We start from the raw sequence: 57671 nt of genomic DNA, 5'->3' as shown, positions 1-57671 counted from the left end.
ACTCAATTTGGTTTAAATTATCAACTAACGTATAAAAATTCGGCTATACAATTGGTCACAGATTACAATTTGAAAGGAGAAAATAAGAACAAATATAAGTTCGGAAATCAATGGAATCAATTGATACAACTGCAACATCTTTTAGTAAGAAATGACAATAAGTTTCTTGGAAAAATCGGTTTCCAAAACGAACTTTATAATAAAAATGAACAATTTGAAGAATCTATTCCTAATTCGTCTGGAAATGCTCAATTTGTAAAATTAGGATTGGAAGCGGCTGTTCAAAAAATAAATTTTGGAATAGAATATTTTCAACCTTTACATTCCAATCTAAATTCTGGAGAAATTGAAGTGAAAAACAGAATAGGTTTCTTTTTAAATTATAATTTATTTCAATCTAAAAATCAATAAAATCCAATAAAAAAAATGTGGAAAATGTGATTTAATAAAAAAGCTTTCGAGATATTCGAAAGCTTTTTTTATGATTTGAAGTGTAAATTTTATTTAAACAAAAGGTGTTTTAACAACTTCTGCTAATACATTTTTATCACGAATTTGGATTCTAATTGTTGTACCAACTTTCGCGAAATCTGTATGAACATACGCCAAACCAATCCCTTGTTTCAACATCGGAGATTGCGTTCCAGAAGTTACGATACCAATTGTATTTTCGTTATCATCAACTACTTTATAATCGTGACGAGGAATTCCTCTTTCAATCATTTTAAATCCAACCAACTTCTTCTCCACTCCAGCTTCTTTTATTGCGCTTAGAATATCCGAAGAGATAAAATTTGTATCCAATTTCGTCACCCAACCTAATCCTGCTTCAAACGGATTTGTATCATCGTTGATATCATTTCCATACAAACAATATCCTTTCTCTAAACGTAACGTATCGCGTGATGCCAATCCACAAGGTTCGATATCAAAAGACTGACCTGCTTCCATCACTTTATCCCACATTTCGTTAGCTGCTTCATTTGCGAAATAAATTTCGAAACCACCAGAACCTGTATAACCAGTTGCTGAAATTATTACATTGTCAATTCCTGCAAATTTTCCTACAACAAAATGATAAAAAGGAATTTCTGCTAAATTGATATCTGTTAACGCTTGCATAGCTTCGATTGCTTTTGGTCCTTGAATCGCTAACAAAGACATTTCATCTGATTTGTTTGTTAACTCAGCTCCAAACGTATTGTGTTTGTTCATCCATTCCCAATCTTTATCGATATTAGAGGCATTTACAACTGCTAACCATTCGTCATCAGACATTTTATAGATAATCAAATCATCTACAATACCTCCTTTTTCGTTTGGCATTGCATTATATTGCGCTTGACCAATCGCAACTTTCGTTACATCATTCGTCAATAAATGTTGTAATAATTCTGTTGATTTCTCTCCTTTGATAAAGAATTGTCCCATGTGAGAAACATCAAAAACACCAACTTTTTCGCGAACCGCAAAGTGTTCTTGGTTAACACCTGCGTATTGCACTGGCATTTCATATCCAGCAAAAGGAACCATTTTCGCACCTAAATCTTTGTGCTTTTGGTTTAATGCAGTTACTTTCATTGTTTGTTTGCTTTGAATAAGTTTATAATTCTCCCAAAAATAAAGAAATAATTGTTAGGAAAATTTCTTAAATACTAAGTTTATCTAATTTTATGAATAATTTTCAAATCTCCTTTAGTTGCTTTATAAGGCTCAAAACGCATTATTGATTTTCCTTCACCAAATTTGTTCATAAACTTTTCGTTTATCTGACCTGATAATTTTTTAGGTTGACAACCTTCGCAAGGAATAATCAAAATAGTATCGTTTACTTTTCCTTTTACTTTTACAATTTCGTACGAATAATCTGTATCCAAACGAGAATTAATGGTATTTTCAATTGGTCGGTCAAAGCTATTTACAAAAAAAACTTGACGATTTTTATTGCTACCAATAATAATTGCGATACCAACTAAAATCAATAAAACGACAATTGATAAGGTTAAAATTTTTTTAAAGTCCATCTTTTTGGTTAATTCGTAGTTTAAAAGTAATAATTCATTCTGAATGAAAAAAATATTCATTTTATTTCCTATCTTTTTAGTCCTATTTACATTGATAATGAATAGTTGTACAAAGGCAAAAATTACGACAGAAAAAGAGCATGTATCCATCAAAAATATCCAAAATGGAGATTTAATCTTTGTTGGAGCATTAACCGAAGAACTTTCGGGTGCAATAAGTAGAGCAACAAAAATTTCGGATCAAACAAATTTTGATCATGTTGGATTAATTGAAAAAACGACTGATTCTATTTTTGTTTTGCATGCTGCGCCAATGGGCGGATCGCAACGCGAAGAAATTCATCATTTTTACAACGCGCAAACAGAAAAAAATAATCAAATTGTTATTTATCGTTTAAAAAAAGAATACCAATCGACGATTCCGAACGCAATTGCAAGAGCGAAAACCATGTTAGGAAAACCTTATAATTGGTTATATATTTTGAATGATGACGAATTATATTGTTCAGATTTTGTAGAAAGGGCTTTTCGTGATGATAAAGTTTTTGAATTGATTCCTATGAATTTCAAAAATAAAGAAACTGGAATTATTGATGATTTTTGGATAGATTTTTATCGTAAAAAAGGAAAAGAAGTTCCACAAGATGAACCTGGAACAAATCCAAATCAATTAGCAACTTCTGAGAAATTAATTCGAATTGGGGCGTTGAGATTATGAATAAAAAAAGAATATTAGCAATTACATTTCTAATTATATGTAGCGCATTTCTATTTTTTAATTCCAACCTTTACATAAATAATCAGAATTGGAAATATAGAAATGGATACCATGTTGGAGATACATTAAATAGAGATGTGAATATTTCTAGCGATGAAACTCTTTATTGCCTTGGATATATTTTAATAATCAAAAATAACAAAACAAGTGAAAAAGGGTATTATATAAAAAAACTCTTCGACAAACTCAGAGTGACAGAAATAGATGAAAAAACTCACTTATCATTCTTAGTCTATCAAAAAATAGAGACTTGAAGTTGTAAAGAAAATATCCCTACTTTTACCAGATGAAACAAAACATTATTTATTCTGTTCTATTTTTTTGTGTCTTGTTTGGGCTAAAATATTTTTTCGATAAAAGCGACATGCAATCCATGTTGATTAGTTCGGGAATTGGTACGGCAATCTTTTTTATTTACCGTGCTATAATTAGACAAAAATTATACAAACAAAAAGACCAAGAAAACTAATTTCCTTGGTCTTTTTTTATTGCGTTCATCGCTTCTTCTATATGCAGATCTGCTGTATTAGAAACAATATGTTTAATTAATTTTCCTTGTTTATTAAAGACAAATGTTTCGCGTGGCGTAATCAGTCCTAATTTCTTTTTGATTCCCAATAACTTTGTCAATTTTGCACCTTTATCAGAAAGTAGCGGAAAGTTAAGTTGATGTTTGGTATAAAACTTTTCGTGAGATGATGTTGATTGTCCATTAATCCCAACGACAACAGTATCCAATGCTTTAAAATCTGCATTCACATCTCGGAATTGACACACTTCCTTGGTACACATTGGCGTAAAATCCATTGGGTAAAAAAACAAGACAAAATATTTTTTGTATAAAAATTCGTCCGAATTAAACCAATTTCCTTTGTTATCTTCCAACGAAAAAGTTGGGATGTGATCACCTATTTTCATTCGCCTGTATATTCTACAAAATTACGTGGAGTTTCGTATAAAGTCACTTTCAATTCTAAATCTGAAGCTAATTTTGCACGAATTTTATTCCATATTAAAATCACAATATTCTCGGCTGTTGGATTTACATTTTTGAATTCTTCGATGTCTACATTCAGATTTTTATGGTCTAAATAATCTTCCACTTCAACCGCAATGATTTTTCGTAATTCATCTAAATTCATAACAAATCCTGTTTCTTGATCAACTTCACCTTTCACCGCAACAATAATTTCGTAATTATGTCCGTGATAATGGGGATAAGAACATTTTCCGAAAACTTCAAAATTTTGTTCCTCGCTCCAATTTTTATTAAATAATCGGTGGGCAGCGTTAAAATGTGCTTTTCTGTTGACAGTAACTTTCATCTGGTATAATTTTTATTCTTCGATATACGAAACGTAATGTTCAAAAATAATTTTGAACCAAGCGGTATAATTTTGAGGATTTTTTTCCATATCCTTTTTCAAATCATCCAATTCAACCCAACGATAAGCCATCACTTCTTCTGGATTCAATTTTGGGTCTTCATCAAATGTGCCGATAAACACATGGTCCAATTCATGTTCGATCAAATCGTTTTCTAAATGAGCTTTGTAAATAAAATTAAATTTATACTCTAATTCACAATCAAACCCCATTTCTTCTTGCAATCTTCTATGTGCTGCTTCTTCGTATGTTTCGTTATCACGCGGATGACTACAACACGTATTGGTCCACAACGTAGGCGAATGATATTTACTTGCAGCTCGTTGCTGAATCATCAATTCACCTTTCGAATTGAATACAAAAACAGAAAATGCCCGATGTAACAAACCTGCGACATGTGCTTGTTGTTTTTCCATCAATCCTAATTTTTGATCATCTTGATCAACTAAAACTACGAATTCTTTCATGTAACAAAAATAACCTTTTAAATAGGATTAAAAAAGAAGTTCGATTTCTTTGTGTTTAAATTCTCTTAATTCTTGATTGATCTCAATCAGTAAATTTCCTGCCTCATTTACATCCAAAATGGTTCCTTCAACTAATTCACCATCTACTCTAAATGTTGAAATTTCATCTTTTCGAAATAAATTATCTAAATAGGTTTGATGTATTTTTTCGAAATTCTTGTGTTCTAAGTCTCTATATTCTTGTTCAAAAAAACGCATTAAATCTGACAAAATTTCCTCAATGTCATATGTTTTGTCAGTTACTTTACAGATTGATGTAGCTTTTGGTAAGTGATTAAAATCAGTTTGATTAACATTTATTCCTATACCAATTATAGAATTCATCACTCCATTTGATCGGTGATTTTCGATTAAAATTCCACAAACTTTTTTATCCTTCAAAATGATATCATTTGGCCATTTTACGTTAGTTTTCGGGTGAAATTGTTTTAAAAATAGACAAATAGCATTTGAAACCCATTGATTAAAATAAATTAACTCTTGAAAACTATAATCCGTTTTCAGTAAAAAACTAAAGGTCAAATTTTCTCCTGCCACAACTTTCCATTCATTCCCAGCGTAACCTTTTCCTTTTGTTTGATTTTTAGCATGTATGACAGTCCAACTATTGGCATCTTTTTTGGACAATTCGACCAAGAACTCGTTCGTATTAGGCAAAGAATCAAAACTAATTAAATACATTTTTTTTACTATTTTTAAAGAGTGGTTAAAGTTATTTTAAAAAGTTTAAACTTTAATAAGGATTCACTAAATTTGCGAATCACAAAATAAAAGATGATAGATACTCAATATACAAAAGACTTGCTAGATAGCATTGTTGATGGAATTACAAATGTGAAAGGAGAAGAAATTACGATTTTGGATCTTCGAGAAATTGAAAATGCAATTTGCCAATACTTTGTTATTTGTACAGGAAATTCTAACACTCAAGTTAGTGCAATAACAGGTTCTATAGAAAGAACTGTAAAATCTGAAATGTCAGAAAGACCTTTTCATGTAGAAGGAAGACAAAATAACCAATGGGTTTTAATGGATTACACAAATGTTATTGTCCATGTTTTTCAAAAAGAATACAGAGAATATTACGATATCGAAAGTCTTTGGGGTGATGCTGTAGAGACACGTATCGAAATGGAATATTAATCATAACTGAAACCAAAAAAATTGAAAAAAAATAATTTTAAACCTTCGGGATTTAATCCTACATGGATATATGGTATTATAGGATTATTGCTGATTGCCTTTTTATTATTTTCTGATAATATTGGAGGTGTAGGCGGAACTACTAAAAATATTGACCGTACTACATTCCTTACTTATGTAGAAAAAGGCTATGTTAAAGAGGCAGATTTAGAAAAAGAAACAGGTCGTGTAAGTGTTTACTTAACAGAAGAGGCCTTGAATAATGAAGAATTTAAAAAGTTCAAAAATACAAAGGAAAATTTAAATCCTTTTGCAACAGGAGCTCCAAACTTCACTTTTAATGTAGCAGATGCTGGAAATTTTGAAAAAGATTTTTACGAAAATGTTGAAAAAAGTCCAAATAAAACTGCAAAACTTAATACACTTGTATCAAACGGTTTTGGAGGATTATTTATGAATCTTTTCATTTCATTAATTTTCTTCGGATTAATCTACTTCTTACTATTCAGAAGAATGGGTGGAGGTGGATCTACTGGCGGAGGTGGCGGAATCTTCTCTGTGGGTAAATCTAAAGCAAAATTGTTTGAAGGTGATGATCACATCAAAACAACTTTTAATGATGTAGCTGGTTTAGAAGGTGCCAAAGAAGAAATAGAAGAAATTGTAGAATTCTTAAAACACCCAGATAAATTCACAAAATTAGGTGGACGTATACCAAAAGGAGCCTTATTAGTAGGACCTCCAGGTACAGGGAAAACCTTATTAGCAAAAGCTGTTGCAGGAGAAGCAAAAGTTCCTTTCTTCTCATTGTCAGGATCAGATTTCGTAGAAATGTTTGTGGGAGTTGGTGCATCTCGTGTACGTGACTTATTCAAAAATGCAAAAGAAAAATCTCCGTCAATCATCTTTATTGATGAGATTGATGCAATTGGTCGTGCACGTGGAAAATCAAACTTTACAGGATCTAATGACGAACGCGAAAATACATTAAACCAATTATTAACAGAAATGGATGGTTTCGGAACAGAATCTAACGTAATTGTAATTGCTGCAACAAACCGTGCCGATGTATTGGACAAAGCCTTAATGCGCCCAGGTCGTTTTGACAGAATTATTCACGTCGATTTACCTGAATTAAACGAACGTAAAGAAATCTTCGCGGTACATTTACGTCCTTTAAAATTAGGTGAAGATGTTGAAATAGAATTTTTAGCGAAACAAACACCAGGTTTTTCTGGAGCAGATATTTTCAATGTTTGTAACGAAGCAGCTTTAGTTGCTGCTCGTAAAAATAAAGAAGTAGTTGAAAAACAAGACTTCTTAGACGCTGTAGACCGTATTATCGGCGGTTTAGAGAAGAAAAGTAAAGTAATCAAACCATCTGAGAAAAAACGTATCGCTTATCACGAAGCTGGTCACGCAACAATCGGTTGGTTAACAGAACATGCTGCACCTTTAGTTAAGGTAACTATCGTTCCTCGTGGACGTTCATTAGGAGCCGCTTGGTATTTGCCAGAAGAAAGACAAATTACAACAACAGAACAATTGTTAGACGAAATGTGTATGACAATGGGTGGTCGTGCTGCGGAAGAAGTTGTTTTTGGTAATATTTCTACAGGAGCGTTAAGCGACTTAGAAAAAGTGACAAAACAAGCCAATGCAATGATTAGTATTTATGGTCTTAATAAAGAAATCGGAAATGTTTCGTACTACGATTCTTCTGGGCAAAACGAATACGGATTCAGTAAACCATATTCTGAACAAACAGCTCAAGTTATTGACAAGGAAATTAAGAAAATGATTGAAGAGCAATATGTAAGAGCAAAAGAAATCTTAGATATTAATCGTGATAAAGTTGACTTATTGGCTCAAAAATTAATTGAGAAAGAAGTTATTTTCAGAGAAGATTTAGAAGAAATCTTCGGCCCAAGAAAATATGTCAGCGAATTAGATCAAATGGAAGAGAAAGATGAAAAAACTTTCGAAACTGAACCGCAACAAGTAGTTCAACCAGAATCTGGAAATGATATTTAATCAAACCATATAATTTTCAAAAAAAATCGCCTTAAATAGGCGATTTTTTTTTACTTCTTATTATATTGTTAAAAATTATTACCTTTAGGGTAAATTTGTATTAAACCCGTACAAAAATTATACATTCCCATGTGGAAAGCAATTAAAAACCTACTTAAAAAAGCGACAGAGAAATCTGAAAATATTGACGATGATAATCATATTGATTTATTTCATCCCAATTTTTCTGAAAACAAAATTTCTATGGACGAAGTTTTTGCTACAAACTTCAACGCTGGTGGTGGTCATTTTTTATTCTGTGATAACAATCAAGAAGCTTTTCAAAACTTAAAAGAAATCATCAATTACGAAAATGTAACCGAATTAATTTGTCTTGATCCGAAACTTCAAGAGATGTTAACAAATAATCAGATTCCATATGTAGAAAACCCATGTGACTCGCGTTACACACTTAGTTTTCTGAATTGCGAATTCTTAATTGCGTTTGATGGTAGTATTATGTTATCTGCACATCAAACTTGTGGTAGAAATATAGATGATTTTCCATCAAATTTTATTATCTATGCACGCCCATCTCAATTAGTAGAAAATGTTGGGGCGGCATTACAAAAATTACGAACATTAAAAAAAGACAACCTTCCATCTAAAATAACTTCTATTCGCGGGAAAAACATGCACAAATTTCCTAATATACAGAATGCGAAGAATATTTATTTGTTGTTGGTTGAAGAATAGCGATGAAAAATTTAGCAATTAGAGCTTTCTCGGGACTTATATATGCACTTATTATATTTTTCGGAACAACAATACATCCAAAAGGGTTAATCGTCTTAATGATGGTTTTCGGACTTTTTTGTTTGTACGAATTCTTTAAAATCACAAACCTTACCAATAAACTTTACAAATTAGGAGCTTTGTTAGCTGCATTAATTGTTTTTGGTTATTATGGAAAAGAGTTTTTAGAAGCCTTCGAAACATCTAACCATTATTATTTTCACTTAAGAAGTTTATATTTCATTATACCTGTTTTATTTGTTTTTAGCATTTATGTTATTTTCAAATCTACAAATGAGTTATTGAATGATTTTGGAAAAGTTACTTTGGGTTTAACATACGTTATCGCTCCTTTTGCTGTCGCACTAACCTTACCAAGTTTTGATTATGCTTTAGGCGAAAAGGTAATGCATAACGAAGTTTTCTTTGTTTTCTTATTACTTTGGTGTAGTGATACATTTGCTTATTTGACAGGAAACTTAATCGGAAAACATAAATTAGCACCAAAAATATCGGGAGCTAAGACATGGGAAGGATTTTTTGGAGGAATCGTTTTTACGTTAATAGCTGGATTTTTGATTCAGAACTATTTTGGAGATAACTTACATGGAAATTGGATGATTATAGGTTTAATCGTTGCTGCATTAGGTCCAGTAGGAGATTTAACAGAGTCTAAATTGAAACGTTTTTTCAATGTAAAAGACAGTAGCAATTTAATTCCTGGTCATGGTGGTTTTTTAGATCGATTAGATAGTTTTATATTTGTCGTCCCATTTGTTTATTTGTATTATTTATTCGTATATATTTTATGAAACTTCACAGAGAAGGAACAGCAATTTTGATCGGTTGCTTAATTTTATTTGCAATCGCTACAGGAGTATTAAATTACTTTTTCCCTGTTTATGGCTTTTATTTTGCCTTGCCTTTATGGATACTTTACGGCTTTATCGTTTGGTTTTTCAGAAATCCAATTCGAGAATCAGACTCATCTGAAAACTGCGTTATTGCACCTGTAGACGGAAAAGTTGTTGTATTAGAAGAAGTATATGAAAGTGAATTTTTGAATCAGAAATGCATTCAATTATCTATTTTCATGACACCACTTAATGTACACGTTACACGTTATCCAGTAAATGGAAAAGTCATTTATTCAAAATATCATCCAGGAAAATTTTTAGTTGCTTTTCATCCAAAATCATCAGAATTAAACGAAAGAACAACGGTTGTAGTAGAAAATGCTGACCATACAAAAATTCTTTTTAGACAGATTGCTGGTGCTGTTGCGAGAAGAATTGTTTGTTATAGTAAAGAAAATGACACAGCTGTTGCTGGTAAAGAATACGGTTTTATCAAATTCGGTTCACGTGTTGATATCTTTTTACCACTTGATACAGAAATCAATGTAAAAGTTGGTGATAAAACAAAAGGCGGAATTCAGAAAATTGCACAATTGAAATAAATCAGTTAGTTGAACTCAATGTTTTTAACTAATTTTGTCAAAACAATATATTAATCATATACCCATACAATAAATTTTGTACGTCATGAAAAAATTAATTCTTTTAGTAGCTGTTGCTGCATTTGCTACTTCTTGTAACTCTAAAGCTGGTGGTAACCACGCTGTACTTCCTGTAGTTCACGAACCTGCTACTGCTGAAGAAATGCATCATAAAGCTGAAGCTCCTCATGAAAAACATGAAGAAGTAGTTGAAGAAAAACAAGAGGAAGTGAAAGATTCTACAAAAACTGTAGAAACTCCGAAAGTTGAGAAAAAAGATACTTTAAAAGCTGAACAATAAGATTCAGCTTTTTTTATTCATTTATTTTAATAATTTTCTTATCATCTCCAATCACATAATTGCAATTCTTGGGACGAATGTAAAATGATCGAGTATTCGAATTATTTTTTGATATAATGGATAATATTTGTTGATAAGAAAACTCCTCTGCTTCTAATACTATATGATTCTCAGTTAACGAATGTAGTTCAGAAGTAGGATTTAACCAATAAAAATCTTCCTCATTTATATCAACTTTGAGTTTATTATTTGATGGATTGATTGAAAACTTCAAGATTTCTAACAAATATTTAATCGAAATTCCTAAACGTAAAAGTTGATAATTCAACCTATTATTTTTATAGTATTTCGCCAAAAAAATCATCATTGCTTCAAAAAAATGTTTGTAATATTTTTTATCTCGCTTTGTACTTTCTCCTTTATAATGTAAAACGGTTATATCTCCTTTATAATAGTTTTTATAGCCCGCTAATTCAGCACTGAAAGATAAATCGATGTCTTCACCATACATAAAATAACGTGGATCAAACCCTCCTATTTGTTGGTAAATCTTTTTCGTAGTAAACATAAAAGCACCAACCAAAATTTCGCAAGGTGCCGTTTCAAACTCCTCCACTTCTAATTTATAATAATTATTCTTTTGTGAATGATTAAATCGATTAAATAGTTTAGAAAAAGAGTTTTTTGCTGTGGGGATATTTCGTTTAGATTCTGGATGAAAATTACCATTTGTATCCATCAAACGAACGCCTATAAATCCAATTTTTTCTTTCGATTGATGAAGTTCTATTAAAGGTTTAAACAAATTCTCTGGTAGAACAGTATCCGGATTAAGAATCAAAATATATTCACCCAAAGCCTTTTCAACAGCTATATTATTCGCTTTTGCAAAACCATGATTCTCTTTTTGAAGCAGAAACTTAACCTCTGGAAAAAGGTTTTGTAGAACTGTAAAATCTATTTCTGATGAATTATTATCAATTACAATGATTTCGCCATCTATGTTTTGTAAAGCTTGTTGACACGAATCAAGGCAAAGCTCTAGATGTTTTGGTGCATTATAACTAACAATAATTATCGATACTTTCATTTAAAATTTATTTTCAGAATACGGTATTCGATGCTGAATAGATCGAACCAATGTAGCTTCATCTGCATATTCCAATTCATCACCAACACCAAGTCCTCTCGCAATAGCTGAAAAAATAATTTCAGTATTCTTTAATTGTCGGTACAAATAAAAAACAGTTGTGTCACCTTCCATTGTCGAACTTAAGGCAAAAATTATTTCTTTTACATTCTCATTCTGAACACGATCAACCAAGGTTTGAATATTTAATTGTCCTGGACCGATGCCTTCCATTGGAGAAATCTTTCCTCCTAAAACGTGATATTGTCCTTTAAATTGTCCTGTGTTTTCAATTGCCATGACATCACGCACATCTTCTACTACACAAATCGTTGTTTCGTCTCGTAAAGGATTATTGCATATATCACAAACCTCATCATCAGAAATCGTATGACAATGCTGACAATACTTCACATCATTCACCAGATGAGAAAGTGCTTCAGATAAAGCAGTTGTCTGAGATTTGGGACGATTTAACATATGTAAAACAAGTCGTAATGCAGTTCTCTTCCCTATTCCTGGCAAATTTGACATCTCTTCTACAGCTCGCTCTAAAACCTTGCTTGGGTAATTCATTCGTTCAAAAAAATTATAGACGACAAATTTACAATATTATCTTCTTAAATTTAATCGGTCATCATTAACTCAAAAATATTAAATTTGGGCTTATTTACTAAATAAATTATGAACTCAACAATTTTACTACTTTGTGTTATCGTATACTTTGTAGGACTTTTAGTTATCTCTTACTATACCAGCCGAAATTCTGACAATCAATCTTTCTTTAACGGAAACAAGAAAAGTAAATGGTGGTTGGTAGCCTTCGGTATGATTGGAACAAGTCTTAGTGGTGTTACTTTTATTTCGGTTCCGGGTACTGTTGGTAAGCTAACTGGATCGGAATATATTTACGGAGGATTCGAATATTATATGATGGTCATAGGGTTTTTCCTTGGTTACTTTATCGTAGCCGGAGTTTTACTTCCGTTGTATTACCGAATGAATTTAACCTCAATTTACACCTATCTCGGGAAACGTTTCAATGTCGAAGCACACAAAATGGGATCTGTTTTCTTCATTATTTCAAGAGGGATTGGTGCTACTGCTCGCCTGTATTTAGTTGTAAATGTCTTACAAATCTTTTTGTTAGATAATCTTGGCATTCCGTTTTGGGCAACAACATTCGTCTTATTATTGATGATATTATTATACACCTTCGAAGGTGGTGTAAAAACAATTGTGGTTACAGATACCTTACAAACATCTTTCATGATTATTAGTTTGATTGCTTGTATTTGGTTCATCTTATCGCACCTTAATTTATCTGTTGGCGAAGCTTACGATATGATGCAAGACAAGAACTACACACATTTGATTAATCTTGACCCAAACTCGAAAACTTATTTCCTAAAAACAATATTGGGTGGTATGTTTATCACGATTGCAATGACTGGTTTGGACCAAGAAATGATGCAGAAAAATATTTCGGTTGACAATCTACACAACTCCAAAAAGAACATGTTAACCTTTGCAGGAACATTGTTAATTGTCAATTTAGCATTCCTTTTCTTAGGTGGATTACTGTATTTATATGCGATGAGCGAAGGTGGTTTTTACACCGCCGATGGTTTCTTTATGCAACAAGGTGGGCAAAATATTATGGGTGATGATATGTTCCCTGCACTTTCTCTTTTAGGAGAACATTTCCCTATGATTATTTCGATTATCTTTATTATCGGTTTAATCTCTGCCCTATTCCCTTCTGCCGATGGTGCATTAACAGCGGTAACAAGTTCTTATTGTGTCGATTTATTAAACATCAACGAGGACAAAGTAAAATCGGAAAAGGAAAAGAAAAAGATTCGTATTCGTGTTCACTTAGTTTTTACGGTTGTCTTTTTTATTTTAATCATGGTTTTTAAAGCGATCAACAACAAATCTATTGTATATCTTGTGATGGAAGTTGCTGGTTACACGTATGGACCACTATTAGGTTTGTTCGCTTTCGGAATTTTAACCAAACGTAATATTTACAAAAAATACGCAATCATTACAGTAGCACTTTCAGCACCTGTCTTAACTTATATCATCAACGAATTAGTCATTAACTTTAGCGACTATAGAATTGGTGTTGAATTAATCATACTAAATGGTTTATTAACTTTTATTGGATTGTGGCTTGTAAGCTCTACCAAAGAAAAAGAAGTTTCTTACTAAACTATTAATCTAAAAATCTAATACTATACTACTTATGAAAAAAATTGCAGTTATCGGAGCAGGAAATCTAGGAATCTCAATTATAGAAGGTCTTATAAAAAACAAAGCTTTTGATGGTAAACAAATTATTGCAACTCGAAACAATTTAACTAAAATTGAACATCTTAAAAAACTGGGAGTTACAATTACAAATGACAATCATTTTGCAGTAAAAGAAGCTAATTACATCTTACTATGTGTAAAACCTTACAAAGTAGATGAGATTTTAACTCAACTAAAAAATGATTTTAGTACAAATACAATATTAGTATCTGTGGCAACAGGTATTTCATTGGAAACGTACCAAAAACTTTTGCCTAATGGAATATCTATTTTTCGTGCTATGCCAAATACAGCAGCTTCTGTAGAAGAATCGATAACTTGTATTTGTGGGAATAAAACCGATAGTACCTTAGTCAACGAAATAAAAGCAATTTTTAATCCTATCGGTGAAACCGTGGTTATTAATGAAGAATTGATGAACGCAGCAACTGTTATCGGTGCGTGTGGAATTGCTTATGTTTTACGTTTTATAAGAGCTATGATACAAGGTGGAATAGAGATTGGTTTCGATACACAAACTGCATCCAAAATTGTAACTCAAACAGTTAAAGGAGCCGCTGAACTTTTAATAGAAAACGGTTTACATCCAGAACAAGAAATTGATAAAGTTACAACACCAAAAGGTTGTACGATTGCAGGATTAAACGAAATGGAACATCAAGGATTTAGTTCTGCTTTGATTAAAGGAATTAAAACCTCATTTGAAAAAATTTAAAATGGAAAAAAAATTAAAATTAATCTGGGATTTTTATGGTCCCGATGCTATACCAACGGCAAAACATCACGCCATTCATCTAAAGCAATACGCAGAGAAAGAAAAATTACAAAGTACGTTTGCAGAATTTGTTGAGGTTGAACCTGAATATGCAGTTGCTTATTTGGTAGTCATAGAATCAGAAATGATACAAGTGCGCGATGCCCTAATACCACATCGTGGCGAATGGCACGTAGAAGAATAAGTACAGAAAAAATGGAGAAGCTTAGGTTTCTCCATTTTTTTGTATGATGAATATAATTTATAACCTATAAAATTAGAAGTACAAACAGAGGCTTCTTGTTTTTCAACTCTTACGCAGTTTTTCATTAACGCATCAGCAACTTAAGTTTCATTGGTCATTATTCCCCCTATTTGTAGCGATTTATGTCCTATCATTTTTTTGCCGATTAAAAAAGAATTATTTTTGTTCAAATTTTTATAAACAAACAATGACACTTCAAGAACTTCAAACACAAGTACAACAAACAAGGAGAGATATTTTGAGAATGGTACATGCCGTAAACAGTGGACACCCAGGTGGTTCATTGGGTTGTGCAGAATATTTTGCTGCATTATACGGTAAAATAATGAGCTATTCGACAGATTTTTCTATGGATGGAAAAGGAGAAGATTTATTTTTCTTATCAAACGGACACATTTCACCAGTTTTCTACAGCACATTGGCTCGTACAGGGTTTTTCCCAGTAAGCGAATTGGCTACATTCAGAAAATTAGATTCACGTTTACAAGGTCACCCAACAACACACGAAGGTTTGCCAGGTATTCGTATTGCATCAGGGTCTTTGGGACAAGGATTATCTGTTGCATTGGGAGCTGCACAAGCAAAAAAATTAAACAACGACGACAAATTAGTTTATACCTTACACGGTGATGGTGAATTGCAAGAAGGTCAAGTTTGGGAAGCATTTATGTACGCTGCTGGTAAAAAAGTGGATAATGTAATTGCTACAATTGATTATAACGGTCGCCAGATAGATGGAGATACTGATGTTGTAATGCCTTTGGGTGATTTGAAAGCGAAATTAGAAGCTTTTGGATGGATTGTTTTGGAAGAAAAAGAGGGGAATAATTTAGAAAAAGTTATTGCTATTTTAGAAAAAGCAAAGACATTAACAGGTAACGGAAAACCAGTTTCTATCTTATTATATACAGAGATGGGGAACGGTGTTGATTACATGATGGGAAGTCATTCTTGGCATGGGAAAGCACCTAACGACGAGCAATTAGCTTCTGCATTAGAGCAAAATCCAGAAACTGAATTAAAAGATTACTAAAAACAATCTAACATCATCAAAATACCATGAAAAAAATAGTTTATTCTATACTTGCACTTTGTTCTTTAACTGCTTTTGGACAAGAGAAAACATTTTCTTTTGACAAAAAAATAACGTACAAAGTTAATTTACCTGAAGAGTACAAAGAGCTGGTCAGCATACAAAATGATAATTTTCAATTTGTGATGTATCTATCAAAAGAGGCTGTTTTAGGAACGGCAGAGAACACACAAAATTTCTTAAATTATTACAGTACAGGGAATACTTTTTTTAGGGAATCATTCTTAATAACTGATCATAAATATTTTGATGTTACTGCAAATACGCTTGAAAATAATCTTTCGATAAAACTTCCTTCATATTACGAGGGGATTGGTGAAGAGGAAATAAAGCCTTATCAAGATCATTATTTTTCTAACATTACCAATGTTGTTAATCTAAATAAAACATCAACAATCAACGGATATACCTGTAATAATTACGAAGTAATCTCGAAAAAAGATGATTTCGAAACGACTACTTCTATCTGTGTTGATGAAAAAAACTCGATTGATAATATTAGTTTTCTGCTGTCTAAACAAAATATAAAAGGTTTGCTCGTTAATTTAACAACGAACGATGAAGCTACATTTGGTTTTACCGTTGATAAAATAGGAAAAGCGAATGCAAAATTAACTTTTGATCAAGCAAAAGAAATTGAGAAGTTCGCCGAAAAATTAGAAAAAAGTAAAACGTATTACGAAGATTTGTACGCTAATACAGTTGTAGATTCTACCTATACAGCATACAACACAGACAATCGTTACGAAGATCCGATAATTAACTTTTATACCTATCAAACATCTGAAAATGATAATGTTAATCAACTTTTTTCGACTATTGCAGGTTTAAACTACAATTTAGTTTATACAGATGCTGATTATGATGGCAATCCTGATTTGGAACGATCAACTGCACTTACAACAGCAGAAGGTTCTACGAATCAATTAATTAAGCAATTCAAAAAGAATAAATTAGCAAATAAAGGAGAAGTAAAAGAGTTAAACAACCTTTTCAAAACGTATTTTGAAGATGCAAAAAACTTTAAATTAACTGAGGTATCAACAGCTTATGATGAAGCTGCCGATGCGGTAGATTCTGCTTACGAAGCTGTAGATATTGCAGATTATTATGATCCTTACACTTCGACTTACAAAACGACTGATATTAGTGTAATTGATTTAGCAATCGACAATCCTAATGTACAGAGTTACTTGAAAATTGCACCAGCACATTGTAAAGATTTAAAAACTAAAATTCCGGCTTTCACAGACAAAGAATTAGGGAACTTGGTTTACAATTACGCTGGTCAAATATGTGATTTGTACATCTATCAAAGCGGAAGTGTTGGATTAACTGAAACAATTGATGCAATGAGAAAAAGTGTTTTAGAGATTACAAATAAATTCGATAAACTGAAAAAAGAAGACAAAGAGAAGTTAACAACTTTCTTTAATTCTTTGGATTAATTATTTATCAAACTCATCGATCATGAAAAAATCAATCAGCTTTATTCTAATGTTTTTCACCAGTTTTACTTTTGCTCAAATGCAAACGTATACATTTGAAAACGTCATACAATATCGCATCAAAAGTGATTTTTATTCAGATTTTTTAGATATTTTATCAACCAAAGATTACAAAGCGCATTTGATGATAACACGAACACCAATGGGAAATTTCGCTTCGTTAAAAGTAAACGAAAACATGTATTCTGTTTACAGCGAAGAAAAAAATCCAAAGGTTTTTAAAATAGATTTCGAAGGAACAAAAGATTTATTAGGAAATAAATTTCTTCTTACCAATCATCCAAGTTTAACTAATCAAGAGTTCGGAAACAACTATGTAGCAAACAAAACGGGTAAAAAAGAAACTATTCAAAATCAATTGTGCGAAGTTTATACTATTTTTAGAAAAGATAACGACAATGATAATGGAACTGAAATGTGTATTGATACAACATCTACTATCAACTCTGTTCCGTTTATCAATTCTGAATTAAATTTGAAAGGTTTGGTATACCGAGTTGGACAGAATATTGTGTTAGAAAATGTAGAAACTTTAGAAAATTGGTTAAAAAATAATTCTGACGAAAACGAAACGATTTCACCAACTGATTTTATGTATCAATTTGATGAGAAAAAAGAAGTAGAAGAATACAAAAACGAATACAAAAAACAAAAAAAATGATAGACTTAACATACACAGAAAAAAAAGATACACGTAGTGGATTTGGAGATGGATTAACAGAGTTAGGGAGAACTAACCCAAACGTTGTTGCATTATGTGCCGACTTGATTGGTTCATTAAAAATGGATCAATTTATCAAAGAAAATCCAGAGCGTTTTTTCCAAATTGGTATTGCAGAAGCAAACATGATGGGAATTGCAGCAGGATTAACAATTGGTGGTAAAATTCCTTTCACTGGAACATTTGCTGAGTTTTCTACAGCACGTGTATACGACCAAATTCGTCAATCTATCGCTTACTCAAACAAAAATGTAAAAATTGCAGCATCACATGCTGGTTTAACATTAGGGGAAGATGGTGCAACTCACCAAACTTTAGAAGATATTGGTTTGATGAAAATGTTACCAGGAATGGTTGTGATTAATCCTTGTGATTACAATCAAACAAAAGCGGCTACACTTGCTGTTGCTGAATATGAAGGTCCTGTATACTTGCGTTTCGGACGTCCTGCGGTTCCAGTTTTCACACCAGCTGATCAAAAATTTGAAATTGGTAAAGGAATTTTAATGAACGAAGGTTCTGATGTAACAATCGTTGCTACTGGACATTTGGTTTGGGAATCTTTGGTTGCAGCTGCTGAATTAGAAAAAGAGGGAATCTCTTGTGAAGTAATCAATATTCATACAATTAAACCTTTGGATGAAGAAATAATCTTAAACTCTGTCAAAAAAACAGGTAAAATTGTTACAGCTGAAGAGCACAATATCTTAGGAGGTTTAGGAGAGTCTGTTGCACGAGTTTTAGCTCAAAAATTACCAACAAAACAAGCTTTTGTTGCAGTTAATGATACATTCGGTGAATCTGGAACACCTTCAGATTTGATGAAAAAATATGGTATTGATTCTACTGCAGTAATCGAAAAAGTAAAATCTTTACTTTAATACCTTTCAATAAAATAAAAAAGGAGCTTATTAAAAGCTCCCTTTTTTATTGTTTTAGATTATTTAGGTTGGTTATAAAAGCAAAACTGCTTCTACTATATATTTATTTTGCAAAAATAAGTTATCTTGCTTATTCAAAAAATACTCATCAATCGGTATTTTGAAGAAGCAATAAATCTAATTTTATGAATAAATCTGATCAAAAATCTTTAATAGAATATACTACAATCGTCAAACAACTTTGGAGTGAAAATACTGATTGTAGAAATAAAGAAGAAAAGGAAGATTGTTTTAAATCGATTGAAGAATCATTACAAGCATTCGCAAGTTTATCTATTGGTGAATATTTTATGTATGTAATCAATCCTAATTCGGCTGTTTTCGAGTATGTTTCTCCACAAGCTGAATCTATTTTAGGTTATCATCCGACTGAATATACCGCAGAACTTTGTGTAAAAATTGTACATCCTGATGATTTAGAAAATGTCATTGATATCCAACAAAAAATTGCAAATTTTAACACAGAAATTACGCCAGAGGAAAGAGTCAATTATAAATTTATGTATAACTTTCGTGTGATAGATAAAAAAGGAATTATTCATCAAATACATCTTCAACATTTTTTTTATGAATTGAGCGAAAATCTATTACCTAATCGTGTTTTTTGCTTAGCAAATGATATTACACAAATAAAAGTTGGTGGAATTCCAACTATGCAAATTTATAACATCGAAAATGGTTTAAGTAACTTGCTTCATCCGAAAACAGATTCTTCATTATTGTTAACGAAAAAAGAAAAAGAAATTGTAGAATATTTGTTCAGAGGTTATACAAGCCAAGATATTGCTGATGCTATTGGTTTGAGTAAACATACAATAGATACGCATCGAAGAAATATTTTGAAGAAAAACCATTGTTCAAATACATCTGAATTGTTTAGTCTTTACTTTAAAAAGTAAAAAAGCAAGCCGATAAGCCGGGTTCTGTCATCTTAATGATTTAAAATGCTTTGTCATTTATCTAGTGTTTCAGTTGCCTGAAACATCAATCTGCCTACCCCCCAGCAACGAACGAGTAGCTCTTAACTGCTGGTATACATGGCATTGCTCCGCATAGAGTTTACCTGGTTTCACTACAGCCGAACTGTACATACTTTCTGTTGCACTTGTCCTCGCCTCTCGACGGACGGGCGTTACCCGCTATGCTTACTCTTTGGAGCCCGGACTTTCCTCTTCATGTACATGAAGCGACAAAGTGGCTTGCTGAGCACAAATGTACGGCAAAAGTTACCGAAATAAAAAAGGCTTAAACAAAAATGTTTAAGCCTTTCTTTTATAGAAACTTAGAAATTATTCTGATTTTTCTTCTTTCGTTTTTCCTTTTACAGAAATTTTAACACCATCTTTTGCTTCATTCAAGTCAAGGATTAATTGATCACCTTCACTTATTACCGCATTGATAATCTCCTCTGCCATCGGATCTTCAATATATTTCTGAATAGCACGTTTCAATGGACGAGCACCGTAATCTTTATCAAAACCTTTGTCAGCAATAAAATTTTTCGCTTCTTCAGTTAATTCGATATGATAATCTAATGCTGTCAGACGCTCAATTAAACTTGCTAACTCAATATCAATAATCTTCATGATATTTTCTTTTGTTAATGAATTAAAGAAAATAATATCATCAATACGATTTAAGAATTCTGGAGCAAAAGCACGTTTTAATGCTGTTTCAATTGTTGATTTTGCACGTTCATCTGCAGAATCTTTCTTCGATGAAGTTCCAAATCCAACGCCATCACCAAAATCTTTTAATTGTCTTGTACCAATGTTAGATGTTAAAATGATAATCGTATTACGGAAATCAACTTTACGACCTAAACTATCTGTTACATGACCATCATCCAAAATTTGTAATAAGATATTGAATACATCAGGATGCGCTTTTTCGATCTCATCAAGCAAAATTACTGCATATGGTTTACGACGCACTGCTTCTGTCAACTGACCACCTTCTTCATAGCCAACATAGCCCGGAGGTGCTCCTACTAAGCGAGAAACCGCAAATTTCTCCATGTATTCTGACATATCGATACGAATTAAAGCATCATTAGAATCAAAGATTTCCTTCGCCAAAACTTTCGCTAATTGTGTTTTACCAACACCTGTTGTTCCTAAGAAAATGAATGAACCTATTGGTTTGTTCGGATCTTTTAATCCTGCACGATTACGTTGAATTGCTTTCACAACTTTCGTTACTGCTTCATCTTGTCCAATTACTTTTCCTTTCATTAACTCATTCATTTGAGCTAATTTTTTCAATTCTTTTTCAGCAACACGATGAACAGGAACTCCTGACATCAACGAAACTACTTCCGCTACATTTTCCTCTGTAACCGTTTCGCGATTCTCTTTTGATTCTTGCATCCATTTTGCTTGTTCACGTTTCAAATCGCTTTCTAATTGCTTTTCTGAGTCACGTAAACGAGCTGCTTCTTCGTATTTCTGAGATTTCACAACTTTCGTTTTTTCCTCACGAACCTCTTCTAATTTTGCTTCAAGATCTAAAATTTCTTGTGGTACTTTTATATTCTTGATGTGAACGCGAGAACCAGCTTCATCTAAAGCATCAATCGCTTTATCTGGCAAGAAACGATCTGTGATATAACGTGTTGTCAAATTAACACACGCTTGCAACGCTTCATCTGTATAATTTACATTATGATGCGCTTCGTACTTATCTTTGATGTTCTGCAAAATCTGTAATGTTTCTTCAGGCGTTGTTGGCTCTACCATCACATTTTGAAAACGACGAACTAATGCGCCATCTTTTTCGATGTACTGACGATATTCATCCAACGTTGTTGCACCAATACATTGTAATTCTCCACGAGCTAATGCTGGTTTAAACATGTTAGAAGCATCCAAAGAACCTGTTGCTCCTCCTGCTCCAACTATCGTATGTAATTCATCAATGAAAAGAATAATGTCATCATTTTTCTCTAATTCATTCATGATGGCTTTCATCCTTTCTTCAAATTGCCCACGGTATTTAGTTCCAGCAACTAACGAAGCTAAATCTAATGTAACTACACGTTTGTTGAACAAAACGCGCGAAACTTTACGTTGTACAATTCGTAAGGCTAAACCTTCTGCGATTGCAGATTTACCAACACCTGGTTCTCCAATTAACAATGGATTATTCTTTTTGCGGCGAGAAAGAATTTGAGAAACACGTTCTATTTCTTTTTCACGCCCAACAACAGGATCCAATTTTCCTTCTTGTGCTATCGCTGTTAAATCTCGTCCGAAATTATCTAAAACAGGTGTTTTACTTTTCGAAGTTGATTTACTTGTAGACGCACGTTCAAAATCGCTATCAGAATCCCCTCCATCAAAAGATGGATTTTCTGCACGAGGAGATTGAATTTCCTCATCTTGAAATTGAAATTTGAATTCTTCCTTTACTGTATTGTAATCAATATCTAACCTATTCATTAACTTGGTAATCGGATCGTTTTCATTACGAAGGATACACAATAATAAGTGAATTGTATTTACAGTCGGACTTTTAAACAATTTTGCTTCTAAGAATGTGGTTTTCAACGCTCTTTCGGCTTGTTTTGTCAAACTCAAATTTTTTATATTATTAACCGGAGTTTCTTTAGCTGGGTTTAGGTTTTCTATTTTTTGACGCATTTCGTCTAAATCAACATTTAATGCTTCTAAGACAGAAATGGCTTTCCCTTCACCGTCGCGAATAATCCCCAACAGAAGGTGTTCCGTTCCTATTTGGTCGTGGCCTAATCTCAACGCTTCTTCCTTACTGTAAGAAATAACGTCTTTTACTTGTTGTGAGAAATTATCGTTCATTTTATTATTTAAGCTGTCTTTAACAAATATAATTATTCTGGTAGACTATAGCATAAATTATGCCTATGTCCGAAATGATTTGATGAATCCCTAAAATAGGGAATTATTGTCTATTAATTTCAAAATAGCTGACAATATTTCATATCAATTCTTAATGAATTCATAAAAATTTGAGAAATAGATGTAGTCGCTAAGAAATCGTATAAATCGCCTTTATTCATCTTTAATTGATCATGTAAATCAATTATTTCTTCTGAAGAAAGTGTAGAATTTGATTGTATAATTTGATCAATTTCATTTCTTCTTTCAGGACTGTATAAAGTAGACGAACACCATGTTACAATTTTTTCTTGTGAAACGTCTTTTACACTCAATTCATTTTCATTCCAAAACAAAAGGTAAGCATTTTTAGTTGTTCTTTCAAAAACAAAAATGGTAAAAGGTGCAATTTCTGACAAATTTTCCGAATTAACAAACTCTTTTACAGTATTATACTTCAACAAATCTAATAAAATAATTCCTCGACTTTCTCTGTATTGCTCTTTAAGATGTAATGGTTTTTCGATTCCACCATTCAAAATACAAGCAACATATTGCTCCGAATAAAACATCCAAGTACCTTTTGCACGTTCATCAACAGGCGAAAAATAGGTTTTTCCGAAACGCATTTGTTCTACAATTTCATTTGAAGAAGATCGACTAATTTCTTCGTCTCGGTTGTGGGTCAACACAAATTCATCATCATTTCTATAAAAACTGACTATACACATCTCATTTTTCAATTTAGTTCAAATGTAAAAATTTATCTTTGCAAAGAATTATGAGTATTCAGAAAACTATATCGCATTCTTTTGATGAAATGAAATCAATTCTTTTGCAATTTGACGATACGTCTTTTCAACAAGAATTAAAAATTATTTCAAACGCTTCTGTTGGTCAACATTTTCGTCATATTATTGAGTTTTACTCTTGTTTGCTACAAGCTCAGGAAAATCGTTGTATTTCTTATGATGATCGACAACGTAAGCATTCGTTAGAAAATTCTGTTGTTGAAAGTTTGACAACTTTAAATCATTTAAAAACTAAAATTGAAGCTTTAGATTTAGACATAACTATTCAACTCAAACAGAATTATTATGGTGAACATTTTATGATTAATACCACAAATTATCGTGAAATAATGTATTGTTTTGATCATAGTATTCATCATTTTGCATTGATTAAAATCGCCATTGAAACTCATTTTCCCACATTTAAAATTCCACAAAATTTTGGAATTGCTTCTTCAACAATTGCTTTTCAAAATCAAGAAAAATGAAACCAAATATTGCGAAATGGACACAATACGAATTTTGGCCATTCTGGCTATTCTATGGACCATTAACACCTTGGTACATCTATAAAATTTTTCAGGCAGGTGCACCAGCTTACTTTTGTTCCGTAAATCCAAAAATGAAATGGGGCGGATTTATCGATTATTCGAAAATAGATTTATTGAATCAAATTGAAGAAGATTACAAACCAAAAACTGTTTTTTTTGAGGAATTTACAACACAAAAACTTCCGTTTAATTTTCCTTTTATTGCCAAACCAAATCTTGGTGAACGTGGAATTGGAGTCGAATTAATTCGAAATAATTTTGACTGGAATCATTATTTAAAACAAAATAATCGTGATTTAATTTTACAAGAATATATTCAATCAAATTTTGAATTTGGTGTATTTTACGTTCGATTACCAAAAGAAAAAAATGGTAAAATACTTTCGATTACAACAAAAGATTTTTTAACATTTACAGGCGATGGAAAGTCAACGTTAAAAGAATTAATCGATCAAAATTTAAGAGCATTTTACCGAAAAGATTATTTAACTAAACGCTATCAAAACGAGTTAAATTCTATTCTTGCAAAAGGTGAACAATTATTAGTAGAGCCTATTGGTAATCATAGTCGTGGAACTACATTTTTGGACGGATCATATTTAAAAACGATAAAATTAGAAGAAACCATTGATCAAATCGCTCAAAAAATTGATGGATTTTATTATGGGCGAATTGATTTGAAAGCAAAAAGTTTAGAAGATTTTCAAAACGGAAATTTTGTCATACTCGAAGTTAATGGAGCTAATTCGGAAGCAACACACATCTACGATCCTTCATTCAACCTCATAAAAGCTTATAAAGAAGTGATTAAGCATTTAGATTATCAACATACCATTGCTATACAAAATCATCAATTAGGTGTAAAATGGACGGATTGGAAATTACTTGCAAAAGAATTAGTCAAACGATTTTAATCATAATTTAACCAATTTTGGCAGTATTTCTCGAAAGGAATAAAGATTGAAAGCAACATCTGAAACCATTTATATGAGGTATCCCTTTCCAAAGAAAACAATTATAATCCCGTTATTATTACTTATCCCCATGTGGATTATCTTTCTATTTCAACAAAATGGATACAGCTTTGATGGTTGTTATGGTGTTATTCCTCGAACTTTTGTAGGCTTGAAAGGTATTTTATTTTCACCATTTTTCCATTCGGGATGGAAACACATTATTAGCAATACTTTTCCATTGACATTTCTAAGTTTTATCGCCTTGTTAATGTATGATAGATTGGCCTATTACGTTATTTTCTTTGGTTGGATTTTATCAGGAACAATCTTATGGATTATTGGAAATCCCTCATTTTTAGATGATAACGTAAGTTGTCATATTGGTGCAAGTTCTATTGTTTATTTATTGGCTTCGTTTATCTTTTTTAGTGGTATTATCAGAAAAGAACGTGGTTTGATGGCAATATCATTAATTATTATTTTATTATATGGTGGAATGATTTGGGGGATGGTTCCGCAAGAAATTTTACCTCAACTAAAAACAGATACAAGTAGTAATTCTATCTCATGGGAAGGTCATTTGAGCGGATTTATTTCAGGTGCGTTTTTCGCCTATTTATTTCGAAAAATTGGTCCACAAAAAGAAGTTCCGAAATGGGATCAAGAAAATTATTATGACCCACAAGCCGAGCATTTATGGGAAGTTTACCAAGAACAAGAACGTTTGAGAGCAGAATATTTAGAATCTTTGAATGAAGAAGATGAAAAACCAAATTATTACATAAAACAAAACCCTGAAAATTAATTTTCAGGGTTTTTATCTTGTAGTCAATCTCTTTTTAGAAAGGCATTCCAGGAATGTTTGGTAAGTTTTCTTGAGCAGTTTTCTTCGCTCTATCGATTGCTTCTGTTTTTACTTGCTCTAACGCTTTGTTTAACGTCATTACTAATAAATCCTCAATCTCTTCTTTCTCCATTCCTTCAGCAAGTTCAATATCTTTTACTGTTGCCAATTTAGACATGGTAATTTTTACTTTTCCGTCGTTAGAAGTAGTTGTAAAATTTTCTCCGTCTAATTCATTCTTTAAATCAGAAAATTTATCTTTAAATGAATTGATTTTTCCCATCATTCCCATGATGTCTCCAAAATTTCCAAACATTTTTTTTATCTTTAATAATTAATTATTCATGTAATTTTTTCCACAATAAATCTTTCAATTCTGTAATTCCTTTTCCAGAAACTGACGAAATAAATATTGTTTCGATATCAGTTGGTAATTGTGCTCTAATTTCAGCTTCCAATTCATCATCTAACATATCTGATTTAGAGATAGCTAAAACACGTCCTTTATCTAATAATTCTGGATTAAATTTTTTCAATTCATTCAACAGAATTTCATATTCTTTTTTATAATCTTCTGCATCCGCAGGAATCAAAAACAAGAGATTCGAATTACGCTCGATATGACGTAAGAAGCGATGTCCAAGTCCCTTTCCTTCTGCTGCTCCTTCGATAATCCCAGGAATATCTGCCATAATAAATGACTGGTGATTACGATAATCAACAATCCCTAAGTTAGGTGTTAAAGTTGTAAATGCGTAATCTGCAATTTTAGGTTTTGCAGCCGAGACAGCCGATAACAAAGTCGATTTACCAGCATTTGGAAAACCTACTAATCCAATATCAGCTAAAATTTTCAACTCCAATGTAACATAAAGTTCATCTCCTTCTATACCTGGTTGTGCATAACGAGGTGTTTGACGTGTTGCAGAACGGAAATGCCAGTTTCCTAAACCTCCTTTTCCTCCTTTTGCAATAATTAATTTTTGTCCATTTTCTGTTACTTCGCCAATAATATTTCCTTCTTCATCTCTGGCAATTGTTCCAATCGGAACTTCCAAAATAATATCTTCACCATCAGCACCAGTTGAACGAGATTTACCTCCTCGACCACCATTTTGCGCACGGAAATGTTTTTTAAATCGAAATTCTAACAATGTCCAAAGATTTGAGTTTCCTACAAGTGTGATGTTTCCTCCACGTCCTCCATCTCCACCATCTGGTCCTCCTTTGTCAATATATTTTTCGCGATGCAAACTTGCTGAACCCGCACCTCCATGTCCGGCTCTACAATTTATTTTTACGTAGTCAACAAAATTTGATTGCATATTTTTTCTCTTTTAATTAGTCTGCAAAAGTACGATTTCTAATTTGTTTATTAAAATCTAATTGCTAAGTTTCAAAATATTGTGAAACTGATGGATAGTTGAGTTGAATATTTATCGGATATGTTTAATTTTGCAACATGTACAAACAAGTCAAACAAATTCTATTTCAATTACAGCCTGAAGATGCGCATCATTTTGTTATGCGTAACCTAAAAAATTATGTTGCATTTCCTGGTGTTGGAAAACTATTAGATAAATTTTATCAATTCAATCATCCAAGTTTAGAACGTGAAGTTTTTGGAATTAAGTTCAAAAATCCAATTGGTTTAGCTGCAGGTTTTGATAAAAATGCTGAATACATCGAAGAATTGAACCACTTCGGATTTGGTTTTATCGAAATTGGGACCGTTACACCAAAACCTCAACCCGGAAACGAAGCTCCTCGAATGTTTCGTTTAGTTGAAGATGAAGCAATTATTAATCGAATGGGATTTAATAATAAAGGTGTTGACTATGCTGTTAAAAAAATAAAAGAATTACCTCATCGCGAGCGTTATATCATTGGTGGAAATATTGGTAAAAATAAAGTCACTCCAAACGAAGATGCGGTTGATGATTATGTGAAATGTTTCAATGCTTTGTTTGATTATGTTGATTACTTTGTCGTGAACGTAAGTTCGCCAAACACACCAGGATTACGGGATTTACAAGAAAAAGACCCCTTATTGTACATCTTAAAATATTTGCAACAATACAATCACCAACACGAAATACCAAAGCCTATTTTACTTAAAATCGCTCCTGATTTGACCAATTCTCAATTAGACGATATTATTGAAATCGTGTTAGAATCTAAAATTGCTGGAGTTATAGCTACTAATACAACCATTTCAAGAGAAGGATTAAATTCTGATCCAGAGATTGTAAAAGAAACAGGCGGCGTTTCAGGAAAACCACTTAAAAAGCGTTCGACAGAAGTCATTCGTTATCTTTCAGAAAAATCGAACAAAGCCTTTCCTATTATTGGTGTTGGCGGTATTCATACAGCCGAAGATGCAAAAGAAAAGTTGGAAGCTGGTGCAAGTTTATTACAGGTTTACACAGGTTTTATTTACGAAGGTCCTGCTGTTGTAAAGAATATTTGCAAAGGATTGGCTGAAGATAAATAACTCGTACAAAGTTTGACTAAATAAATTAAACTTGATAATAAAAAAAGGATTCTCAATCGAGAATCCTTTTTATTTCTATATAAAGTTGTTCTTACAAAACTTCTTTAATTGCTGCGTTTAACTTTTCAGTAATATCTTCAATAGAACCTACTCCATCAATCTCAACCCATTTTCCTTGTGCTTTGTAGTGTTCAGCTACAATTGCAGTTTTTTGGTAATACTCAGTAATACGATCACGAATTATTTTTTCGTCTACATCATCTGCACGTCCAGATGTTTTTCCGCGCTCTAATAAACGTTCTACTAAAATTTCGTCATCGACAACTAATGCCAATGTAATCGAAACTTCGTTGTTATATTTATCAGCAAGGATTTTATCTAAAGCCTCTGCTTGAGACGTAGTACGTGGATATCCATCAAAAATATATCCTTGTTCATTTGGATTATTGTCTAAATGATCAACCAACATATTTGTTGTCACCTCGTCTGGAACTAACTGCCCCTTGTCCATGTAAGATTTTACAAGTGCACCTAATTCTGTTTCATTTTTTAAGTTGAAACGGAACAAGTCTCCTGTAGAAATTTGAGGAGTTTGGTATTTTTCTTCTAAAAATTTAGCTTGTGTTCCTTTACCACTGCCAGGAGGTCCGAACAATACAATGTTTAGCATGTTGTTTAATGTTTTATTTGATAAATATCTGGTAAATTTCTTCCTAATCCGTCAAAATCTAATCCATAACCTACTACAAATTTGTCAGGAATAGAAATTCCTACTAAATCTACTTTCAACTCTTTTTTGTAAGCATCTGGTTTAAATAATAAAGTAGCTACTTTCAAAGATTTCACCTTTTTCTCTTTCAAGATACGGTGCAATTCTACTAACGTATTACCTGTATCTACAATATCTTCTAAAATAATTACATGACGTCCTTCAACACTCATCGGAATATCCATCTCAATTTGAACTTTTCCTGTTGATTCTGTTCCTTCGTAAGATTTTAACTTCAAGAAAGAAATCTCACATTCTCCTTGATATTGTTTTAAGAAATCGCTAAAGAACATGACAACTCCGTTTAAAACTCCGACAAAAATCGGCCTTTCGTCTTTGTATTCTTCATAAACTTCGTTTGCCATATTTTTGATGGCGTGTTCTATTTCTTCAAATGCGATGTACGGAATAAATTTTTTACCGTGAATTTCTATTTCTTTCATTGTTTGAGATATTCAAATATATACTTTTTTTGATAAAGTTTAAAACATTTATCTATTTTATTAGATTGTCATTGAGAAAATACGTGTTTCAGGCTCGTTATCTATCATTCTCTTATCGAATGTCATACATACATTTCGAACAAATGGACGTCCTTGTTCTTTCACGATTAAACCATTTTCTACAAATTCAATCAAATTATCGTCTACCATGCCTTGTAACATCGTTTTAATTCGCTCTACATCATCAAATCTCATACTTTCATCAGCCCAAGAAGTTTCTAAATTACACATTAAATTTAGAATATGACGACGCATAATTAAATCTTCTTCTGATAAAATATGACCTTTGAAAACGGATAATTCTCCGTTTTGGATTGATTTTTCGTACTCTTCTACTGTTTTTTCATTTTGTGCGAAACTATACCAAGAATCGCTAATAGAAGAAACTCCTAAGCCTACCATTAATTGTGTTTTCGAAGAAGAATATCCCATAAAATTACGGTGTAATGTATGCTCCTTCATTGATTGATACATCGAATCGTGTTCTAATGCAAAGTGATCCATTCCTATTTCGAAATAATTCATTTCTTCGAACATTTTTTTTCCTTCTTCGTACAAAGCACGTTTCAATTCTGGCGTAGGTAAATCTTCTTCATGAAAACCACGTTGTCCAACTCCTTTTATCCATGGTACATGTGCATAACTATAAAAAGAAATACGATCTGGATTAAGTTGTTTTGTCAAATTAATCGTCTCTAACATTCCTTCCATTGTTTGATGAGGAAGCCCAAAAATCAAATCATGAGAAATCGATGAAAAACCAATTTCACGCGCTTCTTCTGTTGCTCTTTTCACATTTTCGAAAGGTTGAACACGATTAATCGCTTTCTGAACTTTAAGATCATAGTCTTGTACACCATACGAAATACGTCTAAAGCCTAAATCGTATAATACTTGTAAATGTTCTTTTGTTGTGTTATTCGGATGTCCTTCTAAACTAAATTCGTGTCCTTCGGCAGCATCCGCATATTCAAAAATACCATCAATTAATTTCTTCAAATTTTCTGAAGAGAAAAAAGTTGGTGTTCCTCCTCCTAAATGAATTTCCTTAATTTTTGGTCGAGATGAAAATAAATCTACATACAATTTCCATTCTTTCAAAACTGTATCAATATAAGGAATTTCTACCGAATGTTGTTTAGTAATACGTTTGTTACATGCACAAAATGTACACAAAGACTCACAATAAGGTAAGTGAATATAAATTGATATTCCTTCTTCTGCATTACTTTCATCAAAAGATCGTTGGAAAGTTTCCACCCATCCTTGTTTTGTAAATCCATTATTGTCCCAAAATGGAACTGTAGGATAACTTGTGTAACGAGGTCCTGGAATATTGTATTTTTGGATTAAATTATTCATATCTAAAAAATTAAAAATACTTAATCAAATTGATTAAGTATTATTTAATATTATTGAATTCTAAAAAAAAAATTTAAAGAATTGCTTGACGAACTCTAACTAATTTCGTTAATAATCCTTCTAACAAATCTAATTGTAACATATTTGCTCCGTCACTTTTTGCATTTTTAGGATCTTGATGCGTTTCGATAAAAATTCCGTCAGCACCTACAGCAATTCCAGCTTTTGCAATCGTTTCGATTAACTCTGGTTTTCCTCCTGTAACACCCGAAGCTTGATTTGGTTGTTGCAAAGAATGTGTGATATCTAAAATAACTGGTGCATAATTTTGCATCACAGGAATTCCACGATAATCTACCACTAAATCTCCGTAACCTAACATTGTTCCTCGTTCGATTATAGCTACATTATTGTTACCTGAATCTGTCACTTTTTCAACAGGAAATTTCATTGCTTCTGGCGAAAGAAACTGTCCTTTTTTCAGCGTAACATGCTTCCCTGTTTTTGCTGCAGCAACAACTAAGTCCGTTTGACGAACCAAAAAAGCAGGAATTTGTAAAACATCTACATAAGCTGCAGCCATTTCTGCATGAAAAGGTTCATGAATATCCGTTGTTGTAGGAACATCAAATGTTTCGCCTACTTTTTGAATAATCTTCAATGCTTTTTCATCTCCAATTCCTGTAAAACTATCAATACGAGAACGGTTTGCTTTTCTGAAAGATCCTTTAAAAACATAAGGAATCTCTAATTTATCAGTAATGTTAATTACTTTTTCAGCAATTCTCAAAGCCATATCCTCATTCTCGATGGCACATGGACCAGCAAGTAAAAAGAAATTTGGCGAATCTTTGTGTTTTATCTTTGATAAAGTTTCTATCATTGTGCAAATTTACACAAAGTTATCGACTTATTTTTCATAATTTTGCCTATACTTTATCATTCTTATTTATCATTTTATGGATTTTTTATCTAACATTGGTATAGCTGATATTTTTGGCTATTTAGCTTCAGTCTTTATTGTACTAGCATTCTTTTTTTCAAAAATCACAACCATTCGTATTATCAATGCAATAGGGTGTATATGTTTTGTAATTTATGCTGCAATGATTGAGGCTTGGCCAGTTCTTATTCCGAATGCGTTATTATTTTTAGTACAGGCTTATTATATTGCTTTTAAACCTGGAAAATAACCTTTAAAAACCACAACATTGAAAATTCTTTCTGCAGTATTAAATAATATTGAAACGGATCAACGATTAGATAAAGTTTGTCATTCTTTATTGAAATTTGGATATGATGTAGAATTAATTGGCGCAACATTAAAAGGAAAGCCAAATTTGAATAAACCATACAAAACGCATTTGATTGAGATGAATAATCAATCAACGATGAAAATGTATGCCGAATTTAATTGGAAATTATTTTTTACTTTATTAAAAAAAACAGATAAAAAGACCATTTTATTAGCGAATGATTTGGACAGTTTATTCCCTTTTTACTTGGTCAGCAAAATCAAAAATAGACCTTTAGTTTTTGATAGTCATGAGATTTTTTCAGAGTTACCATCACTTCAGAATCGTCCAAAAACAAAAAAAATATGGAAAACTTTAGAACAATTCTTACTTCCAAAAATCAATCATTTTTACACCGTTAGTGATGGATATGCTAATTGGTTTCATAAAGAATATGGCGCTAATCCGGTTGTGATTAGAAATGTTCCCAATCGAACAAAACTGAATGATAAACAAGATTTTATTTTCTTTCGCTTACCCGAAAATCCAACGAATGACAAAATTTTAATGTATCAAGGTGCAATCAATATGAGTCGAGGAATCGATAAAATGATTGAAGCATTTAAGTATGTCGAAAATTGTCAATTTTGGATTGCTGGAGAAGGTCCAAAAAAAGCAGAATACGAGCAATTGGTAAAAAATTTAAACCTTACAAATCGCATTCATTTTTTAGGAAATATTCCCCCAAAAACTTTAAAAACCATAACACCTTTAGCTGATGTAGGAATGAGTTTGGAAGAAGATTTAGGTTTAAGCTATCGCTATGCTCTACCGAATAAACTATTCGACTTTATTCAAGCAAGAGTTCCTATTTTAGCGACAAATTTACCAGAGATAAAAAAAATGGTAGAAGAATACAACGTAGGTAAAGTGATTATAAACCATGAACCAAAACATTTAGCCGAAACATTACAAGAGATCTTAAACGAAGGAAAACGAAGTTACCAAGAAAATCTTGCAAAAGCTGCAAAAGAACTTTGTTGGGAAAACGAAGAAATAAAACTTAAAGCAATTTTTGAACAAATAAAAAAATAGGTTAATCTCCTTAACCTATTCTTTTTCTTTTTTATATACATGCGGATTTTCGACTACTCCTTTCTTAAAAACCTTTCTAACCCCCATTCTCAACGCATTATCAACTTGTAAAACTTGATCCAACACTTTTTGTTCAGGACGCCCTCTAAAAGATGTAACATGAAACGAATCTGTTTCTCTTAAAGGTTCTTTCGAAAAATAATAATTCGACACACATTTTCTAAACCCTTCATATTTTATTAGTGAAACCGAATGCAACGATTCATTATGCGTCGCCATTACAGCTAATCGATTGAATTTACTAAAAATTGTAATCTGCTCATTCTTCAATCCATTTGGCCAAATTTCTAAATTTCCTCCATATTCTTCTCTCCAATCTGGTGTCACATAATACAATAAATTTAATACGCGCCATAATTCTCTTTTTGCATCATGAGAATTATCTAAATGTGGTTGTAAAAATTGTTTATTTCCCATCATCGACAATCCACCAGCATACAAAGAAGAATCTGGAATAGGTTGCTTTATATCACATATTTCTGCAATCAAACTCACAATTCTTTCGTCTTGAAAAGCATAAATAATCTCTTCCAAAATAGGATGATATTGGTTCATTTGAACAGCGATATATTTATCTTCTTTCAAACTTTTTTTCAAAACCATTTCATCTTTAGAAGGAAAGTTTTCATTAATTTCCAATGCTAAATCGTTTGGCAATAAATCATCTATCCAAAAATATCCAATTTTATTTTTAGAAGTATGATATTGCTGTTTTATAGTGTCTTTTTGGTCTTTAATTTTTTGTAAAATTAAATCTGCAAAATTTTCTCTGCGCATATTCGTTGTTAATTGTATTTAAATTTAAGAAAAAATTTCGTTTAAAATATTTTCTGCATTCATTCTGTCATTTAAATAAGTTTCTAAAATAGATTTGTAAGTTTCAGAAGCAATAAATGGTTTATTTTTCAATAAATTAATTTGTTCAATAAGCTCCTTTTCATTCTTAACTTCAATACATAATTGACGAATATGATCGTCATCTATCACATTGTCATTAATAATAGAATATCGACTATTAAATAATGCATTTACAACTTTCAATTTCGTTCCAGACTGCTGAAAAGACCAACTAATATTCATTTGAGCATTTTTAAACAACGTTAACAGATGTTTAAAATCTTCTAAGTAAATAAATTTAATATTTTTTCTACCAACTATTTTATCTTCAACCCATGCTTGTTTAGAACTTGAAGCGATGATTAAAGGATAATCTATATCGTTAAAAACATCAATCAAAAATTCTACAGCTCTACGGTTATCTGCTGCTCTTAAATCCCCATGATACAAGGCATAATGACCACAACCTTTTAAATTACAAAAGGTATTATTCCCATGAAAAACAGGTATAAATTTACCTTTAGAAAACGTTTGATATATATAATCTTGTTCATAATTAGACAACGTGAAAATTTGATCAAAATGACTCATAATCGGCTCATATTTAATGTACTTTTTAGCTTCTAAGTAATACATCACTCTCTTAAGAATATTTGTTTCACTTAAAGCTAAACCTTCAAAATAATTTTGCTCAATATTATGTAATCTTAAATATTTTTTTTGATTTGATAAATTAAATTTTCGAATAATATCTGTCGTTTTAAGGCTTTCAAAAAAAATTGGTGCGTCAATTTTGGTTATATTTTCAAATAATTTATTTCCATTTCTTGAACAAACTGAAAATGGAGATTTATTAAAAACCAAAAAAGGATTTTGCTTGATAGGATAATAGTAGACTTTTTCAGCATACTTTTCTAAACCACTCTCTTTATTTTCTTTAAATCCAAAAATATGTAAATACACTTTTACCCCTAATTGATGAAAAGCCTGTAATTTAAAAAACACATCAATCACTCCTCCATAACTTGGAGGAAAAGGCGTATCCATGCTTACAAAATGTAATGGTTTATCTCTAAACATTTTATTAGTTTAATATATAAAAAAAGAGTTTACAACTAAGTAAACTCTTTCTTTAAAATTATATTGTATATAAATTTTTATTCTGTGATTGCTTCAGTAACCTCAAATAATTTACCGTCTTCACAACGTACTTTACGAGCAGGATAACGACGAATAATTTCGTAATCATGTGTAGCCATTAAAACTGCACAATTATTTTGTTTTGACACAGACAACAACAAATCCATAATATCATTTGAAGTTTCTGGATCTAAGTTTCCTGTCGGCTCATCAGCTAAAATCAATTCTGGATGATTCAACAAAGCACGAGCAATAGAAACACGCTGCTGCTCACCACCTGAAAGACGGAATGGCATCATTTTCTTTTTAGACAACATACCTACTGCATCTAAAACCTCATCGATACGTTTATCAATTGTCGCTTTATCTTTCCAACCTGTAGCCTTCAAAACAAAGATTAAATTTTGTTCAACTGTACGGTCTGTTAATAATTGGAAATCCTGAAAGACAATCCCTAAATGCCTTCTAAGGTCTGGAATTTTACTTGTTTTTAATGATTTCAAATCCATTCCAACCACAGCTCCTTGCCCTGATTGTAGTGGTAAATCACCATAAAGTACTTTTAACAAACTACTTTTTCCACTTCCCGTTTTCCCGATTAGATAAACAAATTCACCTTCGTTTAGTGTAAAATTAACGTCCGATAATACTAAATGATTTCTTTGATATATAGATGATTGACTTAACTCAATTACATTTTTAGCTTCCATACTTATTACAGTCTTTAAAACAAATGTAAAAAAAAAGCTTGAAAGAACGACCTTCAAGCTTATTTTTTATGAATTGTAGCGATTATCTTTTAGCTCTTACTTCACTAACAGTTAATGCTTTTCTTCCTTTCTTTCTACGAGCAGCTAATACTTTGCGCCCGTTTTTAGAAGCCATACGCTCACGGAATCCGTGTTTGTTTCTTTTTTTTCTGTTACTTGGTTGAAATGTTCTCTTACTCATCTTTACTAAGTTTCTAATCCATTACTCGAATGGGTTGCAAATATACAGTTAATATTATTAATTCAAAAATCAAATTGATAGAAAATTACAAAAAAGCTGAATTAATAGTAAACCGCGTTCCGTTCTACACTTTGTAATTTTCGAAGTGCAAATATAAAAACATTTTTTTTGTTAAGCAAGAGAAAATTAAAACAATAACAATTAAAACTTATCAACATTTTGTTTCACTTAATCAAATCAACCAATTTTCGGAACGATGTAAAATGAATCCTTAAAAGTTTCATAAAACATCAAATATCTTGTTTTTAGCAGTCTTTTTTTTGCTTAAAATTCGTATATTAGCCACCTTATATAACAAAACAATATGACTGAAGGAGAAAGACTAATCCCAATTAACATTGAGGATGAAATGAAATCCGCTTACATCGATTATTCGATGTCGGTAATCGTATCTCGTGCGCTTCCGGATGTGCGTGATGGTTTAAAACCTGTACACCGTAGAGTATTATTCGGAATGTATGAATTAGGTGTTTTTTCTAATCGTTCTTACAAAAAGTCGGCACGTATTGTAGGGGAAGTTTTAGGTAAATTTCACCCACATGGCGACAGTTCTGTTTACGACACTATGGTACGTATGGCACAACCTTGGTCTTTGCGTTACTTACTAGTTGACGGACAAGGTAACTACGGTTCTGTAGATGGAGATCCACCCGCTGCAATGCGTTATACTGAAGCAAGACTTCAAAAAATATCAGACGAATTATTAGCTGATTTAGATAAAGAAACAGTTGATTTTCAACTAAACTTCGACGATACAATCCAAGAACCTACGGTTTTACCAACACGTGTTCCTAACCTATTAGTGAATGGTGCATCTGGTATTGCAGTTGGTATGGCTACAAATATGGCTCCGCACAACTTAACAGAAGTTATTGACGGAACTATCGCTTATATTGATAATCGTGAAATTACAATTGACGAATTAACACAATATATCAAAGCACCAGACTTCCCAACTGGAGGTACTATTTATGGTTACGACGGAGTAAAACAAGCCTTCGAAACTGGACGTGGACGTGTTGTTTTACGTGCAAAAACTAATTTCGAAGAAGTACATGGGCGCGATTGTATTATCGTAACAGAAATTCCTTACCAAGTTAACAAAGCAGACATGATTGCAAAAACTGCTGAGTTGGTAAAAGACGGTAAATTAGATGGTATTTCTGAGATTCGTGACGAATCTGACCGTAAAGGTATGCGTATCGTTTATGTCTTAAAAATGGACGCAGTTCCTAACGTAGTTTTAAATAAATTATTTAAATTCACTCAATTACAATCATCTTTCAGTGTAAACAATATTGCCTTGGTAAATGGAAGACCAGAGCAATTGAACTTGAAAGATATGATTTATCATTTCGTAGAACACCGTCACGAAGTTGTTATTCGTCGTACTGAATACGAATTAAGAAAAGCACAAGAAAGAGCACACATCTTAGAAGGTTACATGAAAGTAATCGGAACACAAGATGATTTGGACCGTGCAATTAAAATTATTCGTGAATCTGCAACACCAGAGGATGCTCGTACAGGATTAATGGAAGCTTTTGAGTTATCAGAAATTCAGGCACGTGCCATCTTAGATTTACGTTTACGTACATTAACTGGTCTTGAGATTGATAAGATTCGTGAAGAGTACGAAGAAATCATGAAAATGATTAATCACTTAAAAGATATTTTAGCAAACGAAGATTTACGAATGCAAATTATCAAAGACGAATTATTAGAAGTTCGTAAAAAATATGGTGATGAACGTCGTACAGAGATCGATTATGCAGGTGGTGATTTAAATATAGAAGATTTAATTCCTGATGAACAAGTTGTTTTAACAATTTCTCACATGGGTTATATCAAACGTACACCACTTTCAGAATACCGCAAACAATCTCGCGGAGGAGTTGGTAACAGAGCTGCTACAACTCGTGACGAAGATTTCTTAGAATATATGGTTTCAGCATCTAATCACCAATACATGTTATTCTTTACAGAAAAAGGTAAATGTTTTTGGATGCGTGTATATGAAATTCCAGAAGGTTCTAAAACATCTAAAGGTAGAGCTATACAAAACTTAATCAACATCGAACCAGATGACAAAGTAAAAGCTTATATCTTAACACACGATTTAATGAACGAAGAATACGTAAATAATAATTACGTAATTATGGTAACTAAAAATGGTATCATCAAGAAAACATCTTTAGAAGCTTATTCTCGTCCACGTGCAAATGGTATTAACGCAATTACAGTTCGTGAAGGTGATACATTATTAGAAGCATTATTAACAAATGGTAAATCCCAAATTATGATCGCTTCTAAATATGGTAAAGCAATTCGTTTCGAAGATGAAAAAGTTCGTCCAATGGGTCGTACTGCTTCAGGTGTTCGTGGAATTAACTTAGGTGATCAACCTGATAATGAAGTTGTCGGAATGATTGTTGTAACTGATATAGAAAAAGAGACTGTATTAGTCGTTTCTGAACAAGGTTATGGAAAACGCTCATCTATAGAAGATTACCGTGAAACAAATCGTGGTGGAAAAGGTGTCACAACTTTAAATATCACTGACAAAACAGGTAAATTAATCGCAATTGAAGCGGTTACAGATGAAGATGATTTAATGATTATCAATAAATCTGGAGTTGCAATTAGAACAGGTTTAGATGAAATTCGTGTAATGGGTCGCGCAACGCAAGGTGTTCGATTGATTAACCTGAAAAAGAACGATGAAATTGCAGCTATTGCAAAAGTGCAAGTTGAAGAAGAATTGGAAGACGAAGTAGAACTTGATGAAGAAGGAAATCCAATTATTGTAGAAAATACAAACGAAAACAACGAAACTCAAGCAAATGAAACACCTGCTGAGGATCCAAATAATGAATAATCAATGAAAAAATTATTATTTAGTTTAAGTTTAGTTTTAGCAATGTCAACATCATTTGCTCAAACAAACTCAGAAGAATTAACAACAGAACCTACAGTTTTAGCTGAAAAATACAATAAATCAGCAAAAGAAAACTTAGCAAAAGGTGACGTTACAAAAGCAAGTCAAGATTTAGCAAAATTATCTAAATACGAAAACGGCAAAGTTTGGCAAGTCAAAAATAAAGACACTAAAAAAGATGAGTTTTACTATTCTCAAGCTGATTTAGATAAAGCAACTGCAGCTGGTAATTATGCAAAAGCAAAAGAAGTTGCATTACAACCAAAATATGGTTTCTTATTGCAATCAGAAGTTTCTACTTTAGCGAACAAAGAATTAGACGCTGCTAACAAAGCAATGGATGCTAAACAATACACAGAAGCAGGAACAAAATTCTTGAACGTTTATAATTTAGTTGAAGCTTTAGGTACAAAAGAAGATATCTATAAATACCAAGCTGCTATCTGTTTTTACAATGCAAATGATTACGACAAATCGTTAACGATTTTGAAAGAATTAGCTGCAAAAGGATTCACAGGTAAATCTGCTAATCAGACAAAAGATTACAACCGTGATATGTATATTTTAGCTCTTAATGGTTTATACAATGCAAAAAAACACGATGCAATTGTAGAAGAAGCTATTGATAAATACCCTACTGATGCTGACATCAACACCATTGCGACTGCAATCTACCAAGTATCTGGAAATTCTGACAAAATGTTAAAACATATCGAAGAAGCGATTAAAATTAATCCAAATGATGCGCAAAACTATTACAACTTAGGCGTTTTATATTTAGATGATAAATCTAAAACAGAAGAGGCTAAAAAAATGTTCCAAAAATCGATTGAGTTAAACCCAAAACATTTCGAATCTTATAACAATTTAGTGTTAGCTATTTTACAAGCAGACAAAGAAATTGTTGAAGCGATGAACAACAATTTAGGAACATCAAAAAAAGAGAAGGAAATTTACAATGCAAACGAAACAAAACGTAAAGCTTTGTTTACAGAAGCAGTTCCTTATCTTGAAAAAATGTACGAAATTCAACCAGAAAATCGTTTGGTTATTCGTAACTTAATTCAAGCATACAAAACATTAGGAAACGATCAGAAAGAAACTTTCTATCGTGAAGCTGAGAAAAAAACTTTAAAATAATTCTCACAATTATATAACAATAAAAAAGGACTTCAAATGAAGTCCTTTTTTATTTGAATTAACTCATTTCTATTTCTGCATTCATTCATATTCTTCTAAATCATTAAAAGCTCATAGATTCCTCGACAAACTCAAAATGATTCCACTAAAAACTTAGAACTTAGAACTTAGAACTTAGAACTTAGAACAAAGTTACAACTCCCAGTTTCTTAAATCTGTCAAGAAATGATGCGCTGTTAAATCATAACGAACAGGAACAACAGAAATATAACCTTCTGCTAAAGCTCGTTCATCGGTATCTTCTCCTTTGTCTAAGTTTTTAAACTCTCCACTCATCCAATAATATTTTCTACCACGAGGATCTTCGCGACGATCAAATTTTTCTTCCCATTTCGCATCAGCTTGTCGACAAACTTTAATTCCTTTAATTTCCTCTTCTTTCAATTTCGGAATATTAACATTCAACACCACTCCTTTTGGTAATTTATGTTCCAAAACTTGTGCAATAATTGTTTTAACAAACTTTTCTCCTGCTTTAAAATCTGCATTGTACGAAAAATCACACAACGAAAATCCAACTGCAGGAACCCCTTCTATTCCAGCTTCTACAGCGGCAGACATAGTTCCGGAATAAATCACATTCACAGACGAATTCGATCCATGATTAATTCCAGAAATACACAAATCTGGCTTACGAGGTAAAATTTGCGAAACAGCTAATTTTACACAATCTACCGGTGTTCCCGAACACGCATATTCTTTTACTTCTGCATCAACTTCAATCTCATCACAAAATAAAGTCGAATTAATCGTAACCGCATGCCCCATTCCACTTTGTGGACTATCAGGCGCTACAACGTAAACTTCCCCAAACTCTTTTGCAACTTCTATTAACGCTCTTATTCCAGGCGCAGTTACCCCATCATCATTTGTAACTAAAATTAGCGGTCTTTCCATATTTATTTATTACTTTTATTCATCATTTATACAAATGTAAAAAACTTCCTTCTAATTTCTTTTTGTTTTATATTTGAAGGATACTTAAATTATTAATTTATATAACACCATCGCAATATGTTAATTAAAAAAACGTATGTTTTACTATCGTTTTTATCAATGAGTTTACTTGCTTTTTGCTTTTGCAAACCCATGTTAGACACTGACGAAGAAAGAGAAAAGTTAATTGTAAAAAACACACGAAATACCTTAACTTATCTACACTATAAACCTGCAACAGTTGATGATAAATTTTCAGAAAATGTATTCAATAAATATTTAGAATATATAGATCCAAGCAAACGCTTTCTTTTGCAATCTGATTATGATTTATTCAAAAAAGATTTTCACAATTTAGATGATTATTATAAAACAGAAAATTTAAACTTTTACAATGCATCTGTAGATACAATTTACAAACGTATTGCTGAAGCGGAAAAATATTCGATGGAAGCATTATCGAAACCTTTTGATTACAATCAAAAAGAGAATTTCAATATCGATTACAAAACGTCTAAATACGCTAAAGATAAAAACGAAGCAAAAGATTTATGGCGCAAATACCTGAAATACAACGTAATGCTGGAAATCATTTCTATGCAAGATGACGTAAAAGGTGAAAAGAAAGACACCTTGAACAATTCTACTTCGTTAAAAGATGCTAAAGATCCTTTGGCTGACAAAGACAAAAAGAAAATCACAAAAGATACTCCTTTTGCAGAAGTTGAAAAGATAGCACGTGAAGAAGTAAAAGATTTAATTTCTGATTATTTCCGTCGCATCAAGCAAACAAAACGCGAAAATTATTTCTCTATTTACATGAATTCGCACACAGAACAATACGATCCCCACACAACTTACTTCTCACCAACGAGCAAAGAAGATTTCGAATTCGAAATGTCTGGACAAATGGAAGGTATTGGAGCCAAGATTCAAGATAAAAAAGGTTACGCAACAATTGCAGAACTTATCGTTGGAGGTCCAGCATGGAAAAGCGGTAAATTAGAAGTCGGAGACCAAATTATAAAAGTTGCTCAAGGGAAAGACGGTGAAGCGAAAAACATTGTTGGAATGATTTTGAGCGATGCCATTCGCCTAATCAAAGGGAAAAAAGGAACAGAAGTTGTCTTAACAATTAAGAAAAAAGACGGTTCTCAACAACAAATCTCTTTGATTCGTGAAGTAATCGAAGCTGAAGAAGTGTTTGCTCGTTCCTCTGTAATTACCGACGACAAGGGAGATAAATATGGAATGATTTATTTACCTGAGTTTTATACCCCGATGGGTAAAGAAGGTGGTCGTTACCCTTCCGAAGACATCAAAAAAGAAATTGAAATATTGAAGAAGGAAAACATCAAAGGTCTTATTTTCGATGTTCGTAACAATGGTGGTGGTTCATTAGAAGAGGTAGTTAAAATCTCTGGATTGTTCATCAAAGAAGGACCAATTGTACAGGTGAGACGTAGTGACGGAATGCTTAAAATTCACGAAGACAAAGATAATTCTATCGCATACGACGGACCATTAGTTGTCATGGTTAACGAGCTTTCTGCATCTGCCTCAGAGATTTTTGCTGCAGCTATGCAAGACTATGGTCGTGCTGTTGTCGTGGGATCGCCTCAAACCTTTGGTAAAGGTACAGTACAAACTATCTTGCCTTTAGACCGTCAAACGGGAAGTGATGAGTATGGAGCAGTGAAGTTAACAATACAAAAATTCTACCGAGTTAACGGAGGATCAACACAATTAAAAGGAGTTCAGTCGGATATTTCTTTAGTTGATCAGTTCACTTACGAAGATATCAGCGAAGCTTCTCGACCAGAAGCTTTGAACTGGGATCAAATCAAACCATTGGTTATTGCAAAATGGCCTACAACTTTCGATTTAACAAAAGTAAAAGCCAACAGCAAAGCTCGTTTAGAAAATAATACTCACTTGAAACTAATGAACGAAAGTTTCAAATTCATCAAATCAATGGAAGAGATGAAAGAGATTCCTTTGAACTTAGAAGATTATAAAACATACCGTAAAACACGCGAAGATAAAATCAAAAAGTTCGAAAATTTAGATAAGTACAAAAACAACTTCAAGTTTACAATGAATCAAAACGACTTGACAACAACTAAAACTGATACTGTCTTAAAAGCAAAACGTAACAATTGGTTCAAAGCAATGCAAAAAGACTTTTATTTAAACGAAGCGGTTAACGTTTTAAGAGATCTAAAATAATGGAGCAAGAAAACGGTTCATTTTCACAAATCGTATTCAATAAATTAAGAAAGAACACCCTTGGTGTTCTTTCTTTTGGTGTAATAGTATTGGCTGCAATCATCTCTATTTTTGCCTATATCTTCGCGACAGACAAAACAGAAAATGCAAACAGACAAGACCTAACCATTGCATATGCACCTATAGGTTATCAGCAAAAAACAATCGAAATTCCATTACCTAATTATACAGGAAAAACAAGTTTTACTGATTATATATTCGGGAAAGAGATCGATTCGGAACAAATAAGTATCTCATCTTACAAGATCAATGGACAAAATATTACCTATGTTCCTTATTTAGGAAACGGACTTAGTGGCGAACCTATTACCATAGATGCATCAACTTGGACAAAGTATAACATCAAAACCAAAGATATAGAGAAACAATATATCTATACAAAAACCTATCTTCTTGGTACAGATTCGTACGGAAGAGACTTTTATTCGAGGTTAATCATCGGGACAAGAATTTCATTTCTTATCGGGTTTATCGCAGTATTCATCTCATTACTTGTAGGAGTTTCCCTGGGCGCTATCGCAGGATATTACAAGGGAACAGTCGATAACATGATTATGTGGCTGATAAACGTAGTGTGGTCTATCCCAACATTACTATTGGTTATTGCTATTACTTTGGCTATTGGAAAAGGATTTTGGCAGATATTTATTGCCGTTGGTCTAACGATGTGGGTAGAAGTTGCCCGTGTTGTACGTGGACAATTCTTATCGTACAGAGAAAAAGAATTTGTAGAAGCAGCAAAAGCCTTAGGTTTTTCGGATGCAAGAATCATCTTCAATCAAATATTACCCAACGTTGTTGCTCCTATTATTGTGATATCGGCAGCCAATTTTGCTTCGGCAATTTTAGTAGAAAGTGGGCTTAGTTTCCTTGGAATTGGCGCACAACCTCCTACTCCGTCTTGGGGAAATATCATCAAAGAACATTACAACCATATCATTCTTGGGAAACAACATTTGGCAATCCTACCAGGTTTAGCCATCATGTTATTGGTTCTTGGATTTAATATCTTCGGAAATGTTTTGCGAGATATCATGGATATTAAACAGTAAGAAGCAAATTAAACTTTAAACTTTTTATAGTTAACCACACAGAAACATAGGTTTAATTTTTAATAAGATTATGTCATTGTTATTGACTTAATATAAAGTAATAAATAGTTCAATATAACATTCATAATAAAACGTAGTTAGGTTTTATTCAAAACGTAGTTAGGTTTTAATCAAAACGTCAGTAGGTTTTAATCAAAACCTACTGACGTTTTTTTATTGGCCTCAATTAGAAGTTGAAAAAATTACATTAACTTTTCTTTTTTTCATACTTTAAAGTCGCTAAAGTCTCTCGAAGATCAATGCCAGGTCTAAAAAGTATTTTAGCATTTTTAATAGAAGCAGAAGTTACTTTTGAAATTGAATCTGCACCTTCGCTACTTATACTTATCTGAAAAGATCCAAAATCTCCTAAGCGAACTATTTTACCATCTGCCAAATGTTTAGCTAACATTTTTGCTAAATCAATCAACGATGCATAGACATCACTCTCACTAACGGAAGAAGTTTGAGCGATTTCTTTACTTAATCTACGAAGAGAGATTTCACCATCTGCAATAGAATTTGCATAAAACTTTTTAGGACCAGTAGGATCTCCTGGATAAGCTTTTTGAATAACATTGTATTTTATTGCCATAATTAAAAGTATTTTCAGATTAATAGTTAATTAACTCTAAATTAATACTTTATATTTAATTCACAAAATAAATTTGTTGATTATCAGTATTATACGAAAAAAGAGCATTAAAAAAAGCTTTCAAATGAATGAAAGCTTTTACTTTTTATGATAAAATTTAATGAAGATTGTGCACAATATGCAGCCTTATACTTCTTTGTTCGTCTTATTTTATCGAATCTTTTATGGGTGCTTTTATAGGATAAGTATCGGTAAGCCCTACTAATCTAAAGGCACTATATATATTTTTGTTCTGCTTATTTCCTAAAGCTATTATCGTGAATTGATTGTTAACATCGTGTACAAAAACAGTATTGTTCCCGTGCCACCAACCATTGTGATACAACAATTTTTTACCATCTTCGTATTCTAACAAACGTATTCCAAGTCCATAATTCTTATAACCTTTTTGCTCATAACTATATCCTTTGAAAGCTTCTTTCTTGATTTTCTTTGGTAAAAAATCGTTCGAATACATGGCAATGTCTAATTTGTACAGATCTCTTGGTGTAGAATAGATGTTTTTGTCGCCATAAGTACGGTCAAAATCGTCCCAAGCCCACTCATAACCATTGTATTTGTACGAACGAGCTACTGTATCTTTATCGCGGTCATACTCAAAAACAAAGGTGTTTTTCATCTCAAGCGGGTCAAAAACCATGTATTTCATCGCCTTAGGGTAAGGCATTTTCATTATCTTTTCGATGATTAAAGCAAGAAAAGCATAATTGGTGTTTGAGTAATAAAAACCTTTATCTGCTGAACGAATTTGTTTAACATCGTGTTCGGTGAAGATATCTAACACATCTTGATTAGAAATTGGCTTCTCGCGATCCATCATCACCTTCTTACCATTCCACAAAACGTTGGCATAATTTGGTAAACCACTGCGGTGATTTAGCAAATGACGAACTGTGATGTCCTCGTAAGGAAAATTTTTTAACAGTGTATTTACCTTTTGATCTAATGTAATTTTACCTTTCTCTACCAACTTTAGAATAGCAACAGATGTAAAAACCTTCGAGATAGATGCAATATGAATAGGGGTTTCAGGTGTGATAGGACGCTGATTTCTTTGGTCTGCCATCCCTTGATATTTCTCTAAAAGTACTTGACCATTCTTCACAATCAGCAAACCTCCACTTACATTTCCATTGACCCAAAAGTCTTGATAATAGGTATTTACTTTGTTTCGGTAATCATTAATCTCTGCTTGTGTGTAGTGCATTGGCTTGAAATCTGCCTTCCAATCCAATGAATCAAAGCGCAAAGCATGCGGATCCTTCTTTCTAAGTTCTTCTTTTTGTTCGTTTTTCTTGCTACAACTTCCCATAAAAAGCATGGCAGAAGCAAGAACAACCGCTACATATTTCATGTGTTTTTTCTTAATCTATTTGTTTGTTAGCACTAAAGTATATATTTATTTGTGGAATAATAACCCGTTTGCAAACATTAAGTTTTTTTTATGATTTGTGCGAAAGTTGAGACTTAAACTCGCCTAAGATGACACTTGTTGCAACGGCAACGTTTAGACTTTCTGTAGAACCATTTGTCCCAAAAAACGGAATGCTTAGTTTATTTGTCGTCAACGCCTCAATTTCTTTTGAGATACCATTTGCTTCGTTCCCCATTACCAATATACCTTCTTGTGGAAGTATCTGCTCGTATATAGACTCTCCTTCCATAAAAGTTCCGAAAATGTTTCCTTTATATTGGGATAAATATTTTTCTAAATCAATATAATGCACCTTCACTCGTGTAAAAGATCCCATTGTCGACATCACAACTTTTGGGTTGTACATATCAACTGATTCTTTGGAACAAAGAATATCCTCTACACCAAACCAATCAGCCAAACGGATAATTGTGCCTAAATTTCCTGGATCTCGAATATCATCCAACGCAATCGACAAACCTTTTAATTGGATATTTTCATCATAATTTGGTAATTCACAAAGTGCAAGGCCAACATTAGGAGTTGTTAAGAAACTGATCTTTTTCAACTCTTTTTCTTCTATAAATGTCTTTTTGATGTGTGTTGCTTCGGGCCAAAAGTCTTCAATTATAAATAATTCTTTAATATTTATAGAACTTTTTATAACTTCCCCAATATTTTTAACACCTTCTACGACAAACAAATTATATTTTTGTCTATATTTTTTAGAACCGAGAGATGTTATTATCTTAATAACGTTATTTGATAACATATTTATGCAAAAAAAAATTACAACAAATATAGCACTTATCTCTTGTTTGGGATTACTTTTTTATAGCTGTAGTACAACTAAAAAAGTTCCTGAAGGAGAATATTTGTTTGTAAAAAACAAATTTGAATACGATAAAGAGGATCCTGATATAAAGAAGAAAAAGGCAATAATCAACAAAGATTTAAGTGATTATGTAAAACAAAAGCCTGCTGGAAAGTTCTTAGGATTTTTTCCTCTTTGGCAATGGGTATACAATTGGTCGCCTGCAAAGTTTGATGAGACATTTCAGGAATATTATCGTGTAGACGCCCCTTTCCGTAACCAAAAGTTATTGGATAGTTTGTTAACAAAAAATAATCTGAACCAATATGTTGGACAAAGTTTGTGGAAAGAACGTCTTTATTTTAGCCAAGGTGAAGCACCAATTTTATTAGACGAAGAACAGTCAGAATTTTCGGCAAAGAACTTAAATCGATTATTTCATGACAAAGGTTATTTCGATTCGAAAGTAGCTGTTTCTTATGACAAAGATTCGGTTTCGAAAAAAGCAGAAACCATTTATGATATAAAATTAGATGAACCATCTTATATCGAAACGTTTACTCAAAAAATTTCTGACGTTAAAATTGAAGAATACTTAAATTCTCCTTTGGGAAAACAAACTGTGTTACATGCTGGAGATCAATACAACTTTGATAAATTTGAAGAAGAACGTGATCGTATTGTTGATTTATTAAAGAACAGAGGTTACTATGATTTTAATGACACGGGAGAAGATTTATACTTTGAAGCGGATACATTAAAAAGCAATAAGCGCCTTGATGTTACAATGTTTATTGATAAACTTAGTCAAGATTCGTTGAAAATTGATAGTATTACTCCTTTTACGCAATATCGTTTTGGGAAGGTCAATATCTATGCTGATTCGCGCAATATAGTTGATGACGAAAGTTCATTAATCAAAAAGGAATACAAAGATTACAACGTTTTTTATACAAAAGAACCAGAATATCGTCCTCGATATTTTACAGATGCATTTGTAATTCGACCAAATCAATTGTATCGCCAACGACAAGAAATTCAAACAAAACGAAATATTTTCAAAAAAGAAAATATCAACTTACATGGATTTAGAATAACCAAACAAGATTCGATTTTGAATGTTGATGTTTTTTTTACGCCTAAAAAGAAATACGATTTGAATTTATTTGTCGAAAGTTACGCTTCTCGTTATATGAATTTTGCAATTTCTCCCGGGATGACCTTAACTTCGAGGAATTTATTTGGTGGAGGAGAAAATTTAGAAACAACGTTAAAAGGAACATTGGGTTCGGTTAACAAAGATTTCTCGATGAATAAAGCTTTCTTGAATGCTTACGAAGTTGGAATTGAAACCAAATTGAAGTTTCCTTATTTGTTAACACCTATTAATCTTGACAATATTTTACCTAAACGTTTCTCTGCTGAATCGGCAATCAGAATGAATGCAAGTACGCAGAAAAATGTAGGTTTAGATAAAACAACTTATGGCTTTGGTTTTGATATGGATATTTCGAGTTCAGAATTTCAACACAAAGTCTCTATTTTCAACACTGAATTTATCAATAATCGTAAAAAAGATCGCTATTACGAAGTTTTTACTAGAGATAATACAACAAAAGAAGAAGTAAAAAAACTCTATTACGAATACAATCCAGATGCACCAATTTATGTAACAGATGATGAATTAACAGACGCTATTGAGGCAGACAAAGGATTTCAGAACTCGTTAACAGGAGAAGATGCAAGATTATATGTTGATTTTGAAAACATGTTATACAGAAAAGCAAACATTTCTCAAAATATATTGATTAATTCATTTATATATCAATTTACATACAATCAAGAAAACGCCTTTCGTCCAAAAAGTAATCCGTGGTTTATACAAGCTAGAATTGAGTTAGCTGGAAATATTTTACGAGGTTTGGACAAAGCCTTTGGTTTTAATAAAGCTGAACCTGATCGAGATGGAAATCAAGCAGGATTAATTTTTGGCATTCCTTATTCTCAATTCGTAAAATTGGACATTGATGTTCGTCGAAAATTTAAAATGAATTCTAATTCAAGCATAGCTGGTCGATTTTTATTTGGTATTATTCAACCTTACGGAAATTCAGACACAGCGCCATTTGTAAGAAGTTATTCGGCAGGAGGTGCAAATGATGTGCGTGGTTGGGCTCCATTGACATTAGGTCCTGGAAGTAAACCTCGTATCAATTCAAAAAATCAGAGTTTAGAATTTGAGAGTATGAAATTGTTATTCAATGCTGAATATCGTTTCCATCTTTTCGGAAGTTTAGAAGGTGCATATTTTATTGATGCTGGTAATATTTGGGGCGTTAATAAAGATCGACAAGAAACATTATTCAAGTTCAAAGATTTTTATAAAGAATTAGGAATTGGGTCTGGTGTAGGTTTCCGTTACCACATTGGTACGTTTGCAATTGTAAGATTTGATTTAGGTTACAAAATTTATGATCCTTCATACGAAATAGGTGAACGTTGGCAATTTGATAATTTTAATATCTTGAAACCAAGATTACACTTCGGAATTAATTATCCTTTCTAAAAAAACATCTATATTTGTTTCACAAAATACTAACATAATGAGCAGAAAATTTCCAGCCGGGGTTGCAACCGGTTCATTAGTTCAAGACATCATTAATGATGCAAAAGCTAATCAGTACGCTTTACCTGCGTGTAATGTCATTGGTTCAGATACAGTTAATGCTGCAATGGAAGCTGCAGTAGAAGTCAACTCTCCTCTTATTATTCAATTTTCTAACGGAGGTTCTGCTTTTAATGCTGGAAAAGGATTAAAAGGTGAAAATCAACTTTCTGCTATTAAAGGAGCTATTGCAGGTGCAAAACATATTCATACATTAGCTGAGGCATATGGAGCTACAGTAATTTTACATACTGACCATTGTGCAAAAAAATTATTACCTTGGATTGATGGTATTATGGATGCTAACGAAGAACATTTCAATAAATTCGGAAAGACTTTATTTAGTTCTCATATGTTAGACTTATCTGAAGAGCCATTAGAAGAAAACGTAGAAACGTGTAAAAGATACTTAGATCGAATGTCTAAAGTCGGAATGACGTTGGAAATGGAATTAGGTATCACAGGAGGTGAAGAAGATGGCGTTGACAATTCTAATGTTGATAACTCTTTGTTATATACTCAACCAGAAGAAGTAGCTTATGTTTACGAGAATTTAAAATCAGTTTCTGATAATTTCTGGATTGCAGCTGCATTTGGTAATGTACACGGAGTTTACAAACCTGGTAATGTTGTTTTAACACCAAAAATTTTAGATAACTCTCAGAAATACATCAACGAAAAATATAATGTAGAAAACGCTGTAAATTTTGTTTTCCATGGAGGTTCTGGTTCTACTTTAGAAGAAATCAGAGAAGCAATTAGCTATGGAGTGATTAAAATGAATATTGATACAGATTTACAATATGCATTTATGGAAGGTGTTCGCAAATATTTTGACGAAAATGCAGCGTATTTACAAGGACAAATTGGTAACCCAGATGGTGCTGAATCTCCAAATAAAAAATACTACGACCCACGTGTATGGTTAAGAGCAGGAGAAATTTCTTTCAAAGAAAGATTAATCCAAGCTTGCCACGATTTAAATAATGTTAATACTTTAGGATAATCTTCAAAAGAGATTTTTCTATTCAAATAAAAACAGAGAATATGCCTTGGTTTATAAGAAGCAAGAAAAATATTACAACGCCTACAGAGTCAAAAAAAGACGTTAAGAAAGGCTTATGGTACAAAACACCATCAGGAAAAATTATCGAAACTGAAGAATTAAAAGCGAACGCGTATGTAAGTCCAGAGGATGATCATCACGTACAAATTGGTTCTCAAGAATACTTTGACATCTTATTTGACGAAGGAAAATTTACAGAATTAGACACAAAAGTAGAAAGTAAAGACCCTTTGAATTGGACAGATACAAAGCCTTATAAAGATCGTTTAAAAGAAATTAAAAAGAAAACGGGAATGACAGATTCTATTCGCAATGCGACTGGAAAAATTCATGGCCGTGACATTACTATTTCTTGTATGGATTTCAAATTCATTGGAGGTTCTTTAGGTTCTGTAATGGGAGAAAAAATCGCACGTGCAATTGATTATTCAATCAAACACAAAACACCGTATGTAATCATTACACAATCAGGTGGAGCGCGTATGATGGAAGCTGCAATTTCGTTAATGCAATTAGCAAAAGTAGAAGCTAAATTAATTCAATTAGCAGACCACAATATTCCTTACATTACAGTGTTAACGAATCCATCTTTCGGAGGTATTACAGCTTCTTTCGGATCTATTGGTGACGTGATTATGGCTGAGCCAGGCGCATTAATTGGATTCGCTGGACCACGTGTTATCAAAGAAACAATTGGTAGAGATTTACCAGAAGGATTCCAAACTTCTGAATTTTTATTAGAAAAAGGCTTCGTTGATATGATCGTTCACCGTAAAAAGATGAAAGATAAAATAAAAGAAGTAGCTGATATGTTAATGCCTATCAACTAATTAATAGAAGTGCAACTATATTTTTGAAATTATATTCAAATTTCATTTGGATTATTAGAAATTGATTTTATATATTTGCACTCCAATCGCGAGAATAGCTCAGCTGGTAGAGCGCAACCTTGCCAAGGTTGAGGTCGCGGGTTCGAGCCCCGTTTCCCGCTCTTTGAAATATTAAATTCAAAAATCAAATTTTGCCTTGGTGGTGGAATTGGTAGACACGCAGGACTTAAAATCCTGTGTCCATTAGGACGTGCGGGTTCAAGTCCCGCCTGAGGTACTTTTTAATTTGATTTTGACAATTTACACGCGGGAATAGCTCAATTGGTAGAGCGTCAGCCTTCCAAGCTGAATGTTGCGAGTTCGAGTCTCGTTTCCCGCTCAACTTCTTTCTTAGAAGTGGATGCCTTGGTGGTGGAATTGGTAGACACGCAGGACTTAAAATCCTGTGTCCATTAGGACGTGCGGGTTCAAGTCCCGCCTGAGGTACAACAAAGCTCAAGAATTTATTTTCTTGGGCTTTTTTTATGCTTCAAATAATTATATCTTTATCGCTTTAACAAAGTACGTTTTTAACACATGATTCAACAATCATTTTTAAGAAAGGCCCTATTTACTCTTACCTTTTTACCTTTATTTTCTTACGGTCAAGAAACAAAAAGTTCAGATGATTTATTTCTAGAAGCTCGACACAAAGCTTTCGAAGAAAAAGATTATACAGCTGCAAAGAAATTAGCTTTACAAGCTTTAGCACAATCTCCAGAATATACTGATATAGCTGTTTTCTTGGGAAGAATTTACACATGGAATGATGAAACGGATGAAGCTCGAAAAGTTTTTCAGAATATAGAAAAAACCATGGATCCTTCAACTGATTTTTATTTGGCCTACACTTCGCTTGAATATTGGAATGAGAATTATACAGAAGCTATATCTATCATTGATCGTGGTTTAATTAAATACCCTAAGCATGAAGAACTATTATTGTTAAAAGCTAAGATTCAGAATTCAGGGGATCTTTATAGTGATGCATCAGAAACAATCAAAGAATTAATTGCGATTAATCCTAAAAATACGGAAGCACGCGAATTGGCTAATCGCATCGAAATTAATAATACGAAAAATGCAATTGGTGTAAATTACAATTATTCACATTTCGATAAACAATTTGCTGATGATTGGCATCAAGTTTCAGTCAGTTACAAACGTCAAACTGCTTTGGGCTCATTGATTATTAAAGTGAATTACGCCAACAAATTTAAAGATAATGGTGTACAATACGAAGTAGAAGCTTATCCGAGACTCTCTAAGACATTTTACATGTATATTGGTGGTGGATATTCAGATAGTGATGGTATTTTCCCAAAATACCGTACAGGGGCATCATTGTATGCAAATTTACCAAAGAGTTTTGAAGCTGAATTAGGATATCGTCAACTTCATTTTTCTGATGATGTTTGGATGTTTACAGGATCTATCGGAAAATACTACAAAAATTATTGGTTTAACTTAAGAGCATTTGTTACTCCAAGCGATCATAACATCTCTCATTCGTATACCTTTACAACGCGTTATTATACGGGTGATGCTAATAATTATTTAAGTTTAGCGATAGGAACAGGGATTTCTCCAGAAGATTTTAACAATAATCTTTTAGAAAATACTACTTACAAATTGAAATCCTTTAAAATTGGAGCTAATTATAATTTTTCGATCAAAGATTTGAATTTAATTACAATCGGTGCAAATTATTATAACCAGGAATATCGTCCAAATCAAAAAGGAAATCAATATGATGTAAGTATTTCGTACAGTCGAAAATTCTAATTAATATATTTTATAAATAAAGAATCAGGAACCATTTTTTGAACATTTTTCAACGAATGGTTTTTTGTTTTAAACGACTTCATACGATTCTTTAACTCATCTTCCATTTTTGAATTTTGTTCAAGATCTTCTGTTAAATTCTTTTCGATTCGATATAACTTCCCTCCTGACAAATGATAATTTTCGAAAACATAATCATCCAAAATATTCTTGTTTTGCATTAGCGGAACACCTTGTTTTCTGAAATTTGACTTACCATTTTCCAGATTTTGTCCCATCCATGTTACATGGTGCGGTAAGTTCATTCTATATGAATCTCTAAAATAAGTCGCAAATGTTGGGGCAATATCAAAATGCGTGACAATATTCGACATCTTTTTTGGTGATTTCAATAACGGTGAATACACTATAATTGGCACATGAAAACGATCTATTTTCGTTTCCATCGGCACTTCTGGCATTCTATGATCTCCTGTTATCACAAAAATAGTTTGATTAAAATCTGAACGTTTTTGATATGTTTCAAAAAAATTTTTTAACGCATCGTCTACACTTAAAAAAGTAACCAATTGCTGCTTATATTTTTTGATTGTAGCTAAAGTTGTCGCATCATAATTTCTTGTTTCAACCAACTTATCAAACTGTTTATTGTATTTCTCAACATTGTTTATCAAGAATGGGCTGTGCGTTGCTAAAGTCATTAAAACATTAAAATAGGGTTGACTATCTTCTTTCTGTATTGTTAAATATTTTTTAAAAACCGAATGATCATCATATCCCCAAGAAAAGCCATTATTCGAAGGGATTTTCGCATAATCGTTTCCGTAATCATCTTCATCTATAATCGTTTCCACTTGAGAATAATCCAAATACTTAGACATAAAGTCAAAATCTGCATCACCACCATAAAAATACCCCGTTTTATAACCATTACTTTTCAATAAATTATACAAGTTGAAATGTTGAGGTAAGTTATTTTGCTCCATAAAACCATTTTCAGCAAATGGCAAGGAACCTGTTAACGCTGGTAGAACACCATATGTTCTTCCCGTCGTACTCAATCCATTTTCCCAATACAAACTCTTTTTAGATAGTTGATCAATATAAGGTGTAAACGATCCTAAATACGCTCCGTCGTTGCTATATGCTCTCCCCAAACCTTCAATTACAATAAAAACAACATTTGGCTTTTCAGTTGATAAATTGAATTGTTTTGCAAAAAAGTTTTGGTTATCATCTTGGTATAAAAATGGATAATTTTCTTTGTCTGGATAATTTCGGTTATCTTGATTCTTTGCAGTTGAATTTGCATTCAAGAAATCAATTTCGGTTATTTTATCTTCAGCAAATTGTTCTAATGAATTAGAGAAAAAATAAGACGATTTACTTAAAACTAAATTAGACGAAAACTCATCATTCTCTGCATCCTTTACAAACAGATTAATCGGAATAATAATCGCGAAAAGACTTAGTACAATCAGCGAAAATTGGAGATATTTCTGCTTGATTTTTAATTTATAACTGTACGTAAAAATCAACGTCAATAAACTAATTACAACCAGAGATAGAATAATATTGGTAACATTCATAACACCAGAAGCTCCAATAATCAGCTTTAACTCATCGAATGTGTATAAAAATAAATCGGAACCTAATAAGTTGAGCGTCGTTTCAAAATATTTTATCAATCCTATATTTGCAACAATTAAAAATGAATAAGCAAAAATAACCCATTTCTTCGCCCAACCGATAGAATAAAATTGCAATAAGAAGTAAATTAAACTAACGATAAAAATACTGTCTAAAGCAAAATCAATATTGTGAACAAATAAATCAAGAAATAATGTTTGATGAGCATGTGGGGTTAAATTTTGTTTATAAAAAGAAATTTCAACAATTGTAGATACCCCAAAAAGTAAAAGATAAATCAATGAAATAAAAGTCGTTTGTTGAACTAAATTCACAAATCCTAATTTCATTTTTTGCAAAACAGACAACTCTTTTGCTTGATTTCTTCCAAAACCTTGTCGCGTCATTTCTCCCCATGAATTATTTTTCAAAAAGAAATCCTTTACTCCTTTTACGGCAGCTAAAACTACAAAAGGATGAAAAGTAAATGGCTCTATAAACGCGGTTAAAAACAATTTTGGAATATCTCCTTTCTTGTTGTAAACGTTATACGTCATCAAATCAATCAAAATGGCATAAATCGAATATAAAATTCCGTAAAGCAATACAAAAGCCATTAAAGGAAAGAAAATATGCCAATTAATTAAACCTAAAAAGAATAAAACAACGAAAATGATCCAACCAATATATTCGATAATCGGTCCTAAAAATTCGAAGAAAAACCAATACGGATAACTCATCATTCCAAGTTTTCCATATTTCGGATTGAAAAATAAAATACGATGTTTCCACAATGTTTCTATCGTTCCACGCATCCAACGATTGCGTTGTTTGGTTAAAATTTCTTTACTTTCTGGCACTTCTGTCCAACAAAGCGGATCGGGAATATTTACTACTTTATAGGCCAATTTTTGCTCGTGCATATAACGTCGCATTCGCACAATAAGCTCCATATCTTCACCAACTGTATCGTGATCATAACCGCCACATTGCAATACAATTTCGCGATCAAAAGCACCAAAAGCACCTGATATCAACATCAATCCATTGGCACGCGACCATGCCATTCTTCCCAAAACAAACGCTCTGATATATTCTAACGCTTGAGCTCTACCCATACGAGTTTTCGGCAAATTAACATCTACAATTTTCCCATCGATAATTGTACAATTATTGGCCAATCTTATCACGCCACCACAAGCAATTACTTTAGCTTTTGCTTCGTCCATAAAAGGCTTAGCAAGCTTTAGGATGGCATCTTGTTCTAAGATACAATCAACGTCAATACAAACAATATAATCATTTGTAGCGATGTTAATTCCAACATTTAACGCATCCGATTTTCCACCATTTACTTTGTCAACAATTACCAATTTTTTAAAAACAGGATTGCTACTTTTATAAATCGCATTTATGGGTTTTGTTTTGATATTTCCCTCAACAAAATAATCTATTTTAATCAAATCATACGCCTCAATTAATCGTTGCAACGAATCATCTTTGGATCCATCATTTACAATAATAATTTCGAGCTGATTATAATACAACGACAACAACGAGCGTACATTTTCTACAATTGTAGCCCCTTCATTATAAGCTGGAGCAATAAGACTAAACGTTGGT

55 protein-coding genes, 4 tRNA genes and 1 other RNA gene (2 of these 60 running past the window's edge) are annotated in these 57671 nt (G+C 32.3%); 34 read left to right on the top strand and 26 right to left on the bottom strand.

All coding sequences use genetic code 11. The annotated features are described in order from the left end of the window. A protein-coding gene (locus IF125_RS00865) for a hypothetical protein (RefSeq protein WP_225541199.1) crosses the window boundary here: on the top strand, positions 1–411 show its end. 555 nt of this gene lie to the left of the window's left edge; the window shows 411 of its 966 coding nt (coding positions 556–966); its start codon lies beyond the left edge, outside the window; it ends in the stop codon at positions 409–411. A 93-nt stretch (positions 412–504) separates the two neighbouring features. On the opposite strand, the gene gcvT is transcribed toward IF125_RS00865, so the two are convergent. Both gcvT and IF125_RS00855 read right to left on the bottom strand, forming a co-directional pair. Then, positions 505–1581, bottom strand: coding sequence for a glycine cleavage system aminomethyltransferase GcvT (gene gcvT, locus IF125_RS00860; protein WP_171623259.1), 1077 nt, complete (start codon positions 1579–1581; stop codon positions 505–507). An 80-nt stretch (positions 1582–1661) separates the two neighbouring features. Beyond that, positions 1662–2024: a hypothetical protein gene (locus IF125_RS00855; RefSeq protein ID WP_171623258.1), complete on the bottom strand. Its 363-nt coding sequence runs from the start codon at positions 2022–2024 to the stop codon at positions 1662–1664. Between the two features lie 43 nt (positions 2025–2067). On the opposite strand from IF125_RS00855, the gene IF125_RS00850 reads away from it, so the two are divergent. Further along, positions 2068–2742 carry a YiiX/YebB-like N1pC/P60 family cysteine hydrolase gene (locus IF125_RS00850; RefSeq protein WP_225541198.1) on the top strand — a complete coding sequence of 225 codons (675 nt, stop codon included), beginning with the start codon at positions 2068–2070 and terminating at the stop codon, positions 2740–2742. A 525-nt stretch (positions 2743–3267) separates the two neighbouring features. Here IF125_RS00850 and IF125_RS00845 read toward each other — a convergent pair. From IF125_RS00845 to IF125_RS00830, 4 genes are read right to left on the bottom strand one after another with little or no spacing between them, the layout of a single operon-like run. Next, entirely contained in the window at positions 3268–3720 is a 453-nt protein-coding gene (locus tag IF125_RS00845; RefSeq protein ID WP_225539778.1) for a peroxiredoxin, read from the bottom strand. Continuing rightward, positions 3717–4127 carry a 6-pyruvoyl trahydropterin synthase family protein gene (locus tag IF125_RS00840; RefSeq protein WP_225541197.1) on the bottom strand — a complete coding sequence of 137 codons (411 nt, stop codon included), beginning with the start codon at positions 4125–4127 and terminating at the stop codon, positions 3717–3719. Before IF125_RS00840 ends, IF125_RS00845 begins: the two co-directional genes overlap by 4 nt. Positions 4128–4139: 12 nt before the next feature. Continuing rightward, a complete protein-coding gene (gene idi / locus IF125_RS00835; RefSeq protein ID WP_171623254.1) occupies positions 4140–4655 on the bottom strand; it encodes an isopentenyl-diphosphate Delta-isomerase in 516 nt (171 codons plus the stop codon). A 27-nt stretch (positions 4656–4682) separates the two neighbouring features. Then, positions 4683–5396: a biotin--[acetyl-CoA-carboxylase] ligase gene (locus IF125_RS00830; RefSeq protein ID WP_171623253.1), complete on the bottom strand. Its 714-nt coding sequence runs from the start codon at positions 5394–5396 to the stop codon at positions 4683–4685. 93 nt (positions 5397–5489) lie between these two features. Between IF125_RS00830 and rsfS the strand changes: the two genes are divergently transcribed. The 6 genes from rsfS to IF125_RS00800 all read left to right on the top strand — a co-directional run bounded on the left by rsfS (position 5490) and on the right by IF125_RS00800 (position 10465). Beyond that, complete coding sequence (gene rsfS / locus IF125_RS00825) at positions 5490–5858, top strand: ribosome silencing factor (RefSeq protein WP_171623252.1); 369 nt, start codon at positions 5490–5492, stop codon at positions 5856–5858. 21 nt (positions 5859–5879) lie between these two features. After that, complete coding sequence (gene ftsH, locus IF125_RS00820; RefSeq protein WP_225541196.1) at positions 5880–7892, top strand: ATP-dependent zinc metalloprotease FtsH; 2013 nt, start codon at positions 5880–5882, stop codon at positions 7890–7892. A 129-nt stretch (positions 7893–8021) separates the two neighbouring features. After that, on the top strand, positions 8022–8627 hold the full coding sequence (locus IF125_RS00815; RefSeq protein WP_171623250.1) for a hypothetical protein: 606 nt from the start codon (positions 8022–8024) through the stop codon (positions 8625–8627). Between the two features lie 2 nt (positions 8628–8629). Then, positions 8630–9478 carry a phosphatidate cytidylyltransferase gene (locus IF125_RS00810; protein ID WP_188319111.1) on the top strand — a complete coding sequence of 283 codons (849 nt, stop codon included), beginning with the start codon at positions 8630–8632 and terminating at the stop codon, positions 9476–9478. Continuing rightward, positions 9475–10125, top strand: a complete 651-nt coding sequence (locus tag IF125_RS00805; RefSeq protein WP_171623248.1) for a phosphatidylserine decarboxylase family protein — start codon at positions 9475–9477, stop codon at positions 10123–10125. The genes IF125_RS00810 and IF125_RS00805 overlap by 4 nt, the downstream gene beginning before the upstream one ends. 85 nt (positions 10126–10210) lie before the next feature. Then, positions 10211–10465, top strand: coding sequence for a hypothetical protein (locus tag IF125_RS00800; RefSeq protein WP_171623247.1), 255 nt, complete (start codon positions 10211–10213; stop codon positions 10463–10465). A 13-nt stretch (positions 10466–10478) separates the two neighbouring features. Here IF125_RS00800 and IF125_RS00795 read toward each other — a convergent pair whose 3' ends face one another. Then, a complete protein-coding gene (locus tag IF125_RS00795; RefSeq protein WP_225541195.1) occupies positions 10479–11555 on the bottom strand; it encodes a glycosyltransferase family 2 protein in 1077 nt (358 codons plus the stop codon). Then, entirely contained in the window at positions 11556–12170 is a 615-nt protein-coding gene (gene recR / locus IF125_RS00790) for a recombination mediator RecR (RefSeq protein ID WP_171623245.1), read from the bottom strand. Between the two features lie 108 nt (positions 12171–12278). On the opposite strand from recR, the gene IF125_RS00785 reads away from it, so the two are divergent. The 8 genes from IF125_RS00785 to IF125_RS00750 all read left to right on the top strand — a co-directional run bounded on the left by IF125_RS00785 (position 12279) and on the right by IF125_RS00750 (position 20094). Beyond that, entirely contained in the window at positions 12279–13811 is a 1533-nt protein-coding gene (locus IF125_RS00785) for a sodium:solute symporter (protein WP_188319113.1), read from the top strand. Between the two features lie 34 nt (positions 13812–13845). Then, the gene (gene proC, locus IF125_RS00780) at positions 13846–14628 is read left to right on the top strand and encodes a pyrroline-5-carboxylate reductase (RefSeq protein ID WP_171623243.1); all 783 of its coding nucleotides are present in this window, start codon (positions 13846–13848) and stop codon (positions 14626–14628) included. A 1-nt stretch (position 14629) separates the two neighbouring features. Continuing rightward, positions 14630–14872 (top strand): hypothetical protein, encoded by a 243-nt coding sequence (locus IF125_RS00775; RefSeq protein WP_188319114.1) that lies wholly within the window; start codon positions 14630–14632, stop codon positions 14870–14872. A 247-nt stretch (positions 14873–15119) separates the two neighbouring features. Next, the gene (locus tag IF125_RS00770; RefSeq protein WP_171623241.1) at positions 15120–15965 is read left to right on the top strand and encodes a transketolase; all 846 of its coding nucleotides are present in this window, start codon (positions 15120–15122) and stop codon (positions 15963–15965) included. Positions 15966–15991: 26 nt separating this feature from the next. Next, entirely contained in the window at positions 15992–17473 is a 1482-nt protein-coding gene (locus IF125_RS00765) for a hypothetical protein (protein ID WP_225541193.1), read from the top strand. 22 nt (positions 17474–17495) lie between these two features. Continuing rightward, complete coding sequence (locus tag IF125_RS00760; protein ID WP_225541191.1) at positions 17496–18194, top strand: hypothetical protein; 699 nt, start codon at positions 17496–17498, stop codon at positions 18192–18194. Continuing rightward, the gene (locus tag IF125_RS00755) at positions 18194–19135 is read left to right on the top strand and encodes a transketolase family protein (protein ID WP_188320221.1); all 942 of its coding nucleotides are present in this window, start codon (positions 18194–18196) and stop codon (positions 19133–19135) included. The genes IF125_RS00760 and IF125_RS00755 overlap by 1 nt, the downstream gene beginning before the upstream one ends. A gap of 185 nt (positions 19136–19320) precedes the next feature. After that, complete coding sequence (locus tag IF125_RS00750; protein WP_225541189.1) at positions 19321–20094, top strand: LuxR C-terminal-related transcriptional regulator; 774 nt, start codon at positions 19321–19323, stop codon at positions 20092–20094. Here IF125_RS00750 and rnpB read toward each other — a convergent pair. The 3 genes from rnpB to IF125_RS00735 all read right to left on the bottom strand — a co-directional run bounded on the left by rnpB (position 20092) and on the right by IF125_RS00735 (position 23780). Further along, positions 20092–20401, bottom strand: an RNA gene (gene rnpB, locus IF125_RS00745) — RNase P RNA component class A. The two genes, IF125_RS00750 and rnpB, sit on opposite strands and share 3 nt — an antisense overlap. An 83-nt stretch (positions 20402–20484) precedes the next feature. Next, positions 20485–23010, bottom strand: a complete 2526-nt coding sequence (locus tag IF125_RS00740; RefSeq protein WP_171623237.1) for an ATP-dependent Clp protease ATP-binding subunit — start codon at positions 23008–23010, stop codon at positions 20485–20487. 119 nt (positions 23011–23129) lie between these two features. After that, positions 23130–23780: an NRDE family protein gene (locus tag IF125_RS00735; protein ID WP_171623236.1), complete on the bottom strand. Its 651-nt coding sequence runs from the start codon at positions 23778–23780 to the stop codon at positions 23130–23132. Positions 23781–23830: 50 nt separating this feature from the next. On the opposite strand from IF125_RS00735, the gene IF125_RS00730 reads away from it, so the two are divergent. The 3 genes from IF125_RS00730 to IF125_RS00720 all read left to right on the top strand — a co-directional run bounded on the left by IF125_RS00730 (position 23831) and on the right by IF125_RS00720 (position 26152). Then, a complete protein-coding gene (locus IF125_RS00730; RefSeq protein WP_225541188.1) occupies positions 23831–24328 on the top strand; it encodes a hypothetical protein in 498 nt (165 codons plus the stop codon). Beyond that, the gene (locus IF125_RS00725; RefSeq protein ID WP_225541186.1) at positions 24325–25305 is read left to right on the top strand and encodes an ATP-grasp domain-containing protein; all 981 of its coding nucleotides are present in this window, start codon (positions 24325–24327) and stop codon (positions 25303–25305) included. Before IF125_RS00730 ends, IF125_RS00725 begins: the two co-directional genes overlap by 4 nt. Before the next feature lie 73 nt (positions 25306–25378). Continuing rightward, positions 25379–26152, top strand: a complete 774-nt coding sequence (locus tag IF125_RS00720) for a rhomboid family intramembrane serine protease (protein WP_225541185.1) — start codon at positions 25379–25381, stop codon at positions 26150–26152. Between the two features lie 34 nt (positions 26153–26186). Here the strand turns inward: IF125_RS00720 and IF125_RS00715 are convergent, their stop codons facing one another. Together IF125_RS00715 and obgE are read right to left on the bottom strand one after the other, a co-directional pair. After that, on the bottom strand, positions 26187–26507 hold the full coding sequence (locus IF125_RS00715; RefSeq protein WP_225541183.1) for a YbaB/EbfC family nucleoid-associated protein: 321 nt from the start codon (positions 26505–26507) through the stop codon (positions 26187–26189). A 22-nt stretch (positions 26508–26529) separates the two neighbouring features. Further along, positions 26530–27516, bottom strand: a complete 987-nt coding sequence (gene obgE, locus IF125_RS00710) for a GTPase ObgE (protein ID WP_171623232.1) — start codon at positions 27514–27516, stop codon at positions 26530–26532. Positions 27517–27653: 137 nt separating this feature from the next. Here obgE and IF125_RS00705 point away from each other — a divergent pair, with 137 nt between their 5' ends. Beyond that, the gene (locus IF125_RS00705) at positions 27654–28685 is read left to right on the top strand and encodes a quinone-dependent dihydroorotate dehydrogenase (protein ID WP_225541182.1); all 1032 of its coding nucleotides are present in this window, start codon (positions 27654–27656) and stop codon (positions 28683–28685) included. A gap of 91 nt (positions 28686–28776) precedes the next feature. On the opposite strand, the gene IF125_RS00700 is transcribed toward IF125_RS00705, so the two are convergent. The 4 genes from IF125_RS00700 to kdsA form a co-directional block, all read right to left on the bottom strand. Beyond that, a complete protein-coding gene (locus IF125_RS00700) occupies positions 28777–29355 on the bottom strand; it encodes an adenylate kinase (RefSeq protein WP_171623230.1) in 579 nt (192 codons plus the stop codon). Positions 29356–29360: 5 nt separating this feature from the next. After that, complete coding sequence (hpt, locus tag IF125_RS00695; protein ID WP_171623229.1) at positions 29361–29897, bottom strand: hypoxanthine phosphoribosyltransferase; 537 nt, start codon at positions 29895–29897, stop codon at positions 29361–29363. Between the two features lie 60 nt (positions 29898–29957). Next, positions 29958–31319: an oxygen-independent coproporphyrinogen III oxidase gene (gene hemN, locus IF125_RS00690; protein WP_225541181.1), complete on the bottom strand. Its 1362-nt coding sequence runs from the start codon at positions 31317–31319 to the stop codon at positions 29958–29960. A 73-nt stretch (positions 31320–31392) separates the two neighbouring features. Then, positions 31393–32202: a 3-deoxy-8-phosphooctulonate synthase gene (kdsA, locus tag IF125_RS00685; protein WP_171623227.1), complete on the bottom strand. Its 810-nt coding sequence runs from the start codon at positions 32200–32202 to the stop codon at positions 31393–31395. 76 nt (positions 32203–32278) lie between these two features. Here kdsA and IF125_RS00680 point away from each other — a divergent pair, with 76 nt between their 5' ends. Further along, complete coding sequence (locus IF125_RS00680) at positions 32279–32512, top strand: uroporphyrinogen decarboxylase (RefSeq protein ID WP_171623226.1); 234 nt, start codon at positions 32279–32281, stop codon at positions 32510–32512. A gap of 18 nt (positions 32513–32530) precedes the next feature. Then, complete coding sequence (locus tag IF125_RS00675; RefSeq protein ID WP_171623225.1) at positions 32531–33649, top strand: glycosyltransferase; 1119 nt, start codon at positions 32531–32533, stop codon at positions 33647–33649. A 15-nt stretch (positions 33650–33664) separates the two neighbouring features. Here the strand turns inward: IF125_RS00675 and IF125_RS00670 are convergent, their stop codons facing one another. From IF125_RS00670 to rpmH, 4 genes are all read right to left on the bottom strand, one after another. Continuing rightward, on the bottom strand, positions 33665–34486 hold the full coding sequence (locus IF125_RS00670; RefSeq protein WP_225541180.1) for a 2OG-Fe(II) oxygenase: 822 nt from the start codon (positions 34484–34486) through the stop codon (positions 33665–33667). Positions 34487–34510: 24 nt separating this feature from the next. Then, entirely contained in the window at positions 34511–35626 is a 1116-nt protein-coding gene (locus IF125_RS00665; RefSeq protein WP_225541179.1) for a hypothetical protein, read from the bottom strand. A 77-nt stretch (positions 35627–35703) separates the two neighbouring features. Next, positions 35704–36396: a cell division ATP-binding protein FtsE gene (locus IF125_RS00660; RefSeq protein WP_171623222.1), complete on the bottom strand. Its 693-nt coding sequence runs from the start codon at positions 36394–36396 to the stop codon at positions 35704–35706. An 82-nt stretch (positions 36397–36478) separates the two neighbouring features. Continuing rightward, positions 36479–36637: a 50S ribosomal protein L34 gene (gene rpmH, locus IF125_RS00655; RefSeq protein WP_019974979.1), complete on the bottom strand. Its 159-nt coding sequence runs from the start codon at positions 36635–36637 to the stop codon at positions 36479–36481. Positions 36638–37001: 364 nt separating this feature from the next. Between rpmH and gyrA the strand changes: the two genes are divergently transcribed. Both gyrA and IF125_RS00645 read left to right on the top strand, forming a co-directional pair. Then, complete coding sequence (gene gyrA / locus IF125_RS00650) at positions 37002–39575, top strand: DNA gyrase subunit A (RefSeq protein ID WP_225541177.1); 2574 nt, start codon at positions 37002–37004, stop codon at positions 39573–39575. A 3-nt stretch (positions 39576–39578) separates the two neighbouring features. Continuing rightward, positions 39579–40775, top strand: a complete 1197-nt coding sequence (locus tag IF125_RS00645; RefSeq protein WP_225541176.1) for a tetratricopeptide repeat protein — start codon at positions 39579–39581, stop codon at positions 40773–40775. A 192-nt stretch (positions 40776–40967) separates the two neighbouring features. On the opposite strand, the gene surE is transcribed toward IF125_RS00645, so the two are convergent. Then, entirely contained in the window at positions 40968–41732 is a 765-nt protein-coding gene (surE, locus tag IF125_RS00640; RefSeq protein WP_225541175.1) for a 5'/3'-nucleotidase SurE, read from the bottom strand. 192 nt (positions 41733–41924) lie between these two features. Between surE and IF125_RS00635 the strand changes: the two genes are divergently transcribed. Together IF125_RS00635 and IF125_RS00630 are read left to right on the top strand one after the other, a co-directional pair. After that, on the top strand, positions 41925–44000 hold the full coding sequence (locus IF125_RS00635; protein ID WP_225541174.1) for a carboxy terminal-processing peptidase: 2076 nt from the start codon (positions 41925–41927) through the stop codon (positions 43998–44000). Next, entirely contained in the window at positions 44000–45112 is a 1113-nt protein-coding gene (locus tag IF125_RS00630) for an ABC transporter permease (protein WP_225541173.1), read from the top strand. The genes IF125_RS00635 and IF125_RS00630 overlap by 1 nt, the downstream gene beginning before the upstream one ends. Before the next feature lie 247 nt (positions 45113–45359). Here IF125_RS00630 and IF125_RS00625 read toward each other — a convergent pair whose 3' ends face one another. The 3 genes from IF125_RS00625 to IF125_RS00615 all read right to left on the bottom strand — a co-directional run bounded on the left by IF125_RS00625 (position 45360) and on the right by IF125_RS00615 (position 47992). Continuing rightward, positions 45360–45746 carry an HU family DNA-binding protein gene (locus IF125_RS00625; RefSeq protein ID WP_188319131.1) on the bottom strand — a complete coding sequence of 129 codons (387 nt, stop codon included), beginning with the start codon at positions 45744–45746 and terminating at the stop codon, positions 45360–45362. A 205-nt stretch (positions 45747–45951) separates the two neighbouring features. Then, on the bottom strand, positions 45952–47160 hold the full coding sequence (locus IF125_RS00620; RefSeq protein ID WP_225541171.1) for a serine hydrolase domain-containing protein: 1209 nt from the start codon (positions 47158–47160) through the stop codon (positions 45952–45954). A gap of 88 nt (positions 47161–47248) precedes the next feature. Continuing rightward, entirely contained in the window at positions 47249–47992 is a 744-nt protein-coding gene (locus tag IF125_RS00615) for a TrmH family RNA methyltransferase (protein WP_171623214.1), read from the bottom strand. Positions 47993–47996: 4 nt separating this feature from the next. On the opposite strand from IF125_RS00615, the gene tamL reads away from it, so the two are divergent. The 8 genes from tamL to IF125_RS00575 all read left to right on the top strand — a co-directional run bounded on the left by tamL (position 47997) and on the right by IF125_RS00575 (position 54419). Beyond that, positions 47997–50600 (top strand): translocation and assembly module lipoprotein TamL, encoded by a 2604-nt coding sequence (gene tamL / locus IF125_RS00610; RefSeq protein WP_225541170.1) that lies wholly within the window; start codon positions 47997–47999, stop codon positions 50598–50600. 37 nt (positions 50601–50637) lie between these two features. Then, the gene (gene fbaA, locus IF125_RS00605) at positions 50638–51705 is read left to right on the top strand and encodes a class II fructose-bisphosphate aldolase (protein WP_225541169.1); all 1068 of its coding nucleotides are present in this window, start codon (positions 50638–50640) and stop codon (positions 51703–51705) included. A gap of 41 nt (positions 51706–51746) precedes the next feature. Further along, positions 51747–52595: an acetyl-CoA carboxylase, carboxyltransferase subunit beta gene (gene accD / locus IF125_RS00600; protein ID WP_171623211.1), complete on the top strand. Its 849-nt coding sequence runs from the start codon at positions 51747–51749 to the stop codon at positions 52593–52595. Between the two features lie 88 nt (positions 52596–52683). Next, positions 52684–52756: transfer RNA gene (locus tag IF125_RS00595), tRNA-Gly, on the top strand. Positions 52757–52788: 32 nt separating this feature from the next. Continuing rightward, positions 52789–52872: transfer RNA gene (locus tag IF125_RS00590), tRNA-Leu, on the top strand. A gap of 29 nt (positions 52873–52901) precedes the next feature. Then, positions 52902–52974 (top strand) — tRNA-Gly (locus IF125_RS00585). A gap of 23 nt (positions 52975–52997) precedes the next feature. Further along, positions 52998–53081, top strand: a tRNA-Leu gene (locus IF125_RS00580). Between the two features lie 90 nt (positions 53082–53171). Then, the gene (locus tag IF125_RS00575; RefSeq protein ID WP_225541168.1) at positions 53172–54419 is read left to right on the top strand and encodes a YaiO family outer membrane beta-barrel protein; all 1248 of its coding nucleotides are present in this window, start codon (positions 53172–53174) and stop codon (positions 54417–54419) included. Here IF125_RS00575 and IF125_RS00570 read toward each other — a convergent pair. After that, positions 54416–57671, bottom strand: partial view of a sulfatase-like hydrolase/transferase gene (locus IF125_RS00570; RefSeq protein WP_225541167.1) — the 3' portion only. It continues 101 nt past the right edge of the window; only the last 3256 of its 3357 coding nucleotides appear in the window; the start codon falls outside the window, past its right edge; the stop codon is at positions 54416–54418. The genes IF125_RS00575 and IF125_RS00570 overlap by 4 nt on opposite strands.

The sequence above is a fragment of the Empedobacter stercoris genome (assembly GCF_020281205.1).
Classification (GTDB): Bacteria; Bacteroidota; Bacteroidia; order Flavobacteriales; family Weeksellaceae; genus Empedobacter; species Empedobacter stercoris.
The sequence above is the reverse complement of the archived record's forward strand: the minus strand, read 5'-3'. Positions and strand labels throughout refer to the sequence as shown.

Coding starts and splice junctions, on each gene's coding strand:
- IF125_RS00725 (WP_225541186.1), top strand. CDS start 24,325: ATGAAACCAAATATTGCGAAATGGACACAATACGAATTTTGGCCATTC.
- idi (WP_171623254.1), bottom strand. CDS start 4,655: ATGAAAGAATTCGTAGTTTTAGTTGATCAAGATGATCAAAAATTAGGA.
- IF125_RS00715 (WP_225541183.1), bottom strand. CDS start 26,507: ATGTTTGGAAATTTTGGAGACATCATGGGAATGATGGGAAAAATCAAT.
- IF125_RS00615 (WP_171623214.1), bottom strand. CDS start 47,992: ATGTTATCAAATAACGTTATTAAGATAATAACATCTCTCGGTTCTAAA.
- IF125_RS00830 (WP_171623253.1), bottom strand. CDS start 5,396: ATGTATTTAATTAGTTTTGATTCTTTGCCTAATACGAACGAGTTCTTG.
- IF125_RS00575 (WP_225541168.1), top strand. CDS start 53,172: ATGATTCAACAATCATTTTTAAGAAAGGCCCTATTTACTCTTACCTTT.
- IF125_RS00855 (WP_171623258.1), bottom strand. CDS start 2,024: ATGGACTTTAAAAAAATTTTAACCTTATCAATTGTCGTTTTATTGATT.
- IF125_RS00620 (WP_225541171.1), bottom strand. CDS start 47,160: ATGAAATATGTAGCGGTTGTTCTTGCTTCTGCCATGCTTTTTATGGGA.
- IF125_RS00670 (WP_225541180.1), bottom strand. CDS start 34,486: ATGCGCAGAGAAAATTTTGCAGATTTAATTTTACAAAAAATTAAAGAC.
- IF125_RS00750 (WP_225541189.1), top strand. CDS start 19,321: ATGAATAAATCTGATCAAAAATCTTTAATAGAATATACTACAATCGTC.
- IF125_RS00805 (WP_171623248.1), top strand. CDS start 9,475: ATGAAACTTCACAGAGAAGGAACAGCAATTTTGATCGGTTGCTTAATT.
- IF125_RS00840 (WP_225541197.1), bottom strand. CDS start 4,127: ATGAAAGTTACTGTCAACAGAAAAGCACATTTTAACGCTGCCCACCGA.
- rsfS (WP_171623252.1), top strand. CDS start 5,490: ATGATAGATACTCAATATACAAAAGACTTGCTAGATAGCATTGTTGAT.
- IF125_RS00700 (WP_171623230.1), bottom strand. CDS start 29,355: ATGCTAAACATTGTATTGTTCGGACCTCCTGGCAGTGGTAAAGGAACA.
- IF125_RS00785 (WP_188319113.1), top strand. CDS start 12,279: ATGAACTCAACAATTTTACTACTTTGTGTTATCGTATACTTTGTAGGA.
- hpt (WP_171623229.1), bottom strand. CDS start 29,897: ATGAAAGAAATAGAAATTCACGGTAAAAAATTTATTCCGTACATCGCA.
- kdsA (WP_171623227.1), bottom strand. CDS start 32,202: ATGATAGAAACTTTATCAAAGATAAAACACAAAGATTCGCCAAATTTC.
- hemN (WP_225541181.1), bottom strand. CDS start 31,319: ATGAATAATTTAATCCAAAAATACAATATTCCAGGACCTCGTTACACA.
- IF125_RS00735 (WP_171623236.1), bottom strand. CDS start 23,780: ATGTGTATAGTCAGTTTTTATAGAAATGATGATGAATTTGTGTTGACC.
- tamL (WP_225541170.1), top strand. CDS start 47,997: ATGCAAAAAAAAATTACAACAAATATAGCACTTATCTCTTGTTTGGGA.
- IF125_RS00765 (WP_225541193.1), top strand. CDS start 15,992: ATGAAAAAAATAGTTTATTCTATACTTGCACTTTGTTCTTTAACTGCT.
- rpmH (WP_019974979.1), bottom strand. CDS start 36,637: ATGAGTAAGAGAACATTTCAACCAAGTAACAGAAAAAAAAGAAACAAA.
- surE (WP_225541175.1), bottom strand. CDS start 41,732: ATGGAAAGACCGCTAATTTTAGTTACAAATGATGATGGGGTAACTGCG.
- obgE (WP_171623232.1), bottom strand. CDS start 27,516: ATGCAATCAAATTTTGTTGACTACGTAAAAATAAATTGTAGAGCCGGA.
- IF125_RS00630 (WP_225541173.1), top strand. CDS start 44,000: ATGGAGCAAGAAAACGGTTCATTTTCACAAATCGTATTCAATAAATTA.
- IF125_RS00625 (WP_188319131.1), bottom strand. CDS start 45,746: ATGGCAATAAAATACAATGTTATTCAAAAAGCTTATCCAGGAGATCCT.
- IF125_RS00815 (WP_171623250.1), top strand. CDS start 8,022: ATGTGGAAAGCAATTAAAAACCTACTTAAAAAAGCGACAGAGAAATCT.
- IF125_RS00850 (WP_225541198.1), top strand. CDS start 2,068: ATGAAAAAAATATTCATTTTATTTCCTATCTTTTTAGTCCTATTTACA.
- IF125_RS00660 (WP_171623222.1), bottom strand. CDS start 36,396: ATGGAAGCTAAAAATGTAATTGAGTTAAGTCAATCATCTATATATCAA.
- IF125_RS00740 (WP_171623237.1), bottom strand. CDS start 23,010: ATGAACGATAATTTCTCACAACAAGTAAAAGACGTTATTTCTTACAGT.
- IF125_RS00810 (WP_188319111.1), top strand. CDS start 8,630: ATGAAAAATTTAGCAATTAGAGCTTTCTCGGGACTTATATATGCACTT.
- gyrA (WP_225541177.1), top strand. CDS start 37,002: ATGACTGAAGGAGAAAGACTAATCCCAATTAACATTGAGGATGAAATG.
- IF125_RS00760 (WP_225541191.1), top strand. CDS start 17,496: ATGAAAAAATCAATCAGCTTTATTCTAATGTTTTTCACCAGTTTTACT.
- IF125_RS00720 (WP_225541185.1), top strand. CDS start 25,379: ATGAGGTATCCCTTTCCAAAGAAAACAATTATAATCCCGTTATTATTA.
- IF125_RS00705 (WP_225541182.1), top strand. CDS start 27,654: ATGTACAAACAAGTCAAACAAATTCTATTTCAATTACAGCCTGAAGAT.
- gcvT (WP_171623259.1), bottom strand. CDS start 1,581: ATGAAAGTAACTGCATTAAACCAAAAGCACAAAGATTTAGGTGCGAAA.
- IF125_RS00845 (WP_225539778.1), bottom strand. CDS start 3,720: ATGAAAATAGGTGATCACATCCCAACTTTTTCGTTGGAAGATAACAAA.
- IF125_RS00795 (WP_225541195.1), bottom strand. CDS start 11,555: ATGAAAGTATCGATAATTATTGTTAGTTATAATGCACCAAAACATCTA.
- IF125_RS00665 (WP_225541179.1), bottom strand. CDS start 35,626: ATGTTTAGAGATAAACCATTACATTTTGTAAGCATGGATACGCCTTTT.
- fbaA (WP_225541169.1), top strand. CDS start 50,638: ATGAGCAGAAAATTTCCAGCCGGGGTTGCAACCGGTTCATTAGTTCAA.
- IF125_RS00730 (WP_225541188.1), top strand. CDS start 23,831: ATGAGTATTCAGAAAACTATATCGCATTCTTTTGATGAAATGAAATCA.
- IF125_RS00800 (WP_171623247.1), top strand. CDS start 10,211: ATGAAAAAATTAATTCTTTTAGTAGCTGTTGCTGCATTTGCTACTTCT.
- proC (WP_171623243.1), top strand. CDS start 13,846: ATGAAAAAAATTGCAGTTATCGGAGCAGGAAATCTAGGAATCTCAATT.
- IF125_RS00770 (WP_171623241.1), top strand. CDS start 15,120: ATGACACTTCAAGAACTTCAAACACAAGTACAACAAACAAGGAGAGAT.
- recR (WP_171623245.1), bottom strand. CDS start 12,170: ATGAATTACCCAAGCAAGGTTTTAGAGCGAGCTGTAGAAGAGATGTCA.
- IF125_RS00680 (WP_171623226.1), top strand. CDS start 32,279: ATGGATTTTTTATCTAACATTGGTATAGCTGATATTTTTGGCTATTTA.
- accD (WP_171623211.1), top strand. CDS start 51,747: ATGCCTTGGTTTATAAGAAGCAAGAAAAATATTACAACGCCTACAGAG.
- IF125_RS00775 (WP_188319114.1), top strand. CDS start 14,630: ATGGAAAAAAAATTAAAATTAATCTGGGATTTTTATGGTCCCGATGCT.
- IF125_RS00635 (WP_225541174.1), top strand. CDS start 41,925: ATGTTAGACACTGACGAAGAAAGAGAAAAGTTAATTGTAAAAAACACA.
- IF125_RS00645 (WP_225541176.1), top strand. CDS start 39,579: ATGAAAAAATTATTATTTAGTTTAAGTTTAGTTTTAGCAATGTCAACA.